General features: G+C 41.9%; 43 protein-coding genes (1 of these 43 running past the window's edge). 36 read left to right on the plus strand and 7 right to left on the minus strand.

Features of this window, described 5'->3' with window-relative positions:
• The coding region (locus V5G28_RS14045; protein WP_336230581.1) for a tetratricopeptide repeat protein at window positions 1-647 on the minus strand (647 nt) is incomplete at its 3' end.
• A gap of 710 nt (window positions 648-1,357) precedes the next feature.
• Here V5G28_RS14045 and V5G28_RS14050 point away from each other — a divergent pair.
• The 13 genes from V5G28_RS14050 to V5G28_RS14110 all read left to right on the plus strand — a co-directional run bounded on the left by V5G28_RS14050 (window position 1,358) and on the right by V5G28_RS14110 (window position 20,224).
• Window positions 1,358-1,879 (plus strand): tetratricopeptide repeat protein, encoded by a 522-nt coding sequence (locus tag V5G28_RS14050; protein WP_336230584.1) that lies wholly within the window; start codon window positions 1,358-1,360, stop codon window positions 1,877-1,879.
• A 296-nt stretch (window positions 1,880-2,175) separates the two neighbouring features.
• A complete protein-coding gene (locus V5G28_RS14055) occupies window positions 2,176-3,609 on the plus strand; it encodes a CHAT domain-containing protein (protein WP_336230586.1) in 1,434 nt (477 codons plus the stop codon).
• Window positions 3,610-3,634: 25 nt separating this feature from the next.
• Window positions 3,635-4,210 (plus strand): WD40 repeat domain-containing protein, encoded by a 576-nt coding sequence (locus tag V5G28_RS14060; protein ID WP_336230587.1) that lies wholly within the window; start codon window positions 3,635-3,637, stop codon window positions 4,208-4,210.
• The gene (locus V5G28_RS14065) at window positions 4,161-9,863 is read left to right on the plus strand and encodes a CHAT domain-containing protein (protein WP_336230589.1); all 5,703 of its coding nucleotides are present in this window, start codon (window positions 4,161-4,163) and stop codon (window positions 9,861-9,863) included. The genes V5G28_RS14060 and V5G28_RS14065 overlap by 50 nt, the downstream gene beginning before the upstream one ends.
• A 116-nt stretch (window positions 9,864-9,979) precedes the next feature.
• Window positions 9,980-12,160: a S8 family serine peptidase gene (locus tag V5G28_RS14070; protein ID WP_336230591.1), complete on the plus strand. Its 2,181-nt coding sequence runs from the start codon at window positions 9,980-9,982 to the stop codon at window positions 12,158-12,160.
• 139 nt (window positions 12,161-12,299) lie between these two features.
• Entirely contained in the window at window positions 12,300-15,083 is a 2,784-nt protein-coding gene (locus tag V5G28_RS14075) for a CHAT domain-containing protein (RefSeq protein ID WP_336230592.1), read from the plus strand.
• Between the two features lie 148 nt (window positions 15,084-15,231).
• Entirely contained in the window at window positions 15,232-15,462 is a 231-nt protein-coding gene (locus tag V5G28_RS14080) for an element excision factor XisH family protein (protein WP_336230811.1), read from the plus strand.
• Window positions 15,450-15,788, plus strand: a complete 339-nt coding sequence (locus V5G28_RS14085; protein WP_336230593.1) for a XisI protein — start codon at window positions 15,450-15,452, stop codon at window positions 15,786-15,788. Before V5G28_RS14080 ends, V5G28_RS14085 begins: the two co-directional genes overlap by 13 nt.
• Window positions 15,789-16,028: 240 nt before the next feature.
• Window positions 16,029-18,320 carry a caspase family protein gene (locus V5G28_RS14090; protein ID WP_336230595.1) on the plus strand — a complete coding sequence of 764 codons (2,292 nt, stop codon included), beginning with the start codon at window positions 16,029-16,031 and terminating at the stop codon, window positions 18,318-18,320.
• Between the two features lie 263 nt (window positions 18,321-18,583).
• Window positions 18,584-18,814 carry an antitoxin AF2212-like protein gene (locus V5G28_RS14095; RefSeq protein WP_336230597.1) on the plus strand — a complete coding sequence of 77 codons (231 nt, stop codon included), beginning with the start codon at window positions 18,584-18,586 and terminating at the stop codon, window positions 18,812-18,814.
• A 44-nt stretch (window positions 18,815-18,858) separates the two neighbouring features.
• A complete protein-coding gene (locus V5G28_RS14100; protein ID WP_336230599.1) occupies window positions 18,859-19,098 on the plus strand; it encodes a hypothetical protein in 240 nt (79 codons plus the stop codon).
• 252 nt (window positions 19,099-19,350) lie between these two features.
• On the plus strand, window positions 19,351-19,491 hold the full coding sequence (locus V5G28_RS14105; protein ID WP_336230601.1) for a hypothetical protein: 141 nt from the start codon (window positions 19,351-19,353) through the stop codon (window positions 19,489-19,491).
• 268 nt (window positions 19,492-19,759) lie between these two features.
• A complete protein-coding gene (locus tag V5G28_RS14110) occupies window positions 19,760-20,224 on the plus strand; it encodes a hypothetical protein (RefSeq protein WP_336230603.1) in 465 nt (154 codons plus the stop codon).
• Between the two features lie 38 nt (window positions 20,225-20,262).
• On the opposite strand, the gene V5G28_RS14115 is transcribed toward V5G28_RS14110, so the two are convergent.
• Window positions 20,263-20,841 carry a hypothetical protein gene (locus tag V5G28_RS14115; RefSeq protein ID WP_336230605.1) on the minus strand — a complete coding sequence of 193 codons (579 nt, stop codon included), beginning with the start codon at window positions 20,839-20,841 and terminating at the stop codon, window positions 20,263-20,265.
• Between the two features lie 181 nt (window positions 20,842-21,022).
• On the opposite strand from V5G28_RS14115, the gene V5G28_RS14120 reads away from it, so the two are divergent.
• The 4 genes from V5G28_RS14120 to V5G28_RS14135 all read left to right on the plus strand — a co-directional run bounded on the left by V5G28_RS14120 (window position 21,023) and on the right by V5G28_RS14135 (window position 25,880).
• On the plus strand, window positions 21,023-22,678 hold the full coding sequence (locus V5G28_RS14120; protein WP_336230606.1) for an ATP-binding protein: 1,656 nt from the start codon (window positions 21,023-21,025) through the stop codon (window positions 22,676-22,678).
• Window positions 22,679-22,680: 2 nt separating this feature from the next.
• Window positions 22,681-23,232, plus strand: coding sequence for a DUF192 domain-containing protein (locus V5G28_RS14125; RefSeq protein ID WP_336230607.1), 552 nt, complete (start codon window positions 22,681-22,683; stop codon window positions 23,230-23,232).
• 553 nt (window positions 23,233-23,785) lie between these two features.
• Window positions 23,786-24,025, plus strand: a complete 240-nt coding sequence (locus V5G28_RS14130; protein ID WP_336230812.1) for a hypothetical protein — start codon at window positions 23,786-23,788, stop codon at window positions 24,023-24,025.
• The gene (locus tag V5G28_RS14135; RefSeq protein ID WP_336230609.1) at window positions 23,943-25,880 is read left to right on the plus strand and encodes a pentapeptide repeat-containing protein; all 1,938 of its coding nucleotides are present in this window, start codon (window positions 23,943-23,945) and stop codon (window positions 25,878-25,880) included. The genes V5G28_RS14130 and V5G28_RS14135 overlap by 83 nt, the downstream gene beginning before the upstream one ends.
• 542 nt (window positions 25,881-26,422) lie before the next feature.
• Here the strand turns inward: V5G28_RS14135 and V5G28_RS14140 are convergent.
• Entirely contained in the window at window positions 26,423-30,457 is a 4,035-nt protein-coding gene (locus V5G28_RS14140; protein ID WP_336230611.1) for a hypothetical protein, read from the minus strand.
• Window positions 30,458-30,732: 275 nt separating this feature from the next.
• On the opposite strand from V5G28_RS14140, the gene V5G28_RS14145 reads away from it, so the two are divergent.
• Window positions 30,733-31,176 (plus strand): hypothetical protein, encoded by a 444-nt coding sequence (locus V5G28_RS14145; protein ID WP_336230613.1) that lies wholly within the window; start codon window positions 30,733-30,735, stop codon window positions 31,174-31,176.
• Between the two features lie 172 nt (window positions 31,177-31,348).
• Here the strand turns inward: V5G28_RS14145 and V5G28_RS14150 are convergent, their stop codons facing one another.
• Window positions 31,349-32,263 (minus strand): hypothetical protein, encoded by a 915-nt coding sequence (locus V5G28_RS14150; RefSeq protein WP_336230615.1) that lies wholly within the window; start codon window positions 32,261-32,263, stop codon window positions 31,349-31,351.
• A 41-nt stretch (window positions 32,264-32,304) separates the two neighbouring features.
• The gene (locus V5G28_RS14155) at window positions 32,305-33,750 is read right to left on the minus strand and encodes a lipase/acyltransferase domain-containing protein (RefSeq protein WP_336230617.1); all 1,446 of its coding nucleotides are present in this window, start codon (window positions 33,748-33,750) and stop codon (window positions 32,305-32,307) included.
• 556 nt (window positions 33,751-34,306) lie between these two features.
• Between V5G28_RS14155 and V5G28_RS14160 the strand changes: the two genes are divergently transcribed.
• From V5G28_RS14160 to V5G28_RS14225, 14 genes are all read left to right on the plus strand, one after another.
• On the plus strand, window positions 34,307-34,477 hold the full coding sequence (locus V5G28_RS14160; protein ID WP_336230618.1) for a hypothetical protein: 171 nt from the start codon (window positions 34,307-34,309) through the stop codon (window positions 34,475-34,477).
• Between the two features lie 166 nt (window positions 34,478-34,643).
• Complete coding sequence (locus V5G28_RS14165) at window positions 34,644-35,261, plus strand: hypothetical protein (RefSeq protein ID WP_336230620.1); 618 nt, start codon at window positions 34,644-34,646, stop codon at window positions 35,259-35,261.
• Window positions 35,262-35,330: 69 nt separating this feature from the next.
• Window positions 35,331-35,672, plus strand: a complete 342-nt coding sequence (locus V5G28_RS14170) for a hypothetical protein (RefSeq protein ID WP_336230622.1) — start codon at window positions 35,331-35,333, stop codon at window positions 35,670-35,672.
• Window positions 35,673-35,716: 44 nt separating this feature from the next.
• Window positions 35,717-38,578, plus strand: a complete 2,862-nt coding sequence (locus V5G28_RS14175) for a hypothetical protein (RefSeq protein ID WP_336230623.1) — start codon at window positions 35,717-35,719, stop codon at window positions 38,576-38,578.
• A gap of 51 nt (window positions 38,579-38,629) precedes the next feature.
• Window positions 38,630-39,391 carry a hypothetical protein gene (locus tag V5G28_RS14180; RefSeq protein ID WP_336230624.1) on the plus strand — a complete coding sequence of 254 codons (762 nt, stop codon included), beginning with the start codon at window positions 38,630-38,632 and terminating at the stop codon, window positions 39,389-39,391.
• Between the two features lie 77 nt (window positions 39,392-39,468).
• Window positions 39,469-40,602, plus strand: coding sequence for a hypothetical protein (locus V5G28_RS14185; RefSeq protein ID WP_336230625.1), 1,134 nt, complete (start codon window positions 39,469-39,471; stop codon window positions 40,600-40,602).
• 13 nt (window positions 40,603-40,615) lie between these two features.
• A complete protein-coding gene (locus V5G28_RS14190) occupies window positions 40,616-41,404 on the plus strand; it encodes a hypothetical protein (RefSeq protein ID WP_336230626.1) in 789 nt (262 codons plus the stop codon).
• Between the two features lie 14 nt (window positions 41,405-41,418).
• On the plus strand, window positions 41,419-43,215 hold the full coding sequence (locus V5G28_RS14195; protein WP_336230627.1) for a TrbI/VirB10 family protein: 1,797 nt from the start codon (window positions 41,419-41,421) through the stop codon (window positions 43,213-43,215).
• On the plus strand, window positions 43,212-43,655 hold the full coding sequence (locus tag V5G28_RS14200) for a hypothetical protein (RefSeq protein ID WP_336230628.1): 444 nt from the start codon (window positions 43,212-43,214) through the stop codon (window positions 43,653-43,655). The genes V5G28_RS14195 and V5G28_RS14200 overlap by 4 nt, the downstream gene beginning before the upstream one ends.
• Window positions 43,655-43,996: a hypothetical protein gene (locus tag V5G28_RS14205; RefSeq protein WP_336230630.1), complete on the plus strand. Its 342-nt coding sequence runs from the start codon at window positions 43,655-43,657 to the stop codon at window positions 43,994-43,996. The genes V5G28_RS14200 and V5G28_RS14205 overlap by 1 nt, the downstream gene beginning before the upstream one ends.
• A gap of 136 nt (window positions 43,997-44,132) precedes the next feature.
• On the plus strand, window positions 44,133-45,446 hold the full coding sequence (locus V5G28_RS14210) for a hypothetical protein (RefSeq protein ID WP_336230631.1): 1,314 nt from the start codon (window positions 44,133-44,135) through the stop codon (window positions 45,444-45,446).
• 248 nt (window positions 45,447-45,694) lie between these two features.
• Window positions 45,695-47,425: a type IV secretory system conjugative DNA transfer family protein gene (locus tag V5G28_RS14215; protein ID WP_336230633.1), complete on the plus strand. Its 1,731-nt coding sequence runs from the start codon at window positions 45,695-45,697 to the stop codon at window positions 47,423-47,425.
• Between the two features lie 3 nt (window positions 47,426-47,428).
• Complete coding sequence (locus tag V5G28_RS14220) at window positions 47,429-47,722, plus strand: hypothetical protein (RefSeq protein ID WP_336230634.1); 294 nt, start codon at window positions 47,429-47,431, stop codon at window positions 47,720-47,722.
• Window positions 47,709-49,937 (plus strand): hypothetical protein, encoded by a 2,229-nt coding sequence (locus tag V5G28_RS14225; RefSeq protein WP_336230636.1) that lies wholly within the window; start codon window positions 47,709-47,711, stop codon window positions 49,935-49,937. Before V5G28_RS14220 ends, V5G28_RS14225 begins: the two co-directional genes overlap by 14 nt.
• Window positions 49,938-50,100: 163 nt before the next feature.
• On the opposite strand, the gene V5G28_RS14230 is transcribed toward V5G28_RS14225, so the two are convergent.
• Window positions 50,101-50,412, minus strand: coding sequence for an HNH endonuclease (locus V5G28_RS14230; protein ID WP_336230638.1), 312 nt, complete (start codon window positions 50,410-50,412; stop codon window positions 50,101-50,103).
• A gap of 389 nt (window positions 50,413-50,801) precedes the next feature.
• Between V5G28_RS14230 and V5G28_RS14235 the strand changes: the two genes are divergently transcribed.
• From V5G28_RS14235 to V5G28_RS14250, 4 genes are read left to right on the plus strand one after another with little or no spacing between them, the layout of a single operon-like run.
• Window positions 50,802-51,965 carry a sigma-70 family RNA polymerase sigma factor gene (locus tag V5G28_RS14235; RefSeq protein ID WP_336230641.1) on the plus strand — a complete coding sequence of 388 codons (1,164 nt, stop codon included), beginning with the start codon at window positions 50,802-50,804 and terminating at the stop codon, window positions 51,963-51,965.
• Window positions 51,966-51,984: 19 nt separating this feature from the next.
• Window positions 51,985-53,154 carry a DUF1822 family protein gene (locus tag V5G28_RS14240; RefSeq protein ID WP_336230642.1) on the plus strand — a complete coding sequence of 390 codons (1,170 nt, stop codon included), beginning with the start codon at window positions 51,985-51,987 and terminating at the stop codon, window positions 53,152-53,154.
• Window positions 53,155-53,174: 20 nt separating this feature from the next.
• The gene (locus V5G28_RS14245) at window positions 53,175-55,520 is read left to right on the plus strand and encodes a CHASE2 domain-containing protein (protein WP_336230643.1); all 2,346 of its coding nucleotides are present in this window, start codon (window positions 53,175-53,177) and stop codon (window positions 55,518-55,520) included.
• A 13-nt stretch (window positions 55,521-55,533) separates the two neighbouring features.
• Complete coding sequence (locus V5G28_RS14250) at window positions 55,534-56,361, plus strand: DUF928 domain-containing protein (protein WP_336230644.1); 828 nt, start codon at window positions 55,534-55,536, stop codon at window positions 56,359-56,361.
• A 72-nt stretch (window positions 56,362-56,433) separates the two neighbouring features.
• Here V5G28_RS14250 and V5G28_RS14255 read toward each other — a convergent pair whose 3' ends face one another.
• Window positions 56,434-57,671, minus strand: the end of a protein-coding gene (locus V5G28_RS14255; protein ID WP_336230646.1) for a CHAT domain-containing protein. It continues 1,654 nt past the right edge of the window; 1,238 of the gene's 2,892 nt are visible here — the last part of the coding sequence; its start codon lies beyond the right edge, outside the window; its stop codon occupies window positions 56,434-56,436.

Raw genomic sequence — 57,671 nt, forward strand, 5'->3', positions numbered from 1 at the left:
ACTTTTTCTTGAATTGCTAAAGAGCGTTGATACAACGGTTCTGCTTGTTGATAGCTCCCCTGGTCATAGTACAATGAAGCCAAATTGTTGAGGCTATTGGCGACAAGAGGATGTTCCTTGCCCAGTGCTTTTTCTCGAATTGCTAAAGAGCGTTGATATAACGGTTCTGCTTGTTGATAGTTCCCTTGTACTTGATACAGTTCTGCCAAATTGTTGAGGATGGTGGCGACAAGAGGATGTTCTTTACCCAGTACTTTCTCAGAAATTGCTAAAGAACGTTGATATAACGGTTCTACTTGTTGATAACTCCCCTGTTCTTTATACAGTAAAGCTAAATTGTTGAGAGTGGTGGCGACATCAGGATGTTCCTTACCCAGTACTTTCTCAGAAATTGCCAACAAACGCTTTGCTACGAGAATAGCAGCATCGTATTTACCTTCTTTGTACAACTGCATTATCTGTTGCTTTAGCCTTTCGGCTTCCATTAGGGATGCTTGTTGTTCTGTTGAGAGCGGTAGAGCTTGTCCGACGACTGACCCTGGAATGCTCCCAACCACACTTATTACAATGGCGATCGCCATTGACAATGACATCCATCTAGTAGTTTTGTTACCGAGGAGCTTTGGTTTTAACAATTGTCGAGACACCTGCTTTAACTCCCTAACGAGATGAACTATAGCTACCCAGAGGTATCTATTTCTAGAGCTAGCAACCTTATGCAATAATCCTCTACGTTTTCCGCGTCGGGTTAGTTAGAACTAATGAGTGCGATACGCGTAGCGTCAAGCCTCCGGCTTATCGCTTTTCATTCTACGGATAACCCCCACAGATGAGATAGAGGATACCATGCCAAAACGGGCAAAATGTCACCCCATAGAAAAACTAAAAATACTGAAATCTCTGTCCATCAAATGTTTCAATGGACATGAAAAAGAGATTTTTCGTATCCAGCGCCAAAAAAGTTGAAAAAATCAAACAGAACTTTGGGTGAAAGCGTTATATAGCAAGAGTTATAGCTATTATTAGCAATTCGTTTCATTGGTAGACTCCACCCGTTCGCATTCAATTGCACTTTTGATCGCTCCCAACTTTGTGCATCTGAGTACCTCGTTAGCAGTACTAAGCGCGTACAACGTTTGGTCTTCTTCAGCGCTTAAGGCAATTCTGATGAACGCAGGTATTTAGTTCTTCACTCTTAATATTACTTTACGCATATGTCCCGGCTAATTTTTGCATAACCCCCAAAAGTTCAGAGATATGTATATGTGAGCAAGCAAACCTCTGCACTTGAACAGTTTGCTGAGTTCTGCTGAACGTAAAAGAATTTGCAAAATTTAGTATTCTAGGGGACACAAAAATGAAGGGATTAAAGTTGGCAGTAGTCATCCTTGCATTAGGAACAATCGCTATCAGCCCCAAAGCTCATGCCAAAAGTTTGTCCAATACTCGGCAAATATTTATATCACAAGTAACAGCACCACTTCCCAACTCTCAGGATGAAAAGACTAATGATGCCAAAGCATACTTAGAACGAGGCTTTGAGCGCTTTGACAAGAAAGATTATCACGGAGCAATAGAATATTTTAACCAAGTTTTGAAAATTGAACCTAACAATGCTTATGCCCACGTTGGCAGAGGAGTTGCTAGTTTCTTCTTGGAAGAATATCAAGCAGCCAAGGCAGATTTAGACAAAGCCTTAGAAATTACTCCCGATATTGCCCATGCCTACTATTTCCGAGGTTTTACCAACTATTTGTTAAAAGATAAGCAGGGAGCGATCGCTGATTTACAAAAAGCATCCGCACTGTATAAAAAAGAAGGAAAGCCAGATTTAGCCCAAAACGCGAATAACGCAATTCAGAAGATAGAGGCTAGCTAAAGCGTATCGCATAATTCCTATGACTTATGCAGCAACTGGGTTTGTCGAAGTTTTTTTTACAAACCCGGTTTCTTTTATACTGAAGCGTCAGCGAAATTTTCGCATATCGACTTTATCGTTGCCCATTCTAGATTGAGAAGGAAAAAAACTGCATAAGTGCAAGATGTTGAGACATACATTTCCTAGAAATCATTCCATTTACTGATGCCACAAACATGAAAACTCCAAAATATACCTTTTTTCCGTCAATTCCTAAACTGACATCGACTATTTTTATTATATTAGCTACTGTCTCAATGTCAGGAAACCATGTCAATGCAAATAATCAATCACTATCACTTCTGAAAAACTCTCATAAATTAGCACAAACTTCAGATGCTGATAAATTAACAACTTTTGAAAATCAAGCACCAGCTGATCAACAATTACAAAAAGCTTTAATTGCCCAAAATAAACCTGAAGCGGCGTTAGAGGTTGCTGAACGTAGTCGTTCGCGTGCATTTGTGAATTTATTAACAAGACAGGGATTAGCAACAAATGCATCAATGGCTTCCGTTCCACCATCGATTACCAAGATTAAACAAATTGCTAAACAACAAAATGCCACACTAGTTGAATATTCAATTATTACAGAGAAAATTGACGTTAATGGTCAACAGCAACCTCGTGAATCAGAATTATATCTTTGGGTGATTAACCCAACAGGTGAAGTTTCTTTTCGTAACATTGACCTTAAAGCTATGCAGCAAAAAGAAAATACATCTTTAAGTAATTTAATTGCTAAAAATCACCAGTTACTTGGTGTCACAAGCAACGGTCTTAAGGGGATAAATAAGGTAAAAGGGGTAGTCGAGTCAGGCTCTTTGACTAGTTCAAAAGAACAATTACAAAAACTATATCAACTATTAATTGAACCAATCGCAGATTTTTTGCCAACTCAACCGAACGAACACGTTATTTTTATTCCCCAGGGTCAATTATTCTTGGTTCCCTTCGCTGCACTGCAAGATGCAAAGGGCAAATACCTCATTGAGAAACATACCATTAGTACTGCTCCCTCGATTCAAGCGTTGGATTTACTCTATCAGCGACAGCAACGTGTCATTGGGGTAGTCAAGGATGTCTTGATAGTAGGTAATCCTACTATGCCCAGTGTACCACCGCAACCTGGAAAACCATCCCAGAAACTACAGCAATTACCTGGTGCAGAACAGGAAGCAAAAGCTATAGCACAGCTTTTCAATACCCAAGCACTCACAGGCGATGCAGCCACTGAAACCGCTGTTGTGCAGCGTATGTCTCAAGCCAAGATAATTCACTTAGCAACACAAGGATTGAATAAATTTCAGGGAAAGGATATACCAGGCGCACTGGCGCTGACTTCTTCTAATCAAGATGACGGCTGGCTGACTTCTGAAGAAATTCTGAATTTGAATTTGAAAGCGGATCTCGTTGTCCTCAGTTCTGGTGATACAGCTTTAGGTAGAATCACTGGAGATGGTGTGATTGGGTTGTCTCGCTCTTTCTTTGCTGCAGGGGTTCCCAGTGTCATTGGTTCTCTGTGGTGTGTATCAGATATGCCAACTGTGTTGTTAATGATAGAATTTTATCAAAAACTACGTGAAAATCCTGACAAGGCAGCTGCCTTGCGTTATGCGATGCTAGAAACTATGAAAAAATACCCTAATCCCCGAGATTGGGCTGCTTTCACACTGATTGGTTTGTCGTAGAGCCAGAGAAGTTGATGAAATATCTATGAATTATTGCAAAGTTATTTTAATTGCTTTAAGTACTTTTCTGGCTACATTTGCACCGACCTTTCCGCAGAATTTTTCAGTATTTTTCTTGCTACCACAGGTGTCAGCACAAACATCGAACGAGCAGAAATTAAACCAAAATTCTGCTGCGAAATCTCCTGTGTCAGGAAGTTTTATTGATTCCTTTGCACAAGAGAAGCAACTTAAAGGGCATGAGGGTAGTGTCAACAGCGCCAGTTTTAGTTCAGATGGCAAATTGATTGTAACGGCTGGTGCAGATACAACTGCACGGGTTTGGGATTTTTCGGGTAAACAGTTGGCAGAATTGGTGGGACACTCGGCAAACGTCAGAACAGCGAATTTTAGTCCGGATGGGAAGCTAATTGTCACTGCATCTTTTGACAGTACTGCCCGTATGTGGGATACTTCAGGTAAGCAGTTAGCCCAATTGAAGGGGCATCAAGGGAATGTTTACTGCGCCAGCTTTAGTCCGGATGGGAAGCAAATTGTAACGGCGGGTGCGGATGGAACAGTCCGTGTGGGATATTTCGGGCAAGCAATTGGCGGAAATTAAGGCACACAGTGGTAGTGTTTATAGTGCGAGTTTTAGTCCGGATGGTAAGCAAATTGTGAGTGCATCGGCGGATAAAACAGCGCGGGTATGGGATACGTCGGGGAAATTATTGGCGGAATTGAAGGGGCATACAGACACGGTTTGGAGTGGGAGTTTTAGCCCCGATGAGAAGCGGATTGTTACTGCGTCAGATGATAAGACGGCGCGGGTGTGGGATTTGTCCGGCAAACAGTTAGCAGAATTAGTTGGGCATAAAGACAGTCTGTACAGTGCGAGTTTTAGTCCTGATGGCAAGCAGATTGTTACTGCGTCGATTGATTTTACTGCGTTAGTGTGGGAATCGTCAGGGAAATTAATTGGGAAACTGCAACAGCATACTGGTGGGGTTAATAGTGCCAAGTTTAGCGTCGATGGGAAGTGGATACTTACGGCATCGAATGATGGCACAGTGCGAGTGTGGGATGTTAAAACTACATTGGTAACTGAATTGCGATCACTTCAGAGTGGAGTTAAAAATGCAAGTTTTAGTCCAGATGGCAAACAGGTAGTCACAGTATCTGACGATAGCATTGCCCGTTTGTGGAATTTATCAAACAAAAAGGTTACTTTGCTACAGGGGCATGAAAATCGGGTGTATAGTGCCAGTTTTAGCTCTGATGGCAGGCGTATTGTCACTACATCTGCTGATAAAACTGCTCGTATATGGGATACTTCTGGTAAGTCATTAGTAGAACTACGCGGACATAGCGACGATGTATACAGTGCTAGTTGGAACCGAGATGGAAATCGAATTGTCACTGCATCTGCGGATAAAACGGCACGAGTATGGGATACAACTTCTGGCAAATTGCTAGTAGAACTTAAAGGACATAAAGAGGGACCCAATAGGGCTAGTTTTAGTCCTGACGGGCAATTAATTCTGACTAGAGCAGCTGATGGAACCAGTCGTTTGTGGAATTTGTCTGGGAAGCAACTAGCAGAATTCAAAGGACTTGAGGAGATTGTTGATAAAGCCAGTTTTAGCCCAGACGGAAAGATGATATTAACAACATCCGTCGGTGTTACCAATATTTGGAATACATCTGGAAAGCTTCTAGTTTCACTCAAAGATAATGCTCGGATTGTGGTTAATGATGCTAATTTTAGCCCAGATGGAAAATTTATTATTACCACATCTAGCGACAATACTGCCCAGTTGTGGGATTTGTCTGGCAAACAGCTAGCAACATTCAAAGGACATCAGGAAGGCGTTAATAGTGCTGAATTTAGCTCAGATGGAAAACTGATTGTTACTTCATCTGATGACAAAACCGTCCGTGTGTGGGACATATCAGGTAAAGAATTAGCAACACTTGCAGGGCATGACAAATACTTGCTTAATGCCAGTTTTAGTCCAAATGGAAAAAATATCCTTAGTGTATCTGCTGATGGTAGTGCCCGTGTTTGGTATGTATCACAAAAACTATTAAATCAACTGAATTTAGCTGGAGTCCCAGATATATACCAAGGAGAAGTTGAAATCAAGCCCGAATCTCCGTTTGCTTTAAGTGAAAGCAGTTTTAGTCCTGATAGTAAGCATATTCTCAGCCTATCTTCTGAGGGGATTGTCCGTGTGTGGGATTTGTCTGGCAAGCTATTAGTTGAATTGAAAGGATATAGAACTGTTAGTTTTAGTCCAAATAGACAATTAATTATCGCCGCATCCTTTGACGGGATTATCCGTGTGTGGGATTTGTCTGGCAAGCTATTAGTTGAATTGAAAGGATATAGAACCGGTAGTTTTAGCCCAGATGGACAACGAATCATCACTACATCATTTGATGATGTTGCTCGGCTTTGGGATTTATCTAGTAACCAGCTAACCGAACTTAAAGGACATAAAGGAATTAGTAATGCCAATTTTAGTCCTGATAGTAAGCTGATTGTTACTGAATCCAATGAAGATGGAACAGCTTTTGTGTGGGATTTGTCTGGAAAATTACTAGCTAAACTCAAGGAGAGTAAAGAACTTATAAAAGCTAACTTTAGCCCAGACAGCAAACTTGTTGTGACAACATCCTATGATAATGTTGCCCGTGTTTGGGACATTTCTGGCAAGTTGCTAGCAGAATTAAAAGGACATCAAGGCGCTGTCAATAGTGCGAGTTTTAGCCCGGATAGCAAGCTGATTGTTACTGCATCTGGAGATAAAACTGCCCGTGTGTGGAATACCTCCGGCAAGTTTTTAACAGAACTTAAAGGACATATTGATGAGGTTAGCGATGCGAGTTTTAGCCCTGATAACAAGCTAATTGTTACTGCATCCACTGATTCTGTTCGTTTATGGGATACTTCTGGCAAGCTTTTGGCAGAACTCCAAAGATTTTCTTCTCCTGTAAGGAGTGCAAGTTTTAGCCCAGATGGAAAACTAATTGTCGCTAGTTCTGATAATGGAAGTGCCCGTATATGGGATATCTCCGGAAAACTGCTAGCAGATTTCCAAGAAAATCAACGCGGAGTCCAGAAAGCCAGTTTTAGTCCTGATGGAAAGTGGATTCTCACTGCTGATGGTAATGCTCGTATTTGGGATTTGTCTGGCAAATTAATAACAGAACTAAAAGTTAATCAAGAATGGTTAGGCGATGCAAATTTTAGCCCTGATGGACAGCGAATTGTTACCACATCCAGTCACGGCATCGCACGCGTTTGGGATTTATCAGGTAAATTCTTAACAGAACTAAAAGGTCATGAGCGTCAGATAATAAGCGCTAACTTTAGCCCAGATAGCAAAAAGATTGTTACTTCATCGTGGGATAAAACCGTCCGTGTGTGGGATACCTTTGGCAAACAACTAGCAATACTTAAAGGATATGACATGCTCGTGTTAAAAGCCACTTTTAGTCCTGACGGACAGCGGATTGCTACCAGTGGTACTGACGCTACTCGTATGTGGGACTTATCAGGGAAAGTTTTGAAGGATTTTCAAGGAGACCAAGCAGCCAGCTTTAGTCCTGATGGAAAGCATATCATTACCAGCTCATATGGTGGTAGTGTTCGCGTATGGGATTTGTCGGGTAATCTTTTGGCTGAATTTGAAGCATACCACGATGGCATTGACACTCCCAGCTTTAGTCCAGACGGAAAACAAATTGTTTCCATATCTTTTTACGGTATTGCTCGTGTGTGGGATTTGTCTGGTAAGTTGTTAATTGAACTTAAAGGGCATCAGGGAAGTATTGAAAGCGCCAATTTTAGTCAAGATGGTAAGCTGATCGTTACTGCATCTGATGACCAAACTGCTCGCGTGTGGGATACTTCGGGTAAGTTACTAGCAGAACTCAAAGGACATCAAGGCAAGGTTACAAATGCTAGTTTCACTCCTGATGGACAGCGCATAGTTACCGCATCTGATGATGGGACTACAAGGGTGTGGAACATCTCTGGTAAACAACTAGCTGTGCTGAAATTAGACGAAAAAATCGCCTTTTCTCCAAAAGCTGAAGCCGATCGCCTACGTGATCTACAATTTTACGCCCCCAACTGCGCCCAAGCATTTGACCCCTGGCAAAAAGCCCTAAAACTTTACCAAGAAATCTCCGACAACGAAAACCAAGCAGTCATCCTCGAAAAACTCGGCAACGCTTACTATTGCCTTGGCGACTACACCAACGCCATTAAATCCTACACCCAAGCATCCACCATTGCCCAAAAATTTAATTACCCACAACTCCAAGTCAAAAACCTCTCAAATCTCGGCAATGTTTACAACACCCTAGCTGACTATGAAACCGCAATTAACAAATACAACGAAGCTTTAAAACTTCTCCTACAAGAAAACTCTCAAAGTAAAGCAAACATTCTCCGAGGACGCGGTAATATTTACAATTACCAAGGTAAATATAATGAGGCTATTAAAGACTACTTCCAAGCATTAGCCATTGACGAAGGAATTAAAAACTCCTCTGGTATTGCTGAAGCTCAAGTCAATCTGGCAAGTATTTACCTCGCTTCGGGAGATGCTAATAAAGCAACTCAATATTATAAAGAAGCATTAGAACTCAAACCCATCGAAGCACTATCTGGCTTAGGAAATGTTTACCTCACTCTTGGTGACATCAACAAAGCCATTGACTTTTACCAGCAGAGTTTAGCCAAAGCACAACAACAAGAAGATAAAGAAGCCGAAGGGAATGCACTCAACAGCTTAGGATATGCTCTGTACAAATCAAGCAAATTTCCTGAAGCCGAAAAAAATCTCCGCGCTGCCATTGAAGTTTGGGAAAATCTGCGAACTAAATTAGATGATACAAATAAAGTCTCAATCTTTGAAAAACAAACTCGTACCTATCGCCTACTGCAACAAGTCCTAATCGCTCAAAATAAACCCGATGCTGCATTAGAAATTGCTGAACGAGGCAGGGCACGGGCTTTTGTGGAATTAATCACCAAACGCTTATCTCCTAATCAACAAGAACAACTCAAAATCACTCCTCCTACTCTTGAGGAAATTAAACAAATTGCCAAGAAAGAAAACTCTACTCTCGTCGAATATTCGATTATTACTGATGATTCTACAATAAATGGTAAACAAAAAAATAAAGAATCAGAACTCTATATTTGGGTCACCCAACCCACTGGTGAAGTTACCTTTCGTAAGAGTGATTTAAAACCTCTTTTACAGAAAGAGAATACAACTCTAGAAAAATTTGTCACTAGTAGCCGTAAATCTATTGGTGTTATTGATGCTAGAGGACGTGCCGCTGGGGGCATTTTAGTGAGCGGAGATTCTAGTACTCCCAAAGCACCAGACCAATTAAAGCATCTGCATGAACTGTTAATCAAGCCTATTGCAGATGTTCTGCCTACCAATCCAAGCAATCGCATCATCTTCATTCCACAAGAATCTTTGTTCCTCGTTCCCTTCCCTGCACTACAAGATGCTAACAACAAATATTTAATCGAAAAACATACTATCCTGACTGCACCATCAATTCAAGTATTAGATTTAACACGCAAACAACGTGTAGAGACGCGCAACGCCACTTCACAAAACTTGGTTGTAGGTAATCCCACTATGCCAAAGGTAGTGGTAGAACCAGGTAAACCTCCTCAACAACTCATACCTTTGCGGTGGGCAGAAAAGGAAGCAAAAGATATTGCCTCACTGTTGAAAACTCAAGCCATAACAGGCAATCAAGCAACTAAAGCAACGATTGTCCAGAAGATGTCTCAAGCACGACTCATTCATCTAGCAACTCATGGGTTACTTGATGATAGCAGAGGATTGGGAAGTGCTATTGTTCTAGCCCCTAACCCCCAAGAAGCACAGGAAGGAAGTAATGGTTTACTCACTGCTGATGAAATCCTGAATTTACGACTCAATGCAGATTTGGTTGTTTTAAGCGCCTGCAACACTGGAAGTGGAAGAATTGTAGGTGATGGTGTGATCGGCTTATCGCGTTCTTTAATTTCCGCAGGTGTCCCCAGTGTGATCGTTTCCCTGTGGTCTGTAAACGATGAGTCAACAGCCTTTCTGATGACGGAATTTTATAAAAATCTGCAACAAAAGCTTGACAAAGCTACTGCATTACGCAATGCAATGTTAACTACCAAGCAAAAGTATCCTGAACCGTTGAATTGGGCTGCATTTACCTTGATTGGCGAAGCAGAGTGACAGAAGAGGGATAGTAGTTCACACTCATGAATTTTGAGAGAAAACTGCATAACCACCAGATGCTGAGAAATATACGAAGGATAAATGGTTAAACAGCTCTAACAATAGTGAAAAACATGAGAAAACCCATCTATCTGTGTATTTTACTGGCTGGTAGTATGTTTTCAATGACGGGTATTTCTTCACCACCAGTACAAGCAACTAGATTAGCTCAGAACCAAGATAATAGTAGTCTATTTTACCTTTATAAAGGACAACGCATACCCCTAACCCAACGGCAAGATGCGATCGCTGTTGCCTTTAAAAAAGTAGCCCCAACTCGTAACCGTACTTCTCAACCGCTTTACCTGCAACTCCAGCAAGCTTTACAAGGCGGTGTTCGTGGACCAGGTGCTAAAGTTGAAGTCAGCCCTTTGGGCGAGAAATATGCTCTGGTGACTTTGCCTTCTGCAGTTCGCGGTGCTAGTGGTGCTGTTCAGCAGCGTATCCAGCAGCAACCTTTTGTCCAAACTACCTTACCAGTATTAAGTCGAAGCGAACGCACCGAAACGATAGTTCTGCCCAACGAAATAATCATCAGTTTTGATTCACAACTCTCGGATAGCCAAAAGCAAGCAATTTTGCAGCAAAAAAATCTAGAAATCGTGCGTCAGCTGCGCTTCAATACCAACCGCTATCTAGTCAAGTCCACCGATGCTTCTGGGACAAAAGTCCTCAACATTGCCAACCAGCTCAACGAAATCAAGGGGGTGAGTTCTGCTGCACCCAACTTCATCCAATCTCTTTCTGAACTCAATCAAGAACAGGTTGTAAAACTTGCTGCGAGCCTGACAAACCAAAAGTCATTTTACAACGTGACTAATGAGAAAACTGACGTTCCATCTACCAGAGCCATCTCTCCAAAAACAGATTTGCTAGGGCTGGCGTGGCATCTATCCAGCGTACCGCTAAAACAGTGTCTGCGACAGCAGATATCTAACTGGAACTCACTGCAAACCTGTCTGCAACAAAAGACTGTGGCAAAAAAATCTGCCATACCCCGCACAGATATGCGTATCACAGATGCCTGGAAACGTAGCAATGGTGGGCGCGGGGTCGTTGTGGCAGTTATAGACAGCCTAATTCAGTGGGATCATCCCGACTTGGCAGGTAGTCTGTACACTGTGAAAGCTGCCGACAAATGTCCAGGAGAAGTCCACGGCTGGGATTTTTCCGCTGATACTAGCAGCAACATTACGAACCCCTGCGACATTGGTGATGCTGATACTCGCATTGCTCCCTCAGAACTCGCCATTCTCAGAACAAAATTTCAAGATACCTTCCAACTATCTGATGCCCAATTGCTCCAGCAATATCTCCTACAAGCATATCAGGTGAAGCAAGCACACCCAGAGTACTCTGTAGAGGAAGTTGCGAGTGTTGTACGTTATATGCTTCGTACTTATGAGGTAGGCAGTGAATTTCACGGTACTTGGGTGAGTGGTGTCATTGCTGCTAAACCTCAAAATGGTCAAGGATTGGTGGGTGTCGCTCCCAACGCTCAAATTTTACCTGTACGAGTCATGGGGCTGAATGGTAGTTTTGTCCCCTCTGCCTACATAGAAGCCATTGGTTACGCTGCTGCTCGTGGCGCAGATATCATCAATATTAGCTTGGGTGCAAGGTTGCCCATTCAGGCGGAAGAAGAACAAATCGCCGAAGTCCTTCAGGCTAACCCCAAGCTAGTGATTGTTGCTTCTGCGGGAAATGATAACTCAAGACTGATATCGTTTCCTGCTGCCCATCCCGGAGTTGTTTCAGTTGGCGCAACCAATCTTTTGGGTCATCGCGCATCCTATAGTAACTACGGCAAGGGATTAGCGGTTGTTGCACCGGGAGGAGAGTTGGATTCACCAGGATTATTGGGTGGGATTCCTACAACAGGCGGCACTTGGCTTGATGCTTTCTGGCAGGGTATACCAAATCCCACTTCTGCTTGGTCTTCTGTACTTGACCCTAGAGGGAAATATTGGTGGGTGCAGGGGACTTCGTTCTCTTCTCCAGCAGTCGCGGGAGTTGTGGCGTTGATGAAAGGGGAAGACCCAAAAAGGCGGTTGAGTCGCAAGCGCTTGGTCAATATTCTACAATCAACAGCGAGTTACCAAGGGTTAATTATCTCAGATAAAGATGCACAGCTATATCGTTTGCAGCGTAATAAAGGCTTAGTGCCTTCCTCAGTTACGGATAAGCAGTACTTCTTTGGTAAGGGACTGGTTAACGCTGATGCAGCAGTTCAGGCGGTGCGAAGGGGACGTTAACGAGAGTGTGGTGGGGAACTGGAGAGAATACCTCACTTTGCGCCTCATCTACAAATAAGTTTAATTTGCATATCCCCCGGTAGACGAGATATATATCTCGTTAAACTCCCCTCTCCTATATGGACACTCCTACCTGCAAATGACATCCACGCGTTATCGAAATATCAGTTTAACTGCATTTGTCACCCTTATTTTGACGATTCCAGTAGTGCCACTGACTGCCAATTTACCAGCCCTATTCCAAGTGTCGCAAGTATTGGCGCAAACGACAAATGAACGGAAAGCCCAAGCAGATAAACTGTTGCAGCAAGGCCAAAAACAGTACGATGAAGATGAATTACAACCTGCCATACAGTCTTTTCAAAAGGCATTAACTTTTTATCGAGAGATAAAAAATATTCCTGGAGAAATAGAAACTTTAGTTAACTTAGGCATCGCTTACACTACTCTAGGCAATTGTACTAAAACAGTAGAGTATTATCAGCAGTATTTAGCTATCAATCCACAACCTAATATCCCCTTAACTCGTCGCAATTTTTCGGAAAAATTTCAGCAACACTTTTGGTTTAAGAGTGGGATACTTCAAAATATACCAAAAGTATCTTCAGAGAGAGCATATGCTCTCAGAGCAGATGCTAAAGGATTTTTGCAGCAAGGAAATGAATTGTATCAAAAAAAACAGTTTAAGACTGCTATACAGCCTTTTCAAAAAGCACTATCAATTTCTTGGGAAATTGGGGATTATCAGGGGAATTTACAAGCTCTGATAGGTCTGGCAAATAATTATATTGCTATGGGAGAATATAATTCAGCTACTATATCTTTTCAACATGCTTTAGTAGTAGCCAAGGGAATAAAAGACAGGAAAAGTGAGAAATACATACAACAGAATTTTCAAACAATTGAAAGCCAGAGTCATACCCTAAAAACAAAAGCCGATTTACTCTATGAGCAAGGAGTGAAGCACTACCAAGCCTGTCAACAGGAATCTGCATTCAACTCATGGAAACAGGTAGAAAAAATATATTTACTTCTGAATGGTAGTCTTGATACGGCGGTGAGTGAGTTCCCAGCGAGGATTTTATCAGCAACAGTCGAGCGACTCTATAAGCAAGGAATTAAGCAATATCAAACACGTAAAAATAAAGAAGCTATAGAGTCTTGGCATCAAGCATTGAGAATTTGTCAGCAGTATAGAATGAGATGTGATAATAGAATCGAAGAGGATATTTTGGAAAAAACAGGTCTAGCCTATGATGCGCTAGAAAACTACACGGAAGCGATTCAGTTCTATCAGCAGCAATTGAAAATTTATCGTCAGGAAATAATTTCAGGCTATATAGATAAAGGAGAAGCTATATCTCTATATCATCTCGGACTTGCCCTTCTCAAATCCGGCAAACCACAAGAAGCAGAGTTTTTTCTTCGCCAAAATGTTCAAAAACTGGAAGAGCAAAGACGTTCCGGTCAGTTAATTATGAGAAGAGAGTTTTCTGACAGCGAACTCGTCTCTTTTTTTGATAAAGAACAATATCCTACTTACCCAGTTCTGCAACAAGTTCTGATTGCTCAGAAAAAATACGAGGCTGCTTTAGAAATTTCTGAACAGGGACGTACTCGTATCTTCTTAGATTCGTTGCTTAGGTCATTGAAACCCGAAAGTATTTACCAAGGACTAGTAAGCTATGTCGTTAATCCAAACACAGCACCATTATTTAGTCAATTAGAGGGAGCCAATCCGAAAGATGGGGAGCCAATTGCTGATTTACCATCCATCCAGCAAATTAAACAAATTGCCAAAATCCAAAATGCAACACTTGTTGAATATTCAATTGTTGACTCCGAAATATATATTTGGGTCATCAAGCCCACAGGAGAAGTTACCTTCCGTAAAGCTGACCTTAAATCCTTGTGGCAGAAAGAGAATACAACTCTTGCAGATTTAGTTATCAACAGTCGTAAATCTATTGGTATCATTGATGCTAGAGGACGTGATGCTATTAATGTAGTTGCCACAGTCGATAAGTCTACTCAAATCCAACGATTACAGCAACTCCACAAACTGTTAATTGAACCTATTGCCGACCTTCTTCCCAGTAAAGAGAGCGAACGTGTTATCTTCATCCCCCAAAATTCCTTATTCCTCATTCCTTTCCCAGCCCTGCAAGATGACAAAGGCAAATACCTAATTGAAAAACACACTATCCTCACCGCACCATCGATTCAGGTGTTGGATTTAACACGCAAGCAACGACTACAACAGAAACCCAATTTAGCCTCACAACAGACCTTGATTGTAGGCAATCCTACCATGCCCAAGGTAATACTAGAACCAGGTAAACCCGCGCAACAATTAAAAAATTTACCTTGGGCAGAAAAAGAAGCCAAAGACATTGCCTCACTGTTGAAAACCCAACCCATCACAGGTAATCAAGCAACTAAAGCGGCGGTTGTTCAAAAAATGACTCAGGCACGAATCATTCATCTAGCAACTCACGGGTTACTTGATGATAACCGAGGATTGGGAAGTGCGATCGCACTTGCACCTTCTGGTAAAGATGACGGTTTACTCACTGCTGAAGACATCCTGAATTTATCCGAACCTCCACAAGGTTCGCCCATACGTGCAGAATTAGTCGTCCTCAGCGCTTGCAACACCGGACGTGGAAGAATTACTGGTGATGGTGTTATCGGTTTATCTCGCTCCTTAATTAGCGCAGGTGTTCCGAGTGTCATCGTCTCTTTGTGGTCGGTTGATGATAATTCCACATCCTTTCTGATGACGGAATTTTATAAAAATCTGCAACAAAAACTTGACAAAGCCACTGCATTACGACAAGCAATGCTGACAACAATGCAACAAAAAAAATATGAAAATCCGTTAAATTGGGCTGCATTTACTTTAATTGGTGAAACTGATTAATCGGGGAAATGAGCGGATTGGGAGAATTATTATTTTTCCACACATGACAAAAAATATTAAATCAACAGGAGTAAATCATGTCTTACATCAAACGTTGTCATTTTCTCCAACTGTAAATACCTGATTTCAAAACAAAATAAAAAGCTTTATTGGAGACTCGGATATTAGCGCTTTCCATACTGCACTTGGTCAATATCTCAACTATTGTCAAGCACTCGAAGAACAAGAACCAGACAGAATTGTTTACTTAGCCGTCCCAGATGAAACGTACCAAGATTTTTTTCAGCTTCCCTTCATCCAACGTGCCATCGGGCGCTACCAAGTCAAGTTGATAATTTACAATCCTAAACAGGAGGAAATATTGCAATGGATAACATAGAACGCTATCGACAATTTGTTAAACAAATTTTAACCGAACATGCCCAAATTGCCACTACTACGACGGGTACGGTAAAAGCGGAATTAATTTTTGACACTGAACATGACCATTATCAACTTGCTTATGTTGGCTGGCAAGGAGATAAACGGATATTTGGTCCGGTAATGCACTTTGACATTCAAGACGGCAAAATTTGGATTCAATATAACGGTACTGAAGAGTCTGTTGCAGAACGACTGGTTGAGATGGGTGTACCTCCTTCAGATATAGTCATTGCATTTCATTCATCTTTTAAACGCCAATTTACTCGATATGCAGTAGGTTAACAACTTGACGTTGCTATCAATATTATTGAATTCATAGAAAAACATTTTTGAATTATTTGTTAGAGACCTGACATCGGAAGTTCTCTACATTATTTTTTAGCCAATGAATAAACTTAATAATTTGATTTCAATTTCTAGGTTGAAAAACTGAGGTTTTGAGTACCAATTTTTGCATAACCTCACAAAGCCTAGAAATATAATACTTTAAAGCAACTTCAGCCAAAATATAAACAAAATTTTATGTCTTACATCAAACGCCGTCAATTTATCCAATTTTCAGCTTCAACTTTAGCAACACTGGGTTTAAGCCAATTAGATATTGTCCAACAAAGCAATCGGTATGGCAAAGTCCTTGCCCAAAGTACACCACGCAAACTGGCGCTACTGGTAGGAATCAATAACTATCCTGCTGGCAATGGTTTGAACCCTCTAGCAGGTTGTGTCAATGATGTAATGTTGCAGAAAGAGTTATTGATTCACCGCTTTGGCTTTCAAAAAGAAGATATCCACATCTTGACAGATGAAACTCCTCAAAAACCGACCCGTCAAAATATTCTCACAGCATTTAACGAATACCTGATTAAACAAGCAAAACCAGGGGATGTGGTGGTGTTTCATTTCTCAGGACATGGTTCGCGAGTAGTAGATCCAGATCGCGACACGCAAGATGGACTCAACAGCACCTTTGTTCCCATAGATAGTCCTTTACCAGCAGGATATCCTGTTTCTGGTGGTACAGTGCAAGACATTATGGGGCACACACTGTTTTTACTTATGTATGCGCTGAAAACAGAAAATGTTACTGTTGTACTAGACAGCTGTCATTCTGGGGGTGGTACGCGGGGAAATTTCCGGGTGCGATCGCGCGATGGTGGTAACCAACTTAAACCAAGTCCTATTGAACTAGAGTATCAGCGTCAATTGCTAGGACAAGTGGGGCTTTCATCTCAAGATTTTATTCAAAAACGCAGAAAAACAGTTGCTAAGGGAGTTGTCATCGCTGCTGCTCAACGCGATCAGTATGCTGCTGATGTCCCTTTTAATGGCTTTAGTGCGGGGGCATTTACTTTTGCATTAACTCAGTATCTTTGGCAGCAAAGCAGCAATGAACCTGTTGATAGAGCGATCGTCAATGTTGGTCGAAATACGAAAAACTTTGCTCGGCAGACGGGCAACTATCAAGATCCAGAAATGGAATCGAATCTGGACAAAGCAAATACTAACACAGGTATCTACTTCACTCGCTTTTCTGCTGTGCCTGCGGAGGCTGTTGTGACTAAAGCCAGTGGTGACTCTGTAGAATTGTGGCTAGGTGGAATAGATTCACAAAGCCTAGAAGGTTTCAAAAAAGATGCTGTTTTAACAGTTTTGGACCCTCAAGGTAGGGAACGCGGTTTGGTAAAGCTAGATGATCGTAAAGGATTAATCGGGTATGGCAAACTGCAAACGACTCAACGTCAGGTGGGAAAACTACAGCCAGGAACATTATTACAGGAACGCATCCGCAGCATCCCCAGCAATTTGACTTTGAAGATTGGCTTGGATAACTCCTTCGACAATAGTACCACCCAGCAAGCAAAACAAGCTTTACAGGCAATTGGGCGCATCGAACCCTTAGCATTGGGGGCTCTTGAGGTGCAATATATCTTTGGTCGCGTGACCAAGGAAAGATATCAAGAATTACAGAAGAAGAAAGTGCCGAACCTCCCAGAGGAGGGGAGTTTTGGCTTATTTTTACCAGGACTAAACCAGATCCTTCCTGGTTCCTTTGGCAAGGCAAAAGAAACCGTGAGTGAGGCGGTGAAGCGCTTGCAACCAAAGCTTAAGTCACTTCTGGCAGCCCGGATTGTCAAACAAATGTTAGGTAATACTAACACATCGCGGATTGCGGTGACAGCATCAATGACGCTCGCTGATAAAAACACAATTCTCGGTGAAACTTTCCCAATTCGTGGTGTTAACAAAGTGTCAGGAGGGACGACAAATAAACCAGCACCCGCAGTAACCGTGAATCCTTTTGACTCTAATGTCCCCAAAATTCCACTAGGAACGCAGATTGCTTTTCAAATTCAAAATAACGAGTCTCGCCCACTTTACGTCAGCATTTTGGTAATTGACGCCCAAGGAGAAATGACGGTTATCTTTCCCAATGATTGGTCTGCTTCAAAAGATGCTGCATTGGTAGAGGCTGGGCAAAAGCAATTGATTCCTCAGTCTGGTGATGCGTTCAAACTCACTATTGGTGATCCTTTAGGAGTCTCAGAAGCACTCATCATCGCCAGTACAACACCTCTGCGAACTTCTCTAAAGGCATTGAAAGAAATTGCCAAAGCCAGAGGACTTGAAAATCGCAGTGCCCCCATTGCTGTGCCTGATGAAGTGTTAGATGTTACAAATAGTTTGCTTGATGACCTGGATGCGGGTACTCGTAGCGCTATTAATGTGGAAGGTGTACAACTTCCGGCGGGAGTTCGTGGTGTTGATACAACAAAGCTGGCGGCAATGGCAATTACATTTGAGGTGGTTGCATAGCAGCGCAAAGCTTGAGTTTTAGAGCGTTAGGGACTTCCAGAGAATAAAGTGTATAGCTAACAAAAATGATAATCACTGTAAGAGAGAGTGGGTGTCCCGTTCAAAGCAGCGTCTCCGCAGGAGATACGTGTTGGCATAAGCCTCCACAGGGCTTACAAAGCAGCGTATCCGTAAGGACTCAGGGACTCAGGAGATACCCGAAGGGCGGGGGACTTCCCGCCCGTTTAGTTAAAATTAGGGAGAAAGCGCTACTTTGAAAAACTATGAAAGAAATAGCAGCTGTATTTGATGGCAAAGTTTTCCATCCCGCTGAACCAATTACCCTACCAGCAAATACTCGCGTCAAAATTATTATTGAAACCTTAGAGACTGATGAACTAGAAACGAATTCATTTTTGCAAACAGCGCTCGCGCTGAACCTAGAGGGACCATCTGACTGGTCAGTCAAACTAGATCACTATTTATACGGTGAAGAAACGACTGATGAGGACTGAAGTTTTTCTGGACACTTCTTACGCAATCGCTTTGTCTGTGAAAAATGATGATTTCCATTCTTCATGCCGTTCGACTGGCTGATTTGCTACAAGCAGCAGGAACACGCTTAGTAACCACCCAGGCAGTACTTTTAGAAATTGGCAACGCATTATCGAGACAACGCTATCGTCGAGCAGCAGTCGTATTGTTGAATGCTCACAGAAACAGACTCCAAGGTAGAAATTGTTTCCTTATCGGAGCAACTCTATACACAAGCGTTCCAATTATATTGCCAAAGACTTGATAAAGAATGGGGGCTAGTGGACTGTATTTCTTTTATAGTTATGCAAGAGCGTGGGATTACTGAGGCACTAACCGCTGATGAGCATTTTCAACAAGCAGGCTTTCGCGTATTACTGCGAGAAAGCTTGCCCTAATAGGGGCATACAGAAAGAAAAATCGATGCAATCGCCACATCCCCACCGCTCCCATCCGATGGGGTATACAGCGAACGGATAAACCAACGCAGACTGCTTAAACTGCGGGAGGAACTACTTTGAAAATACTCTTTCTAGCAAGGCTTGATCCAGTTACATTAGCATCGCGATTTCAACGCAGTTTTGAACATCAAACAACGAGCAATTCTCCCAACGGCGGTGGAGCATTACCTCCGCAAGGCTCAGATGGTTTCAATTAGATGAGAAGCCCATGTCGTCCGCCGAATGGCGGCGCTGGGAAGAGAGCTTACGCTCTCATAATGTGGTGAATACAAATGTTCCTATATCCAACCAGACAAATGTCTGGTTGTTTCTTCATAAAAAATATATTAATGACAGATAATTGACCAAAGTAAGCTACGCTTGAATGAGAAGAATTGATTGATGCTGGCGATGCTCCCAGAGGGAGCCGTCCAAAGGGCGATCGCTACACCTATAAGCCAGCGGCAGGGATAACGGAGATATAAAATGAACGCACAAGATATTTTGACGGCGGTATTTCATGCAGTGATTATCAGCTTTACTTTGCTCATTCTCTACTGTGAAATATGCCAAGTTATTCTCTACAACCAAGAGTTGAAAGTATTAGATAGGAAAGAAGAATTAGAAACTACTGCAACCAATTCCATATCTCAACAAACAACTTCCACAGTGAAGCTAGAGTCACCAGTTGTAGAGGAACACATCGAGTTAACTGAATTCAGAAGTTTTCTTAAACCACTAAGAAAACCTAAAGAACAGGCAGAGTTTAACAAAATGACTCCAGAGCAGTTGCGGAAGAAATGTCAAGAAAATGGAATTAGATGGAGAAATGTAGTGAGAGACAAAGAGACTGGAAAGATAAGGCATTTGCGGAAGGCAGAGATGGTAGCAGCGCTACAACAAAAATTGAGTAACACGCTCACTAATCGCAGTCTGAACTACATATATTAACACAATGCTTCCGGTAAAGTTGAACCGGAAGCATTGCGCTACTGACTGGTTACTGACAAATACTCCTGACGATACTTCTTCTTTTTCAACACAGACGCCTGCCTTCGACTCCATTGCTTCATGGGAGTAACAGGAGGAACATCTACAAACTGTTTGCTAATCGCTGTATTTCCAGTAACCTTTGCTATAACGTTATTAATAAAACGACAGCATCGTTCAGGTTGAGATGCAACTTGCTCTTCCGCAAACCTAACGACTACCCACCCCGCTTCCCAAAAACACTTATTTCGATAATCATCATCGCCAATACAGTGCGTAGGCTCTCCTGTAGCAAAAGAGTGTGACTCGTCTACCTCAATGTCTACATGCAATCCAGTACTTGGTTCCACAATCACAAAATCTGCGGTGTAAGGACGCTCATGATCAGGAGGCAACATCTCCTGCTGCGCCATTACCCAATCGCCAAAATAATGCCTCAGCACTTCCCCAAACCGCTCCTCAGAAGCGCCCACAGGAGCATTCCCACTGCCAGAGGGTTTTATATGAGGAGAGAGGTCTTTGGAATTAGGGAAGGATGGGATCAAGAAGATGGGATAGACGGGAGTTGATTTAGACATTTTTATAGTAGAGGAACAACACCATCATCTTAAAAACACCCATCCCCCACTCAAAACTGCAACCTAATCTATTTCTTGCCAAACGCCACATCTATCAAATGATAGAAATTTTTCCGCATTTTAATACTACCTATTTAATCAAAGCAGAATTAGGATTTTTGTTAAAAGTTACGGATATAAGATGTCATCAAATTTCTTTGACAAACTCCCTAAATTAATCAAGGAAGGAGAGCCTGTAATAATTTGCGAATCTCCCCTACAGGAAAGATATAGGATTCTGCGATATATTTCCCAATGCTGTGCCGAAATAAAAACTAAATGTTTGCTTTGGAATTTGGGGCAGGAAACCATTAAACAAGTTGAGTATTCCGATAGTGAGCAGATATATTTCAGAGACTTTGAGGAATACACTCCACCACCAGTACAAGACTCAAAAGACTATTTTAAAGTATTGAAGTTTTGGGGAAACCATCAAGGTAATGGGGTGCTAATCATAGAGAACCTGTTCCCTTGGATTAGTGCAAATGTGCCCCAAGAAACTCAGTTCTTTCTACTATCTGAGTGGGTAAAATCTAATTTGCTCAATCTCTCCGGAGCCAAATGTGCTCTTGGTGGAATTAAGTGCGCTATTCTGTTGGGACCGCAGGCTGATCTACACCCAGAACTTGCTGCTCAAATCCCCCTGCTCACTCAAGAACTGCCTGACACTTCGGAAATTCTTCAAGCTCTAAATGAGGAGGCTCAGGAACTTCTGCCATCAACATTTAGTGAGATGGACAAAATTAATATAGCTCGTAGTGGCATTGGGGTATACATCTGTGACTTTCTCAAAGGGCTAAAATCAATCAATCCCCATCCTGATGACAGCCCGGAAGAAATAGCTAAAAAGCTGCTGCAATACAAAATAAATCTGCTCAACAGACTGTATGAAATAGATTTCATCCCACCTCCAAAAGTGCCTTTAGGAGGATTGGAGTTGATGCAGAAAGCTTTTAAAAAATTCAAAAGACTTTTCAGTCCCCTTGCCAAAGCCTACAAACTAAGAGTTCCCAAAGGCATAATGTTGGTGGGTCCCCCAGGCACAGGCAAATCACATTCTGCTAAAATCTGCTCCCAAATCCTGGGCGTTCCTCTCATCCTAGTAGATTGGGGCAACTTTAGAAGCTATGGCAACGAAGCAGAAAGAAGACTGAAAAAACTATTGAAATTAGCAGACCGTCTCAACGAAGTTGTCATTTATTTTGACGACTTTGACAAAGGATTTGCTGGAGATGATGATGTAGCCAGAAGGCTTGCAGGACAGTTATTAACCTGGATGCAAGAGCGCACCAGCAATGTGATTGTGATTGCCAGTGTCAACCGCATGGAATGGTTGCCCCCAGAACTTACTAGGGCAGGAAGATTTGATTACATCTACAAAGTAGACCTGCCCAACTATGGAGAAAGGCACACTATTTTCAAACTGCACGGTGGCAGATTTGATGAAAGATTCCTTAGTGGCGACCCATATACGGAGGAGGAGTGGCGGCGGTTGCTCAAAGAAACCAACCGTTGTGTGGGGGCGGAAATACAGACAATTGTAGAGAGAGCAGCAGCAACCACCTTCTGCCAATTGTTTCCAGAAGACATACCTTTACCAACAGATGGGGGACTGCCACCACTGTCCATATCTGTTGCTACTCTTTTGGAAGAACGTCGGCAAATCAATCCATTGGCGATCAGGGAAGCAGACAGGGTGGAAAGTATAAGGAACAAGGCTGACCTTCAGGGATTACCCTCATCTCCTGCCGACTCCTCTCAGTACGCTATTGGCAACGTTGATATATTTGGTGAATAAAGATGAAGCACACACCGCATACACCCCAAGCAAAAACTCTACGTAAAGGGAAAAATTCCCTTAACACCCCCCAAGTTCTACTGAAATACTTGAACATAATTGGTCCAATAGCAGGTTTCAGTTTAGCAATAGGGTCGATACTGCTTTTGCTGCTAGCTTTAGCAGCACGCTCTCCCCAACAACTACCCATAAGCGCGATCGCAGTAGTGGGAGACAAGAAAATTGAACTCGAAGTAGCTAAGAGTCCACAAGAGTTGGCACATGGACTTAAATTCCGTTCATCATTGCCGCAGAACAGAGGAATGCTTTTTGAGATAGCGAAGCCTCAAAAAGTTCGGTTTTGGATGAAGGATGTGAGAATTCCCCTAGACATTATCTTTATCCAGCCAAACGGTGTGGTCAACACAGTAACTGCCAACTCCCCTCCTTGCCCCAAAGAACCTTGCCCTCTCTACTACTCCACCACTCCAGTTAACCGCGTACTTGAGCTTAATGCAGGAGCTGCACAACAACTAGGAATTGAACCAGGCACCACTATTCAAATCAAAAAATGAACTACCCACTCTTGATGAATTAGGGTACAGACTGCTACTGCTGCGAAGACTGTTTAAGTGACACACTCCCGACGCTCAAGCAACGCGCTTGAGCGCGGGATTCTTCCTTACCTCAAGGTGTTTCATTATTGCTTACTTGTATTTAGTTTTACATTGATATAGCTATATTTTTTGACATGGCCGGCTGTACCTTACGCCAGTCAAAGTTTTGGCTAGAGAAGGGCGTTATTGTTTATGTTATTAGCAATACAAGTATAAAGCCAGCATTTATTACACAAAGTTAAATTTAGTGGAACTGGCAGTCATGTCACGAATCTAAAAATAGGAGGAGGCATTAAGGTTAACTATAAGATAACTTTCGCGGTTGACTTTTCACTCCACCAACAAAAGTTTATGCAAGCATTCCAATTATTAATAAATGCCAAAAGCGGTAGAAAATGATAGTGTAAGCTTCCTACTGACGTAATTATGCCGCAGAACTTCTCCGGTCAAAATCTCCGAGGACGCTCTTTTCAAGGTCGTACCTTACAGGTGCTACTTTAGCTACGCAGATATCCGCAGTACAGATTTTACAGATGCAAACCTGACAGGCGCAAAGTTTTGTCACGCACAAGCGGGGCTGCAGAAGACGTTGGGCTATTTTACTTGTACTGGTTTCGTGGTTACTAGCGGGAGTATCAGGCTTTTTCTCAGCTTCTGCTGGTGCTTTGGTGTCGTTGATCCTCGACAGTTCCAGCTTAGCAAACCAAATCGCTGGGTGGACAAGCTTACTTGTACTGATTGTATTTCTTAGAGTTATTATTCGTTTTGGCATAGAAGCAAGTGTAGCAACCGTTGCTGGAGCATTCGCTGTCGCCGTTGCAGGAACCGGAGCGATCGCTGTTGCTGTTGTTGTCGCGAGAACATTTGCCATCGCTGTTGCTGGAGTGTTTGCCATTGCTGGAACATTCGCGATCGCAGGAGCGTTTGCTGTTGCTGTCGCTGTTGCTTTTGCTATTGCAAGAGCGTTCGCTGTGGCGGGAGTGTTTGTCTTTGCCGTCGCTTTCGCTATTGTTGGTGCTTTTGCTGTCGCTGGGGGGTATGCTGTCGCCTTTGCTATTGTTTTTGCTGTTGTCTTTTTCTTAGTTGGTACTTACATTGCTTGGCGAGCGCTACAGGGAGAAGAAAAGTTTGCTTCGATACGCAACTTTGCGATCGCGATCGCAGCTTTTCAAGGGACAAGCTTTCACAATGCTGACTTAACAGATGCCAACTTCAGCCAAGCCACTCTTAAAAGTACAAACTTCTGCAAAGCCAAACTCACCCGCACTTGCTTGCAAAAAGTCAAAATGCTTGATCGCGTTCGCGCTGGAACGACTTATTTAAAACACGCTAAACTGCGGCAAGTCTTAATTACAGGACAAGGGCAAGAAAAGAAATTTGACAATTTTGATTTACGAGAGGTGAACCTCAAGGGAGCAAACTTAGCAGACGCCAGTTTTGTAAGTGCTGACTTGAGCGAAGCTAATTTGCAGGATGCTGATTTATCGAGAGCAAAGCTGGTAAAAACACAGTTAGACGGAACTGATTTTACAGGCTCTACTCTAACCGGGGCATATATTGAGGATTGGGGTATTACCAATAAAACGAAATTTACTGGAGTCAAATGTGAGTATGTGTACATGAAACTGCCCACAAAAGACAACCCCGATCCCTTGCGTAAACCGGATAATAGACAGGAAGTGTTTGCGGATGGAGAGTTTGGCGACTTTATCAAACCAATTTTTGACACCCTTGACCTTTACCATAATCACGGTGTTGACCCCCGCGCTATTGCGATTTCCTTGAAACAGTTAGCAGAGGATAATCCTCAAGCAGAACTGCAAATTGTGGGGATGGAAGTTAAAGGTGAAAATAACTTTTTACTGAGAGCCAAAACTGCACCAAATACTGATAAATCTGAACTCAGTGCCAAGTATTTTGAGACTTACAATCAGTTAAAAAACTTACCAGCACAAGAAATGAAATTACTGCTAGCTGAACAAGATAGCAGAATAGTCAATTTAGAGAATATGGTACAAACGGCATTATACAGTTCTCATTATTATGCCGTCAAAACTATTTTGATTTTAGCGGCTAATCCCAAAACGACTTCTTCTTTGAGATTAGATGAAGAGGTAAGGGAAATTGATGCAGGATTGCAGCGAGCTAAAAAACGGGAACAATTTGACCTGAAACAACGCTGGGCTGTACGCATTCGCGATGTTTCCCAAGCTTTATTAGATTTTAAACCGCGAATTGTGCATTTTTCTGGTCATGGTTCAGGAGATGATGGTTTAGTGTTGGAAGATGAAATGGGAAATGTGCAACTTGTAGATGGGGAAGCACTGGCTGAACTCTTTAAGTTATTTGCGGATCATGTTGAGTGCGTACTGCTAAATGCTTGTTATTCAGAAGTTCAGGCTCTGGCAATTGTCAAATATATTCCTTATGTTATTGGTATGAATTGGGCGATTGGGGACAAAGCCAGTATTGAGTTTGCTGTGGGCTTTTATAGTGCATTGGGGGCTGGGGAATCAATTGAGTTTGCTTATCAATTTGGGTGTAGCGCTATCCGATTGGTAGGGTATCGCGAACATTTAACTCCTGTTCTCAAAAAGAAGCAATGACTTGGAGAATTGCCAGTAAACTAATATTCAAAACTGCTTTAGCTAAATCTATAGCAATCCTAAATCATTCATGAGAAATTTAGAACCGATTGGGCGAATAGAATTCGCTACTATACAAACAAAGTCCACCTACGTGGACTTAATAGAATAACCCGCGCAGGCGGTGAGACAGCGCTGCAGGAGGGTCTCCCTCCGTAGGCGACTGCGAACCCGAAGGGGTTTTGTCTGTGTAGCCGCGATTTATAATCGCTAAAACTGAATCAATTTTTACTTTTGAACGTGATGTTAAATCTACGTGTTTTCTCACCATTCAATTAGGATTGCTATACACCGCAAAATTCTCTATCTTCCAATATTACTTTCTTATAGTCCTTTAATAAGAGACCATTTATAAAGTAAATACAGATTGATGCATCCCCATAGAGTGCGGTCAATAACTATGTATAGGGCTTCCTCCAGTTCAAATTCCCGCAAGAGCCAGAGCTACTGCTAAGAACTTCAGAGTTTTTACCTTGTGATAGTTGTCCTATATATTATGATATTTACAGCACTTTCCATAGAGCCCACTGCCGCCCTATGTCTTTAATAACATGACATATCTTCACTATTGCTTCATCCTTGCCTAGAATGGAAATGATGGGGGTCAATACCCGAAAATCACATAACAAGCTCCTACGGTTGCGACTAGCCAAGATGTGAAGCATCTCAACCCAAAGGTTATGGAGTTCAGCGTGAAAAAGCTTTGGTAATATGAGTGCTATTACTCTCAAAGCATCGGCACGATCAAAATCATTCTCAATTGCCAGTGTCACCTTCAGTGCCTCTTGTAATTCGTCTGAGGTTAAGTGGGGTGCTAACGCACTTAAAGCCAAGGCTTTAAAAAACTCATCTTCAAGTGCCAGTATCTCTTGCAGAACCCGATATACTTGCTCTAAAGGCAAGTGTGGTGGCAGAACGCTTAGAACTTGAGTTTTGTGTTCTTTATGTAGTTGGTTATGTAGTTGGTCTAATTGTAAGCGGAATGCCATTGTACTGAGAACCTGAACTTTAAAATACTCATCTTCAAGTGCGTGTATTTCTTCTAGAATCTTGTGTATTTGGTTTGAGGGCAAGCGGAAAGTCAGTGTGCTGAAAACTTTGGCTTTATAAGACTTATTCTCAATTGTCTGTACCTCTTGCAGAATGTTATATAGTTGGTCTGAAGGCAAATATGTTGCTAAAGCACTTAGAACTTGAGTTTTGTTGTCTTTATTTTGAAATGCTTCTACCTGTTGCTGGATATTATGTATAAGGTCTGGCGTTAAGTCAGGAGTAGTAGCTATTCCTTTTAAAGCTTTAGCTTTAGAAGACTCATCTTTAAGCGCCTGTACCTCTTGTAGAATTTTGTATAGTTTTTCTGAGGGTAAACAGATTGCCATATCACCTGGAGTCAAGTCTTTGTAATACTGATAGTCAATTACCTCTATCTCTTTTGATAGCTCTGCCTCTTCTAGAACCTTATGTAGTTGGTCTGAAGGCAACTGAGCTAACAAATGTCTAAGAGTCTTAGTTTGGTCATAATCATCCTCAATTGCTTGTACCTCTTGCAGAATCTTATGTAGTTCGTCTAAGGACAAGTACATGGCTAAAACACTCAGAACTTGATATTTGTAGTCTTTGTTTTGAAATGCTTCTGCCTGTTGCTGGATATTATGTATAAGGTCTGGCGTTAAGTCGGGAGTAGTAGCTATTCCTTTTAAAGCTTCAGATTTATGAGACTCATCTTTAAGTGCCTGTACTTTTTCTAAAATCTTGTCTAATTGGTCTAAGGGTAAGTGTAGTGCTAGTGCGCGGAGAACTTCAGATTTCTCAGACTCATCTTTAAGTGCCTGTACTTTTTCTAAAATCTTGTCTAATTGGTCTAAGGGTAAGTGTAGTGCTAGTGCGCGGAGAACTTTAGATTTCTCAGACTCATCTTCAAACTGCTGTACCTCTTCTAGAATTTTATATAGATGACCTGAGGGTAAGTGTGGTGCTAGCGCGCGGAGAACTTCAGATTTGTCGGATTCATCCTCAAGTGCCTGTACTTTTTCTAAAATTTTGTCTAGTTGGTCTGAAGGTAAGTGTGGTGATAAAGCACTCAAAACTAGAGTCTGGGAATTCTGATGAAAGGCTTCTGCCGCTATCTGAATTTTTTCTACAAGGTCTGCATTCAAATGAGGAGAAGTAGCTAATCCACTCAAGGATCGACTTCGAGAATACTCATTTGCCTCCGGATCATCCACATCCAGTGCTACCTCCAAAGCCTTTGGTAGCAAATCTTCTGGTAAATAAGGTGCTAGTCCAATTAGAACATCAGCTCGGTACTGTCCGTCAATTTTTCGTGACATCTCTAAAACATTTAGTAACAATTCCCTAGACTGTTGGAGATACTGTGGTAATATGCTCAAAGTTTTAGCCCGCTCGAATTGATCCGAGATTTCGTCTGCTACCTCTAAAGCTTTTGATAATTGCTCCAGAGACAAGTAGGGAACCAGCATCCTTAGAGCTTGGTTTCTATCTTTATCATTCTTAATTTCTTTTTTTACTTTCTCTAGAATCTCTAACAACTCTTGGTTCAAGTATTGTGACAGGGCACATTTTACCTGAGTTTGGTAACTCTTACTTGAAATTTTTTCTGCTACTTGTAAGAGCTTTTGCACTACTTGAGGTTCCAGCGATTGGGGTTCCAGTTTACTTAGAATTTGTAAATTTATTTGTTGATTAGATAACAGTTGTTGGAAATAAGCCAAGCCATTCGCTGAGTCTTTCTTCAGCAGTTCTATAACTAATTCAGTTGGAAGATTTTCAGACAAGCTGTTAATGGATGAGGTTATTAAGGCGTAACGGCATTGCAGAACAATTGACTGGGAGGATTGGGAAGTAGTGAATTCTTGTTCTGCAATTTCCCAAGCAAGTGCTACATCTGCCAGAAAACCTAAAGTATCGCCTTTTGAATTTTTGGCATCGAACCAGGCGTTACGTCTGTCAGTGGTTTCTATAGCCAGCAGATTATGTAACTCTTCCGGTTGCTCCGCTTGCACCAAATGGAATGCCAAATATTGCCGCCCATAGTCATCTTCTACAGTTTTTCGGATATCAACCTCTGTCCAGGCTTTTACCCCCGCTTTATAATAGTTGACAACTCGCTGATTTTGCTCAACAGCATTGACATAGCAGTAAGAATAACGTGTGTTTTCTTTAGTATTGGGTGATGTAAAAAATTCTGGTAAGGTGCTGTGATAGAGACGGTAACTATTATCGAGCTTATCTAGGAATTGGCGTAGACGCTCAATAGCTTTATTCAAGTACTTTTCAGGAACTGCGCTAAACTTTTGAATTTGCGGAGCAGTTAATGGCTCACGAGCAACTGTAAGAATCCCAATAATTGGTTGATAAAGATCTTCCCAAATCGTTTCCCAAATGAAAAAATCACCAGTTTTAGGATTCCATATTTGAGTCTTACTAACAGCATCCTTAATTTTCCCCAAGAAAAAAGCATAAAGGTCTTGCAAGGTATCTGGTAATTCAAACAGATTCAGAAGCTCTTTCAGCAAATCCTGTTGATTCTGAAGGATTGCTGCATCAACAGCACGACCGATCACCCCCAAATACCCAAAATTACCATTCGCTTTGTTAACAACTTGTTGAACAAAGTTATCAGCAGCTTGATTATCAGCTTTTAAGGATGCTTCTACCTCTGGTACTTTAACCAACAAATCAGCATAAGCAGTTAAATCCTCCCGAACTTTAGGATACTCTTGTGCAATCGTCATTTCTTGGAGCCAATGCTGTTGCATTCCTCGAAACTTATTCAGCAGCTCATCATCAGGTCGAGAGGTCAGAACAAAACGTAGATTAGCAGGTAACTCTGGACAGTTAGCGAGCCATTCCAATAGGGATTTCTCAGCATCGCGGTATTGCAGTTCATCCAAGGCATCTACCAAAACTACCATTCTCTGCTTTTGATTCTCGCGGTGACTGAGGGCGATCGCGGGATCAATCAGTGCCCAATATTGCAGGTTTTCAATGGGGAGCGATCTATTGTCTGCATACCACTGTTCAACCCGAATACCTGTAACTTTGCCTTGATTGCGATCAACCTCTTGCTGAATCTGCAGCACCTGTTGATAGAAGGGGGAGGCAAATAGCTCGCCAATTTCTGCTCCTATCACCTCGCTTGTTGCACCAGTTGTACCAATTCGTTGCTGAACTGTAATCTTGAATTGATCCTGTTTAAATAAATCAGGGTAGATCGCAGCCAGTTGAAAACCAACCTGCAACAGGAACGAGTGGGCACCTACATCCCCCAGAGGGGTGCGCTGATCCCGACGGATAAAATAACGGCACCAATCGGGATGCTGATCAGCCAGCCATGCCATGAATGCCGATTTACCTGCACCTGGTTCAGCGGTCAACAGCAGGAAACGGCAGTTTGGATCAGCCAGCTTTGTATCAACTTTTTCTGCTAGCCAGGATCGCTTCACAAAACGGGGAGAAGCTACATAAGATTGAATAATATCCTTGAAAAATAAGTCGCTATTAGGCTGATAGCTCATAAGTATTTGTATCTATTTAGTAAAGTTAAGTAAAATATCTGTCTCGTAAGGGTTTCATAAATTTGAATCAGTAAAGCACTGATTTACTGAAAATGAGTCCTAGCAATTAATTCAGTATCCTTAAAATTCACTTTACGAATAGGCTATTACGCAAAATTAATGATAGATATTTCTCTATATTTACGAAAAATATTCTCCTAACTGGCATTTGCGAAATTTCCCAATTTGTCTTGTATAAGTTAATAACCAAAAATAATATTATCGGAGACACCAAAATGCTGAAGCCAAAACAAGCTGAATCAGTAAAATCTAGCTTATATTCAAAGAACTTGAAAAGTTATCTAGTTGGCAAATTTATCAAATCTAAGCTTTATTTACTTATATTGCTTACTGTTTCTACTGGAGGAATTTATATAGGAAATATTATGGTTCCTGAGCAAACTCCTCCAGCTCAAGCTCAGAGTAGGGATGTTGTAATAAAAATCTTAGGTAAAGGACAGATAGACAAGAAAGTAGTGAGAATACGCCCAGGTCAAGCTGTTAGATGGGTTTGCGTCAATAATAACTATGTCAGACGAAAACAACACACTATTCAATTTGACCACACCCCCTTGGAAGTACCCTACTCTGAGGAGGGTTTGAAGCTAGAATTCGAGTACGAAGACGAATACACATACTTCGTTGATGGAGTTCCGTATTACATAGTAGTTTCTCGCTGATAGCAAAAGCAGGAATATCTCTCATTTGACGTTGACTAATGTGCTTTATGCTTCGCGCAGGGAAGCCCATTAGTCAAGATGGCATCACCGTGGCAAAAAAGATTTTTTGTACGCTATCCGTTAGTGTTGGAATTTTTATCAAATTTACTCTTTTCTATGCCCTCAACTGAAGCTAATTATTACTTGACATCACTACCCCTTTCATTTTACCATTCTCAAATGTATCAGCACCTTGAGAGACCTCGATATTCAAGTTACCTTTTGTTGGTTCTCCTGTACTTTCAACACCTATCATTTCACCATTTGTGAATTTTCTAACCTTTTGCTCTACCTGTACCCGCGTCAATTCAGTTGGTGAGTTTAGAATCTCTAAAGGCAAAGGTTCTATTCCCCAACCGTAATGTGCAAGTGCAATATCTATTGCAAACTGGAAAGATCTGCGTGGATTAGAAAGTTGCTCGCTACCAGCATCAAGCGCTCGATTAAAATCCAAAAAACCATTTTTTCTTCCTTTGGCTTCTGGTTCTTCCGAATTAACGAAGCTATCTGTATGAGCCAAACCTGTGCATTCAATGGCTATATACGCTTCATCATCAATGAGTTGTTGTAATTCTTGAAGTTTTTCTTCTCCAGTTAACAAGTCTGGTTCGCCGTTTTCTTTACGAAAGAGTTGTAGCTCACGTCGCCCCGGATTGTTCCATCCATCATTTTGACAATTATGATTAAGAGACACTGCTGCTAAAGCATGTCCATCAATAATAATGAGCATAGGTAATAGATCGTATCCCAAACATAGTCCACAAAAAAGTAGTGCTAAATCAAGACAAGTTCCTAAACCAGGAGAAGAGAGAATTTGAGATGGTGATCTGATTAACTGTTTTGTTGTATTAGGATGATAATCTTCATAACTATACCTAATCTTCTTAGCGACTAAACATTCATAAATCATTTCAATTAATTTGCGACGGTCTTTTTTCTTTTGCACCAGATCAAAGGGATTTTCGGGTAACTTAGGTAACAGTTCTATTACTTTTTTATTTACAAATCTTACTAGAAATTTTTCTTCTACTTTTGTCCATTCATACATATAAATAACTCCTAGACATAATATATTTTAATTAGAAAAATTTAACTAATTACTTCAAACAAATCATGAACAGGATTTGGTGCTTGAGAATTATAACTTCCTGTATCTACTTTTAAACGGTAAAGACCAGGTTCTAAACTATCTATATTCAACACCCATTCGTTATCTTGTTCTTGAAACTCTAAATTTTGTGAAAAGTCATTTTCATAATTAAGTGTAATCTCAGCTTTCAGTTTTTGAGTCTTAAAATTAATTACTCTTGCACTTATTCTTATAAGTTCCTTTTTTAAATAGATATCATCAAGGTAAAGACTTATAGCAGATTGTTCTGCTGTTTCTGGGTTAACTTCCGGTCCGCGAATATTTCCCAAACCTTTAGTTTGCATTTCCTTAAGGCGTTGGAGAAGCTGTTGTAAAATTTGACTGCTATTCTGAAGAGAACAATGCCGTTCAGCAATATAAGTATTTCTAAATTCTTCAGAAAGCTCAATAGGGATTGCTGACAAGTAAGGAACAGTTCCATCTCCACCTTCCAAAAGCGGATCTATACCTTCTGGTAAATCATTGCTAAGTATGATTTGTCCGTTAACCAAACTAGCTGATTGCATCGTAGGTTGTTTGATGCCAACTATAGGGATTGTTTTATAAAACTTACGATATTCCTCGTTATCTTTATGACTTTCCACAGCCGCTTCAATTTCATAGTGAAAATTGAGAGCATCTTTAGCTCTTTCTTGAACAATATTGTGGAGGTTCGGAGTTTCTGCAATACGCTGGTATTGTTCACCTACTTTAAGCATCGGATATCTTGGTAGCAATTGGTAGACTGAAGGCAGCGAGCGTAAAACATCTGTAAGTTCAACAAACAGTTGCTTATATCCATTTGCTAAATAGTTGACTGCATCAACTGATCCCCGATGAGATGTACCGAAGGTAAACAAGGCTTTACAGTCTCGCCATCCTTCTAAAACTTCCAAGTAATAACGGGAGATTAGCCCACCCATACTATGTGCCAAAATAATTATCTTGGCATTTTTATTACCAGTGTATTCCCGCCACTGCTTTAACCGTTCATCCAGCAAGCGTTTGAGTAATCGAGCCGTGACACGATTATCACGCCGCCAATCGTAGGGAAACTTCAAAAAATTGGCTGGCTTGTCGTTGTTATAAATATCACCCTGTTCTACAACAAAATTCTCAGTTATCAGACGTGAGAGCATAGTGTAGCCATCAATCTTAACTAGCCCTGGAATTAAGTGAGCATCTTCTATTAATCTGGTAGCTTTGATACCATCTCCCAAATCCTCTACTTCCGGATCGTCACTACCATTAAGCTTGAGTTGCTCAACCCAATTATCACGCTCAGTTAATGCTTTCCATCCAACCTGTCTGGAAATAGCCCAAATATCTTTGCCATCCTTTTGGAGAACACTGCCTGTGATTCCAGGTATAACCACTACAATATCTTCCATTCGTGTTTTTTGCATTTTTATCTCTCTATCTTGACAACATAAAACAGCAGCAACGCAAGTAGCTTGCGCTTGTATATAGGTAATAGATGTATCTCCTTTATTGATATGCAGTGAGACGCATAAGTTCTGATATTGCAGATTTACTTAAAAAAATTCATAACCTTCGGTTATGTTACTGAACAAGTATTTTAGTAACAGCATTAATTATTTTTAGGTGTAAGTAATAGCTTTTTTATCTAGTAACGGAAATCATTATTGCATAACTCGTTCAGAAAAATCTACCTAAAGAGAGGGTTTTCTATAAAAAATATATCTTTAGGTAGAGAACAAAATCTTTTTTTTAAGTAGAGGAAATAATTTATATAGGTGCAAGCAAAAGTAACTTATGCAGTTTTGAAGAAACCTTGCAATAAAACTTCGGAAAATAATGGCTCCTAACCCCTCCCGTCGTTACAGGTGTAGTTTTTTAATTTGGGGATGAGTTGATACTCTCAAACAAATTAGACTTTGGACAAAAACGAAGATTATGGTTCGTGGACATTTTCCGCGAACAAGATACAGACATAAAAAAATGATGGTGCAAGAAGCACAACAAGCTGCAATGGTTGGGCGCATCGGGGTGATAGTGCAGGATAACAGAGTAATTTTGTACTACCTTTCAGGCGTCAGTCTTAACACCACCAAAAACTGGTGGGGTCTACTTTTTTATAAAGAATCCTCAAAGAAATCATTACAATTATAAAGTTATAAAGTCTAAAATAAGTATTTTTTAAAAGTGATACATATATATACTTATATCAGTTGATGTAAGGAAAAACAGATATAAGAAAATACGAAATTTGATAGCAGACTGAAGGCGAGGAATTGGTACAAAATAGCAGAAACATAAAGTTGATAGAATTCTGCTCATGAAATACGACATTCCCGAGTACAACAATGACCCATATCTGAGCTACGAAGAAATGGAAGGATATCCAATTGTAGGGGCGAAAAAACGGAGCATTCAAGAAAAAAGTTCAATTGCACTGTTGATGGCAGCAGCAGCGGGACTGATGATAGTAGATATTTCCCTACACCAGCTAATCATGTCCTCCCTAATACTTCTCACCGCCATTGTTCTAGCAGTCCCTAAAGAAGCCAACAAGCTGCTAACAAAATTTGAGAAATTGCAGCGAAAAATGGGGATGAACTTATATGGAATCTTGTTGACGATTGTGGCAGTAATCTTTATGCTGGACTTCGCCACCGCCCCAGCTTCTGCACAATTTTTAAATAATGCAGAAACATGGATGACAAGTGCTTTTACAGGCATTTCAGCAGATGCTATCAAACTAGTTTTCAACGTTTTGAGGGGGCTATTCCTAGTCTATCTGGGTATTTCTCTAGTAAGGATTGTGAATGCTGCCAGAAACGATGAAGACTGGCAAAACCTAGCAAGAACACCATTGATTATTGCTGTCACAGTAGTAATTGGGGATATTCTTTCAGGATTAGTTACTGGTGGTGGCGGTGGTGGCGGAATATAATCACGCCTTCCGCCCGTAAGTTTCATAGCGTAGTTTCAGGCTGGAACTATCCCCAAGATCCGAATAGATATGTCAAAGCGGAGTAGAGAATTTAGAACAGTTAACCGAGTTTTGGGAGAACAGCCCAGAATTGGTCCGTTTCCCGCAGATCAAGTATTTCCCTGGACGGTAATTGCAATGGCTGCATACTTTATCTGCAAGGAAATGTTGCAAGCATCGTGGTTAGTAACTGGGTTAATAATTGCTTGGGGATGGGCGACCTGGTGGACTCTGACCAGCAACAAAAACTGGTTATCAAAGTTTGTAGGAGTACCCAGAATCACCAAAGGATACAAACACTTTTACTCTTTTGTACAACAGCCAGGAACTCCAACATTAAGTTCTAGAAAAAGAGTGAGACCCCGAAAATAAGTATTCATCTAATACACTAATACAGTTAAAAACGGTTCGTCACAATGAGTTCTTCAATTAAGGGAAAACCGCCTAAAGATAAGGTAGGAATCAAAACTATCTCCACCAAAGAAATTGCAGTAGCTAAGCGCCTTACTCCCTTTGAGGACTTAACTCATATAGCAGGTATTGCTAGCATTTCGATTGGGGGAAGAAAGGATATTGGAGCAATTATTCTCAAAAAGAATGATGGATTGCAAATCAAATTCTGCTTTGACTGCCAAGGCATTCACCCCTCTGTGTCAGAAGAACAAATTGTGCCGATTTTCGAGGGGATAGAAGCAGGACTCAAAGAAATCCCCTACGGAGAAACACTTACCCTCCATCTCGGTTCGTTTACTGAAGATTTTGACCGCCAGCAGGAATTAAAAGCGATAGAGTCTGGATGCACCAGAGAAGAACTGATGCTACTGATTAGGTCGGAAAGACTAAGAATCAGAGAACTGACCAAAAATGGGACTCGCAAAAACAAATTTCTCAGAATCTACTGCACTTACACCGTGTCAGGCAGTGAGGATGGAAAGACCGCAGATATTGTAGAAAAATTCATTCTGCACATTTTAGACACTTGGGACAAATTCACCGGTCAAATCCACCAAGTTAGATACCAAAGAGTTGAGTCAATTCTAAAAAACTCTTTTACCTCTGGATTTCAACTTTGGGAACAAACCCTCACTAACAAGATGGGGTTGAGTCTTAGGGCTTTGAGCGCTGACCAGATATGGGCAGTCTTGTGGAAACATTTTAATACTAGCACTCCCCCTACCATACCCCACTTACTAATTTTGGATGAAGATGGGGTGAGGGAGGAGCAAAATAGCGACTACCACATCCGCCATCTTATTTTGGAAAGGGAAGAGTCTGTCCCCTTCCTAGACAGAGCTTGGGTGAGGCTGCAAAACCACTATATAGGTACGCTTACTTTCACAGAAAAGCCTGCGGGCTGGGTAGATGAATATGCTCAGTTGCGTTATCTGTGGGAGCTAATTGCTAGAGACAAAGTTTCTGACACCGAGATTATCTGCCAACTGAGTAGGGCGAACGAAGCTCTGGCAAAAACAGCGTTACAGAGAATCACAAAACAATCCATCGTCTCCTCTGCCATGTCGGCGGAGAAGAACAGTGTGGATGTGAAAGCTAACCTAAATATGGAGGAAGCGATCTCCGCGCAGGAAACCATATATAAAGGTGCTGTGCCAATCCACACCGCTGTTGTCTTCCTCGTCCACCGTCCTGAGCGAGAAAAGCTAGACGAAGCTTGCCGCTATATCTCCAGTTGTTTCCTGCGTCCTGCTGTTGTTGTGCGAGAGATGGAGTATGCATGGAAAATTTGGTTGCAGTGCTTGCCAATTGTGTGGGAGAACTTGCTCACCAAACCCTTCAACAGACGACTGCCTTACTTCAGTGGGGAAGTGCCAGGACTGATGCCTCTCATCAAAACAGCAACTGGGGACAAGTCTGGGTTTGAATTAATTGCTGAAGAAGGAGGTACTCCCGTCCACCTTGACCTCTACAAAAACCACAAAAATCTTGCTGTTTTCGGTACCACTAGGGCTGGTAAATCTGTGCTAGTTGCTGGACTATTAACCCCTGCTTTAGCTCAAAATATCCCTGTAGTTGCTTTGGATTATCCCAAGCCAGACGGCAGCAGTACCTTTACTGATTACACCAATTTCATGGGGGAGGAAGGTGCGTATTTCGACATATCGAAAGAAGCAAATAATCTGTTTGAGTTACCTGATTTAAGGGGCTTAGATACAGAGTTAAGGAAGGAGAGAATAACAGACTTCAAGGAGTTTTTGAAATCAACATTAATGACAATGGTGTTAGGAACCAATTTGATTGGGATGGACTCAACAAGGATCAGCAATATTGAGAGCATTCTCACTCTGGCAATTGAGACATTTTTCGCAGATGATGATATTAAGCTGAGATACAAAGAAGCTTTAGAAAAGGGATTGGGAACACCAGAATGGAACGATACGCCAACCCTGGAAGATTTCTACAATTACTGCTCTCCCGGCTACATAAAATTAGACACTATCACTAACAATAGTGAGGATATTCTCAAAGCCTTAGACCAAATCAGATTAAGATTGAGATTCTGGCTTAACAGTAGAGTAGGTCAATCTATCAGCAGACCTTCCAGTTTTCGCACAGATGCCAAGTTGCTGGTGTTTGCTCTACGTTCTCTTTCCAGTGAGGGAGATGCAGCAATACTTGCATTGAGTGCTTATGCAGCAGCACTACGTCGCGCTCTTAGCTCCAAAGCCTCAATTTTCTTTTTGGATGAAGCGCCGATTCTCTTTCAGTTTGAAGCCATTGCAGAGCTAATTGGAAGGCTCTGTGCCAATGGTGCAAAAGCTGGTATTCGAGTAATTTTATCTGCCCAAGAACCGGACAGTATCTACCAAAGTAAGTCAGCCTCTAAAATCTTTGCCAACTTGACAACCAGGTTGATAGGACGGATTCAAACCAGTGCTGTAGACCCATTTATTAAACACTTTAAATATCCCTATGAAATCATCTCTCGCAACAGCACAGAAGCTTTCTTCCCCAAAAAGGAAGGCATTTACTCTCAGTGGTTGCTCGACGACAATGGCAAATTCACTTTCTGCCGATATTATCCAGCACACTGTCTGTTAGCATCAGTTGCCAATAACCCACAAGAGCAAGATATGAGGACATTATTCCTCAATAAATATAAAGATGATCCAATGTTAGGAATGGTGCGCTTCTCTGAGGCATACATAAAGATGATTCGTGGAGAAGAGTTGACAGGCGAAGCATACAAACTAATAAATCAAGCCAAATCTAAAGTTATTCAAAATAATAATTCAACAAAAGACTTAAATAAGGTTGCATAAATGCTTCCCCTCCACAATTACCACAATCATTCTTTTTAAAAGGATAATGTAATGAAACTCAAAATAAACAATCCGAAAGTGATAATAAGTAGTGCAGTAATAGGAGTCTTGTTAGCAACAACAACATTGCCCAGTTATGCTTTTGGAGTACCATTAAACATCAACCAAACTCTCGACAAAGTACTGGGACAACTTTCCGGATACTTCAAAGGCATCACCGCCAAAGTTGAGGAGGAAATCACAACAAGTTGGGGAAATCTACAAAAGGATGCTTTGGCTGCACTTGAAGGCTCACTTGGAGATATGGAGCAGCCAGACCCTACCAAAGCGGCGCAGAAGTTAGCAGAAAAAGTCAAAGAAAAAGGAGGTACTTTTGCAGAAACCAGCACAGTCATTGGTGCTGTGGAAGCTGGAAAAGAACTAGAGAGAACCACAACTAGAGCATCAGTCGCCAGCGTGTTAAGTTCGGAAGGGCAACAGCGGACAAGAGCGGAGATTGATGCTACCAAAGAGACAGCAAACAATGCTCAACAACTAGCGGAAGACGCCCAAAACGCAGACTCTTCCCAAGACGTTCTTAAAGCGATCGCCGCTCAAAATGCTCAAGTAGTATCAATGCTGGGACAGTTGAGAACTGATGGCTTGCAGCAACGCTTCGGAACTCAGTACAGTAACCTGATGCTTTCCCAAATCGCAGAAAATGGGGCGGAGCAGAACCATACCCAAAGAGTGATAACTGCAGGTGCTACAAGCCAGTTTTTGGAACTAAGTGGATGGAGCCGATTAGATCCGTCCTACATTGGTAACAAGTAAGCACCTATAAACCATTATCAACTACTCCCTAGGTGCAAGTAGTTGATGATACCCCTGTTCTACTAATGCAGATATATATGATTGGGCAAGCAGTAATAGCAGCTAACAACTTTGGTGCAGGACAGTTATTAGAAAATGCTGCTGCTGGAGCCAGCTTAGTAGCAGATGGGTTCAATCAACTGTGGGAGCAGACACTCACTGGCGGGTTGTACGCTTCTCTGTGTAAGGTAGGAGTGTTGTTTGCGGTAGGTTCTCTTGCGCTGTTTATGGTGCAGTGGGGCAAACAGATGCTGAACGGCGAGGAGCAAAGAGCTGTTGCCGAATTGATTTGGCCTTTGGTAGTTGCCCTACTACTAGCTAACAACGGCAAAATTTTAGCGAGCGGCACCTTGATGTTGCGAGGGTACATTAATACTGTAAATAATTACGTGCTAGAGTACACAGCGGCAGATGCAGACTTGAGAGCGGCGTACCAACAAGGGATAGGACAAGCGGCGGTAGAAGCAGCTGTGGGCAACGCCATCCAACAATGTCGTTCTGCCCAACTGTCGAATCAAGAACAAATAGAATGCCTGAAGCAAGCTAAGGAAGAATTACAAGCAAAATTCCCCAACATTTTTCAAGGCGATAAAGGGGAAGGAATAGGTGGCTGGGTACTCCAAGGACTAGACAAGATTGACCAAGCTGCTCAAGAAGCTGATGGTGGTAGTAATCCTATTGAAGGAATTGCCAACAAACTAACTGCTGCATCTAGTGCTGCTATCGGTGCAGTTGTAACCAGCTTTATAACCAGCCTCTTACTAGCACTAAATAATGCTTATCAATGGGGGTTAGAATTAGCGCTCCTCTTGACAGCGTTGATTGGTCCGTTAGCAGTAGGTGGCTCCCTCATGCCCATAGGAACTAAAGCGATTGTTGGATGGCTAACAGGATTTTTCACTGTTGCCATTGCCAAATTATCTTTCAATATTATCTTGGGTTTGGCAGGACAACTGGTTGCTAGTGCCCAAGCAAGCCAACCGATGATTTTCCTAGCATTTATCGGAATTGTTGCCCCATTTTTGGCAACTGGAATTGCAGCTGGGGGAGGAATGGCAGTACTAACACAACTAAATAAAGGTGCAGAATGGGTCGCCAGTGGCGCGACGACTGCTGGTAGCGTTGCACTCTCCGCCACCATCAGCAGAATTAGCAAAACAATCAAAAAATGACTCAAATTAAAAAATGCTACAGAAATCCAAAGCCAAAAACAGTAAACAACCTTTAAGACTACTTAGTTCTGGACAATCTGTTTCCAACCCTATCGCAATTGTCGCAGTTTCAACACTCGCATTAAGTGCTTTATCATTCCTTATCCAAATCACTAACTATGGAGCAACCTCAAGCCTAGCTCGCAAAGAAGCACCTTCCTTAGTACAGCTAGTTGATGGCAATACAGTAAATGTTAAAGCCCTTGACCCTAAAGAACGTTCTCCTGAAGTCATTAAGAAATTTGTCAGCGACTCAATGGTGAAAATGTTCAATTGGGACGGCTTAATGCAATCAACTTCTAGGGATGGAGAAGTAGTAACAAAACCTGATATAGGGGTTGAAATTAAGCTAGAAAAAGGTAAGAGTCGGGTAACAACTAAAGCTTGGGAAGCAGCATTTGCGCTTACAGAGAAAGAGGACTTTAGAGCTAGCTTTTTAAAGAAACTTGCGGAAGTCACTCCTCCTGGCGCATTTAATGGAAGCATTCAAACATCCCTAGTTCCCCGCTATGTTAGTGAACCCAGAAAAATTGGGTCAGGAAAATGGCAGGTTGATGTAGTTGCTACCCTTGTCACCTTTTCCAAAGAAGATAATGCAGGAAGTGGAATAGCTTTCAACAAAACTGTTACCGTCCAAGCTATCAGCACTCCCCAATCCCCTCCAGATACTACAGAGATTGCTAAAAAAATTTACCAGGCTCGCCGCTCTGGTTTAGAAATTACTGAAATCGTTGATTTGGATTTACAGAAAAACCAGCAATAGCCATCGCTAAATTTATGAGTGATAATCAAACAAATTTTGATAATAATGGTCAAAATAATGGACACTTCAATTCTCCAAGTAATACCCGGCAGCTACTAGAGGATGATGAAACCTCAGCATCCGAGACAGAGAATGTTAATAATGGTGATAATGGAAATAAAAAAAGTACAGTAAATAGTCTCCTGCACCTAGAAGAAGATGAAACTTCCCTGTCAGAAGTAGAGGATGATGATAGTGAGGATTCAGCAAATGAAGATCCGGCTCTAGTACAAACCAAACATTCCTTAGTCAACTCTCCCTGGTCCCGGTTTGGGGTGGTTGGTGGTGGAGCGGCAGTAATTTTCTTCTTGATATACCTCTTTTTAGGACCCATTATGAATGGGGACTTAGCTAGTAAGAAAAAGGAATCAAAAGTTGCAGCAATACCAACTGCCATTGAGGAGAAAAAAGAATCCAAAAAAGATGGGGATGTATATGCCAAGCTAGCACTGCAAAGACAGGCAGATGAGCTAGCGAGACTAAATGGTCAAAAAACACCAAAAGAACCAAAAGAGCCAATTAAAGCCCCTTCTGAGAACAAAGACAAGCAAGAATTGCTGCCAAAGACTGCGACTGCTAAACCAGTGCAACAGGTAGCAGCAACTACTGCGTTACCTCCTAGAAGAGTGGCACCTCCACCGCCGACTGCACCTGCGCCTCCCCCACGCATAATACGCTCTTCACTCCCACCCTCTACTTTTCTATCACCAATAGCTAAACTACAAGCAAAACCACAAGTTACTCTACTACAGAGTCAAACTGAAGTTGCTGCCAAACCCACAGACCCCCAGGCAGAGTTAGAGAGACTGCGTTCTTTGGGGAGTGCTGGACAAATTTACTACACAGCAAATGCAAGTTATACAGAAAACGGGGGTAGCTCGGATAACACAGATGACACAGACTACACACCCAGACCTAGGTTAAGCAATCGCCGCAGTTCCAAAACAGAAGAAGTTGCGGGAGGCACGAACAGTGACACAACTGCTTCCACAAGTGGCAGAATAGAACAACTCAAGCCCAGGTGGACGCCTGTAGTTTCTGTAGCTTCTAGAAATGAAGATGAGCTAAACGATACCAAAGCCAACGGAGATTACTCATCAGAAGAAGCAGGAATTATTGAGGGGAAGCAAGAGCAATACTTGGTGGTAGGGGAACAAGCAGCAGCCACCCTGGAAACTCCATTAATTTGGTCGTCCGGTGGTCGTTCAAGCAACCCCCAACCCCAATTTGTTGCTCGACTGACCGAACCATTGAGGAGCAATACTGGGGAAGAGGCGATACCAGCAGGCACACTCCTCTCAATAGAAATGCAAGGAGTAGACCCAAGTGGTAGGGCGATCGCACAAGTGACTGCAATTCTTAAAGACGGCACTGAGTATCCGGTGTCCTCTGGAACAATTGCAGTATTGGGAGAAGGAGGAAACCCCTTAATTGCCAATCAGTATCACAACAAAGGGGGAGAAATATTTAGCTTGGATGCGGGATTAGGGTTGGTATCGGGATTGGCTAAAGTAGGGGAAATCATTAACCAACCAGATGTACAAACTAGCATTTCCCAATCAGGAGGGGGATTTAGTAGCGTACAAACAAGTAGCAATGGCAGACGGTCTATTGGCGCTGCATTTTTGTCAGGAGCGTTTGGTGCCCTTTCAGAACAAGTAAAAGCACGGAACCAGAAAGCCCTACAGGAAATCATAGGAAGACCCAACATCTGGTTTGTTAAAAAAGGCACAAAAATTCTCATCACAGTCAATAGGTCGATGCAACTATGACGAAGAGCAAATCCTTATGGATATCTTTAGGATTAGCTATATCCCTGATCACGGCTATTCCTTGCTATGCAGCACAGGTTGAAGATGGTATCCACTCTGTTCGCAACATTCCTCAAAGTAAAGTGACTGGCACAGAAGCAAAGTTACAAACAGTCTATGTATGGTCAGGGCATGGGGTATCTATATCATTTTTTGAAACGGGAGAAACCATTAAGCGGGTGTGGTTGGACGACCCCTCCAGAGTGCTGATGGACGTAGACGGCTGCTTGGAAGGGCTTTCTAACAAGCAGTGCAAAAACCCAGGAGCAGGACTAATCCATCTGAGACAAATTGAACCCCTACGCATTAGAGGAATGCCCGTTGCCACCAACGGTGCTCACCTGACAGTGGTTACAGAAACGCAAGGGGGGAGAGGAAAACTTATAACTTTAGGGTGGTGATGGGCAAAGGTTCGCCAACCTACAGCACCGTGCAAATCACCCCTGACGTAACCCTAGCAGAAGTGCCACCTCCAGATTCAATAGCGATCGCCACCATCAACAGGGGCATACAGGTAGCAGCAGAAAGCAGGTGGATTACTCCTACAAATCCACTGTGGGGAAAACTGCAAAAGCTGGTGCAAGAGCTAGAGGCTGGCAGGAACCTTACTACCGCAGCCCAGAGTGCGGGAGTCTCCCAAAGGCTTGTGGAGCGGCTACTAGAATTAGGTTCTCAGTCACAAAAGTCAAGAGTTAGACAATCTCCACCTGAAACTTCTACAGCAATCATAAATAGGATGTGAACATTATTCTCTCTTCTTTCCTTTGCGTTCTGGAGCGTTCTGGAGCGGTTCGTTTCAAAATCTATGTTCACAACTACGCAGAGGATAACTTTACTGCACAAATTACAAATTCTCGTCACTAAGATACTGCTCAAAGATGTTAAGAAAAACTACCAAAAACCAAAAAAGCAAACAATCTTCCCAAACATCTTCCAATCGCCCCAATCTCAATCCTAATACCAACCTAAAATACTGGATGCTGTTTGGGTTGCTAACTAGTTTAGCAATGCATGGGTTTTTAGCCTTTCGCCCTGGTGAACTGCTGGGTTCTCTTTTAAATCAAAAAGCAACAGCAGCTACTTTACCCAATACTCCCACTATCCCCACCAAATTCTTGAATAATGCTCCTGTTCCTGACTGGGAAAACATCAATTTTAAGTCCTTCGTCTTCTCTAGTGATGGCAGCATTGAACTGCCCAAAGCCCAAATCCCTGGATACAAATCAAAAAAAGTTTGGAAGGCGGGACAAAGTTTAGATCAAGTGATGGAGGTAGGGGATTTTGAGGAAGTATTTGGGTTAGAGAATTTCAGCCTAAAGGATATTGAAAAACTGAGTAGCATTTCCCTAAAAAATACTAAGTTGTCAGACTTTTCAATTGCCAAATGGCAGACAGTACCTGAGTTGGTTAAGGCAATTCCCAAATTGGCTAATGAATATGTGGTAGATGTGCCACCAATCAAAGACTTGGTTGAGCAGACACTAAACGGAGCAGTAGGAATTGGAGAGAACCAAACAATAGAGGAATTAATAGAGCAGAACCCAGAATTAAAAGAGATAGAGTTAGGAGAAATTGATTTATCGAAATACAAGTTGACATCAATCCCAGGTATTGAGAAGGCACAACTGAAGGAATTTAGTAACTGGCAGAATGTTACCATTTCCAAAGTGCCAGGACTTAATAAGGTATCCTTCAATAATTTCCCCATTGTTCCAGTACCCCAAGGAAATATTGTGGGGAAAGTGGATTTGCCATTAAAGGAAGTAGAAAACAATCGCCAACGGTCTATTAGTGGCAGTTATCAGGAGGGATTCAATGTACCCTGTTCCCAAAACTGCGCTCATATAGAATTGTCAGGTTTAGGAGGACTAACAGGCACTCAATGGATGAGTGGTAAGTTTCAAAAAGTCAGGGGAGGATATGGAATTTTGGGTAAGCTGAATGGGGGGAAGGAGCCAACAGGGAGACATCCTTTTGGCAAGGTGTTCAAACAAGTAGTGTGGGACATCAATGAGGCAGATGGCAGCATTACCACTGCCATGTTCTTCCGCATCTGCAAACGCAGCTTGTTTGTCAATTTTGGCTGCTCCCCCTACTTCATTGGTCCCTTTCCTTTCCTTCCCTACAAAGAGAAATCCTATATCTTTCTCGGCACTCCTCTAAACGTTCCACAACAACCCAAAATTAACTAAAGTTTCCTCAACACCCACTTATAGCAAAACTAAATTAGTTCGTAGTTTCGTGCTTTCTCTTCCTCTGTGTCACGCCAGTCGCCTAGGTCGGGAAACCCTCCTGCAGCGCTGGCTCCTCTGCGTCCTCTGCGGTTCATTTCTTACAAATTAAATAGGATTGCTATAGCTGAATTCAGAATAAACATGAATTTTGACTTGAAATTTCATAATAATAAATATTTCAATATTTAGGAAAAAATGATATTATTATGAGCGATAAAATTTTTATTCAAGACCTCCAAAATCCTCAGTCTCCGATAGGCAAATATACAAGCAGCTTATTTAGTCCTAATGGCGTCATCCTAGCAGGTCTCTTGCTAGGGATTGCTGCTCTGTCCATGTTTTCTGGGGGAAAGAAGGGCAAACTGGCTACCAGCTACTTTGGGGGAGGAAAGGAGACGGCGAAAGCCAAAAAGAAAGCACTCAAACAAATTGCATCTCCCAAATGCGATAGCGCCACACTATATATTGGCAGACACAAGTTCAAGAACAAAAGAACAAAAGGGGAGAACGGGAGTGGGGGGACACCGCTATACATAACCGATGTGCAGAGAGGGACTGCTGTAATTGGAGCACCTGGTAGCGGTAAATCTTTCTCTGCCATTAACCCCATGATTTACTCTGCGATTGACCAAGGCTTCCCTATCGTCTTGTATGACTTCAAATATCCCACCCAAGCCAAAGTAGCAAGTTATGCCAAGAAGATGGGTTACGAGGTGCATGTGTTTGCCCCCGGTTTCCCCGAAAGCGAAGTTTGTAATCCTTTAGATTTCTTGCGAGATGCTACTGATGCTGAAACAGCACGCCAGCTAGCCACGGTTATTAACAAAAACTTTAAGATGATGGCATCGAGCAACGAGGATGCCTTCTTTGGTCCTGCGGGCGATCAGCTGACTGAAGCCATCCTGATGCTCACCAAGCAAACACAATATGCTGACATCATGACTGCTGCTGCCATCCTCAGTAGCGAACGCATGGTGGAACGGTTGATGGCAGCTAACCTCAACCCGTGGATCAAGATTTCCTTCGGTCAGCTGTTCAGTTCTGCTGGTTCTGAGAAAACTGTAGCAGGTATTGCAGGTACTGCCAGTTTAATGTTCACCCGGTTTATGAAGAAGAATACTCTAGGATGCTTTGTGGGCAAGACCACTCTGCCCTTAGAAATCAAGGGTAAGCAGATGATTATCTTTGGTTTGGACAGGGAACGGAGGGATGCTGTTGGTCCACTGCTGTGCAGCATTCTGCACATGACTGTTGCCAGAGCGATCGCCAAAAAACGTTTTGACCCCCTCATCGTCGTGCTGGACGAAGTGCCTTCCCTATACCTGCCCGACTTGTTCAAATGGCTCAATGAATCCCGTAGTGAAGGGTTCTGCGGTATCCTTGGCTGGCAGAACATGGGACAGCTAGAGAAATACTACGGCAAGGAAGTAGCCAAAACCATGCTGGGTGCCTGTGGTACTAAGTTCATCTTCAACCCAGGCGAAGAAGAATCAGCACGACTGTTTAGCGCTTACCTGGGGGATGAGGAAATCAAATACAAGCAGAAATCAAAAAGTACTGGGGGAGGTAAAACCAGTACATCAGTATCAGACCAGGAAAAAACGCGGAAGCTGTTTGAGCCAGCACAGTTTTTGAAGCTACCTGCTGGGAAGTGCATATTAATCAACCCAGCATACTCCAACAATTCAGAAGCTTCTGTGCCATTGCTGAAGGCAATTAAGGTGCCAAAAGCCCTGATCAATATTGAGAAAGAAAACAATGCTGGATGGGAGAAACTGATATTAGAACTAACCAAAAAAAGTACTCAAAGGCGTCCCACCCAGGAAGATTTGGATAAGCGAATTGCCGAAGTTGATAAGCTATTTCCCATACCTCAAGAACCTGTACAAGCTGGTGCAGCACCCCTTCCAGTGGATGCATATAAAGGATTTTTGTAAAATATGAATAACTTATTGCTAAATAATTCTAAGCTGCTATCAAGAATTGAGAAAGCCAAAAGGCTACCCGAATGGTCAGAACAATACCCTCCCTACATAGAAGCCCATTTCCATGATGGAATTCTGGTGTATTGGCGCAATAGAGAAATTCCCCAAGCAATTTATTGCGACTCATATCCAGAGTGGCAAGCACCACCATCCATCATTGAAATTTTATTTGATAACCAATTGGTGTTTGTCAAGGTTAAAGACAAAGTTATTTTAAACAGACTACCAAGCCGCCATGTTCGATTCTAGAAGCACTCAGCTAGCTTCCACCTACCAAGAATTTGTTGAAAATTCCATTCATAATCTCAAAAACATTGGAAAAGCTATAGAAGAGTTACTAAAGGCTCTTCTAGAAAAAGTTAAAGAGGAGAAGGAGGAATTGTCAGCCATAGACGTACAGGTTGGTAGTGAGAAATATCGACTTGTGCCTGATGAGAAGTGTCTTGGGGCGTGGAAGTGGGAATCCGCCGAGATGACGGATTTTCAAGCACAGACTGTGGCAAGGCGGTTGATGCTTGAAGAAGCAGCAGGAGAAGCGGTAGATATTGGTGAAGCCCAAAATAACTCTTCTTTAGCCATAATTGCCACAACTGAGTCAGGGGAAAAGCTTGTAATATACCACCAAAATAGAGAGGGGCAATGTCTTACTAACCTGGTGACAGAGAATTTAGATGCTGAAGAAATAATTGATGTAGCTTACGAAACGCTGACTCTCAGTCTACTACCGCCTTCCTCTGAGATTGTAGAAGAACCAGAAGCAGAAGCCGAATTCACAGAAATTGTTGATGAACTATTACCACAAATAATTGATGATCAGGAGATTGAAGGGCAGGTTGCTGACAGTGTTGTTCCTCAATCTCCCCAAACAGAAGAAAGCGCCATTGAAGATATGGGTGTAGAAGGCTACCGACCAGAATGGGAAGACTCGGTAATTATCTGGGATGAAGACGCGCCACTTCCAGAACCACCAGAAGAAGATTACCCACCTGATTCTGGGGAGCAAGGGGAAGTATCAGCAAGATCTCAATCGTTACGAACAAAAGAAGAGTCAAAAGAAACTTTGGCACTCACCAAAGTGAACCAGCTAGAACCAAACACCGAACCACAGCCACAAGTTACTGCTACATTCCCAGAAATAGTAGATAATCCAGTGCAGGCACAAACCCAAAGTGATGCTGACACGGTGATTGAGGAAGAAACTGACAAACCAAAGCGCAAGTTAGCTTTTGAGTACACCTACGATGAAGTAACTTCTTCCAAAGAAGTCAGTCCCCAAAGCAAAAACTGGGTAAGGGAAGTAGAAGTACCTATCAAGAAAACTGTTGCCAACAGTCGTGCAGAACGTAAGCGTCAAAAACAAGAAAACACTGACATTGCCCTAGCTGCTAAAGAAATGCTCAAGGCGTATGGAGAAACCTTACCTGATGGCAGTAGAATCTACAGAAGTGATGCGTTTGTGATTCGGCAGGAAGGGGAAAAATACAGCATTCACCGTCGCCACGATCAGCTTGCCAACTTTGCCAATCCCCTTATGGAGTTTACCCAAAACTCTAAGGGCGAGATAAAAATCAAAACTCCTCCTACACAGATGCTGCCAGTGGAAAGACAGGAATTTCTAATGGTGGGAGAGAAATTAAAGTCTGGTAAAAAACTACCCCAATTGGCGATCGCAGACTTGAGAGATGTTGCGAATAATCTTGGTTCTCTCGCCCCCGCTGGCACCTTCAAAACTTTGGAAAGCTTTAGAGAGACTGAGATGTTGGGATTGCTCAACTCAGCACTGCAAAAAGCCAACACGGATACTCTGACTGTAGGGGAATACACCATTTCTAGAACTAGAGACGTAGAAGCAGGAAGAGCAAATCTTTCTCTTCATAAAACGGCGGAGAGTGGGGAGAGGAGACAGTTATTAGCTTTCACTATCCAAAAAACAGATGCAGGGCTTACCAAGCAGGTGGACAAACTGAGTATTAGCGACTGGGATTTAGCTCAGTTAAAATTTATCTCAGAAAACGCCAAAGCTTTTGATTTAGGGCATACTCTTGGAAACTCCATAGGGCAGCAGCAACCTAAGGAGTCTATCTCTGAGATAAAAGTTCCCCTCCACCCAGCAATTCAGAAAGCTTGGAACCAGTTGGAGACTGAGAATGGTTTTAGGTGGAACTCCAGTATAAGACAAGAGAATGAGCGAATAAGACAGAATCTGCAAGATTTTGAGGGAAAACTCTCGATTGCCGAACAGAGAGAGCTGTATTTCCAAATTTTAGCTCAACAGCGATTGGACTCCTCCACTGAACAAATCAAAATGCCACCACTCAAGGAAATTATGAAAGACCTGAAGCAGTGGCGTCAAGAAGCTATATTTAATCGATATACCCCTCATGAGCAAATACCTTTTGCTCATGAAAAAACTGCTGCCAGAACTACTGCTGCAACTAAATCTGAGTCTGAATTATCTCTGTGACATCTCCCCGCGTCGTCAAGCAATTGGATACTAGGGCTTCTCATTTGGCAGACATCGTTTGAACTTTGCGTAAAACCCCTCCAAAAAATACCCCATCTGTTTAGAGACAACTGGCTTCAAGAATATCTACTTGTAGAAATAAAGTCTCGCGTTGATTAATTAATCAATTTCTAGCTAGCTCCTCTGAAAACAGTGACAATTGACCTGGAGAGATATTGCCTTGTCCAAATCGATGATAATCAAGATGACAGCTACTACATAAGGAAACCAAGTTCTCCCATCTATTGTCAGACGGGTCGCGATTCCAATGATGAACCTGAAGTGTGTAAGCTTTGCGTTGGGATAGAGTCCAGTTCTCTGGTTTTTCTCCAGGGCGCAAGCAAACCCGACCACATTTGGTGCAGCACCATCCAGAGGCTTCTTTAACAGCCGTGGCTATTTCTTTCCAATTCTCTGGATAACGGGCAGTACTCATGAAGAATGTTTTAGCTTAATGCCGACTCTCATCATGGTCAATTTTACCGGATGAGGCAACATAATGCTTAGTTCTCCTTAAGAAAGGACTAATGGGGTGAAATAAATTATTGATGTTGCTTATCTGTTGAGAAGTTGACTCGCCTTATATATTAAAAATTATTGACATTGACTGCTATTTTCGGCTTCAGCTTGTGGAAAATTCGTTGAGTAATGTCCACAAGCTAGAACGTAATTGTTGTAGTTGTTTTAGCAAGTCTTCTTGATTCCACAGAAATAACAATCCTGAAAACCTGATTGCCTTATGTTGTAAAGTTTACTTTATAATCATGCTATTTAACAGCATTACCCCTGTATAGGACTATGCGCCCTCGCTTGGAAATTACTGAAATGTTCTCGACTTTCGTGTGGTTTGAGTCAGACTGCTCCAGCAAATGGGTGACAGATGCCAAACTACGTAGAAATATGGAGTATTGTTTCAAAAAATCAACAGAAACTCCATATTTAGAAAACTTTTGGGTGCTTTACTGGCATAAAGGTTGGCAGACTCAAGTTACTCATCTGGCTGCAAAGCATCTATTGGCTTACCTGCAAGAACCCTGTTACTGGGCTGCTGAACAAACAGTTAAAAAATTTACGAGTATAGGGTATAAGTTACCTGATTACTTTCAAATTGCGATCGCTGAGGTTGATAAAGTTCTCAAAGATTTTAACCCTGAGAGAGGTTCCAGCCTGAAAACCTTTGCCAGAGCAGTATTTCCTACCTTTATATATGGTATCCTGCGTCAAAGACAGGAAGTCGATATTTGTAGTGAATGGGTATTTCTACGAAAGATAGGTAAAAAGTTACTTTGTGAGGCTTTGGAGAATAATGCCTTACCCTCTGCAATCATCAACCAATATCACTTGGCTTGGGTTTGCTTTAAAAAACTTTATATCCCATTTCAACATAAAACCCTTGACCGGAATTTCTGGGAAGCAGTAGCTGATTTGTATAACAAAGAAAGGCTGAGTCAGTTAAGTTCACTAAGTTCAGTATGCAGCCCAGAAACTGTCGAACAGTGGCTAGGTAAATGTGCAAAAATAGTTCGCGACTATCGATACCCAAAAATTGATTCTTTAAATGTACCCAAACCAGGGCTTGATTCAAGTGATTTGCAGGATGATTTGCCTGCAAACGCTTTGTCTGAGTCATTACTGGCTGAGATGATTGCTTTGGAAGATGCCCAGGACCGAGAAAATCAGCAATCTCAGATTAATACAGTACTAGTGACAACTCTTTTGGAACTTGATTTACAAATCCAAGAAATACTGTGTTTGTACTATAAAGAAGGACTGACCCAAAAGGAAATTGAGCAAAAGTTGGGAATAAGTCAGCCTACTGTGAATCGTCGGCTAGCTAAGGGAAAGAAAACTCTATTAGCAGCATTGGTGCAATGGAGTCAAGATGTACTGAATATTTCTGTTACTTCAGATCTAGTAGAAGATAGGAGTGCTGCTTTGGAAGAATGGCTTAAAACTCGCTATAGCTTCCCTGAATGTAATCCGTCGTAGCTGTAGGAGGAATAGAGTAATGGATTTGACGTTTGCAACAACAAGTGAGTGGTGGTTAGAATTACCACCAGAAGTACGGGCGGAGTCTTGGCAGCAAAGCCGGCTTAATGCTACACTTGGTAGTCTTTGGAATACTTATCTCAATCTAATTTGCCTGAATGCAGTTTTGGCTGCGATACAAGCTGAGTATGACATACAAGCCACTGTAGAACTTGGAACTGCTGGTTTATATGCTTTGTGGGAATTTGTAAATGGAACAGCAATTACGGTAGACGGTACACGTCTGGTGTTAATTCCTACAGAAGCGATTGATGATGGCGAGTTGGAGGTACCCCAGGAGTGGGTGGATATTCCCAGTTGGGTAGGAGACTATTACCTGGCGGTGCAAGTCAATGCAGAAGCTGATTGGGCAAGAGTTTGGGGCTATACAACGCATGAACAACTGAAAGTTAACGGTAGTTATGACTCGCGCGATCGCACTTACTGTATGGATGCAAGTCATTTAAAGAAAGACTTAAATGCGTTTTGGGTTACATACCAGTTGTGTAGAGGAGAACAAACCAGAGCAGAGATTGTACCACTTCCAGAGTTACCTGTTGCTCAGGCAGAAAATTTGATACAGCGCTTAGGGAATCCCTCGGTTACATTTCCGAGAGTTGCAGTGCCATTTACACTTTGGGGTGCGTTGCTGGAACATGAAGAGTGGCGGCAGATGCTATACCAACAACGGCAGGGTAATGTGTTGCTCAAGATACCAGTGCATTTGAATCAGTGGTTTCAGCAAACGTTCGAGACTGCTTGGCAAGCTGTTGAACTTTTGTTAGGTCCAAATTTTGTCTATCGAGGGATTGATACAGGGCAAGAAGCTGCTGTAAAACGAGCCAAATTGATTGACTTGGGAATACAGTTTGGAAGTCAAGCTGTGGTGTTATTAGTTGCTATTACTCCTGAAACTGAGCAGAGAGTCAGTGTCCGGGTACAGTTGCATCCTAGTGCGGGAACTACTTTGTTACCTCGTGGTGTTAAGTTGGCTTTGCTTTCATCATCAAAAGAGATATCTCAAGAAGTTCAAGCAAGAGAACAAGATAACTATATACAACTGAAACGGTTTAGAGGTCAAGCCGGAGAACAATTCAGTATTAAAATAGCCCTCAATGATGCCGAAATTATAGAAGATTTTGTCATTTAAATACTTGTAGGAAAACAATCATGAGCAAGCAAGTAGTCTTCAGTTTTCTGAAGGGTGATTTGAACAGCGGATTTCCAGTTGTCATATCTCAACTTTCGGAAGACGGAGATGCTCCCACTATGAAATTCAGTGGTAGTCTACCCCCAGCACCGGAAATTCCAGAACTTTACAAAAGATGGCGTTTGCTTTATGATGCTCTCCAGTACCGTTCAGGGTGGTCTTTACGTCTGGAAATTGATGATGAAGAACCTGATGTGAGCAATGTCTCTGAAGCAGATTTTAGCGAACTATGTCAGCGACTGGAAAATCATCTCAATACTTGGCTCAATTCCGATTCTTTTCGCAATATTGACCAACAAATACGAGCAAAGCTCAATCCAGATGAAGAAATTAGAGTCATTATTGAAACGGACAATTTATTATTGCGGAAACTTCCCTGGCATCTCTGGAATTTATTTAAACAATACCCACAAGCAGAAATCGCCTTAAGTGCTTATGAATATGAGCGACCAAAAACAGTACCTAAATCTTCAAATGGCAAAGTTAAAATCCTCGCTATTTTAGGTAATAGCCGTGAAATTGATATTCAGCAAGATAAAAGCTTACTTGAAAAGTCATTCCCTCGTGCCAAGGTAAAATTTTTGGTAGAGCCACAACCCCAACAGTTAAATGACCAACTTTGGGAACAGGGTTGGGATATTCTTTTTTTTGCGGGACATAGTTTAAGCCAGAAAGATGGTGAAACTGGTCAAATTTATATTAATAAAACTGACAAACTGACAATCTCCCAACTAAAGAATGCACTGCAAAGAGCCATTTCTCGTGGTTTAAAGCTAGCAATTTTTAACTCGTGTGATGGACTAGGATTGGCGAAAGAACTCGCTGGTTTAAATATTCCTCAAACGATTGTTATGCGCGAACCTGTGCCTGATAAAGTGGCACATGAATTTTTAAAGTATTTGCTAAAAGCTTTGGCATTGGGTAAGCCTTTATACCTAGCAGTACGGGAAGCGCGGGAAAGGTTGCAAGGCATAGAAAAGGAGTTTCCTTGTGCGACTTGGTTACCGACTATTTGCCAGAATCCTCTGGAAGCACCACCGATGTGGGGACAGTCTGTTCATCCGTGGCGTCGCTTGCAAGCTGTATTTTGTGCCAGTGTGCTAGTGACAGGGTTGGTGATGGGAGTGCGATCGCTGGGGATGTTAGAAGCCTTGGAGTTACCAGCTTACGACGTAATGATGCGAATGCGTCCTCAGGAAGAGCCGGATGATCGTCTTGTGCTAATCACGATCACGGGAGAGGATTTGCAGTTACCAGAGCAACAAGAGAGAAGGGCAGGACTATCAGATCAGGCATTGGATTTGCTATTAAAGAAACTAGAGCCACATAAACCGCGAGTGGTTGGCTTAGATATTTTGCGCGATTTTAATGTCAACCCCAAATATAAGGATTTAGCAAGTCGTATGCGGCAAGATGCCTTCATTGGTATATGTCATATTAGCGAAGGCAAACCCCACAATCCTGGTACCCCTAAGCCACCTGAAGTCCCAATTGAACAGGTAGGATTTAGTGATGTTTTGACTGACAAACCCTACAACATTATACGTCGCCATCTGTTGCACACGGAGCTACGCCCTACAACTCGTTGTGGTGCGCCCGAGGTTACCAGTCTTGATGCATTCAGTCTCAAGATAGCACTACGCTATCTGGAAAAAGAAGGCATTAAACCTACATTTACTTCACCTCCAGAACAATACTTGCAGCTAGGTAATATAGTATTTAAAGAACTAGAAACACGCAGCAGTGGCTATCAAACATCATTAAATGCATCAGGACATCAAATATTGCTCTATTACCGTTCTGTGAATGGTTCTCCCTTAAACATTACCGACTATAAATTTACCCTGAAACAAGTACTGAAAAACGAAGTTGACCTTAATTTTATCAAAGACAAAATTGTCCTTATCGGTGTTGATGCACCAACTATTAAAGACTATTTTCTGACCCCATATACTCAAGGTCAGGAGGAAGTGATGCCAGGGGTAATTATACACGCTCAAATGGTGAGTCAGATAATTAGCGCCGCTTTGGGTGAGCGCTCGTTGTTAATGGTTTGGTCAGTTTGGAGCGAAGTTTTATGGGTGTGGACTTGGTGTGTGGTTGGCGGTTTATTAGCTTGGTGTTGGCGATCGCCAATCAAGCTAGGATTGGCAGTTGCGATTGCGCTCAGTGCATCCTACGCTCTTTGCTATGTTTTCCTTGTGCAAGCATTTTGGATACCATTTATACCGTCAGTGATAGCTTTACTGTCCACAGGTAGCAGCATCTACTATGTATCCCGTAACCAACAATCATCCCGAACATAACAAGTTGTATGCTATGAAGATAGAAATAATGAGTCTACCTTTTAAATTAATAACAGTTGTTTCAGCGAGCACTTGGACATTGATTAGTGTTGTTATCTGTCCTCTATCAATCCATGCACAGACTAATACACTAACATCTAATCCTAATAAAAAACCCAATCCAAATAATCAAACTAAGCCAAGGCAAACAAATCAATCAAAAACGTGGAAAAGAAAGCAGCCCGCTCCTTCCGGTCCATCAGCCGGTCCTAGTCGTGGTGGCTGTCCAAATATGCAAAAGAAACTTACTTCTTTAATACCAGTTTTTCAGGAGCCAGACACCAGATATCCCGGAAAATATATTGAACATAGTGAAGGATACACTGTCGCAGAGCGCCCCTCCTTTTGGTTTTATATACCCTATACACCCGATCAAATCGTATCCAGTGAGTTTATTTTATCTAACCAAAAAGGTTTGAATAAGGCTTATGTGCTAATAACCGGAACACCGGGAATCATCAAAGTCTCTCTTCCAGACAAAGTAAAGCTAACAATTGGTGAGTGGTACGAGTCAAAACTGAAGCTTACAGTTTTTTGCAGTAATGGATTACAAGAAGATGAAACTGCCGGATGGGTAAGGCGAGATGCCATTCGCACCACTATAAATCCTAACTTACCATTGCAACAGCAGCTTGCTATTTATATCAATGAGAATATGTGGTTCGACGCTTTAGAAAGCGTAGCTAAACTTAAATATAAAGACCCAAAAAATCAGGATTGGAATCAATTTTTAAAGTCCGCAGGATTGGAAGCGATTATCAACGAACCAGTGATTGACTGCTGCACCCCTAAAAATAACTAACTATCGAGACCCAGCCAGATCTTACTCCTTCAGAGTGTTATGATTCTGTCTGGTGATCTCTCTCAAATTTCTCTAACGCCAATTTCCTACTAGGACAAAAGGTGCCCAAAACTGAGGTTGTTTATACTCATGATTCAAAAGATATTCCTGAGCTCGTCGAAGAGCTTCTGCTTTGGTGACGTTATGAGTACCTAGATTTTGGTAAAATTGTTCCATTAAAACAGTAGCAGACCTATCCTCCGCCTTAAATAATGAGGCAACAGTACTGTCAGATCCTGTTTGCACAGATACGCCAGCTATTCCCAACACTGCACGTTTGTCCCCTTTAGCGGTATAACAAGCACTAAGGACAAGTAATCCAATCCTATCTGGTCTGGTTTCTTCTCGGCTACGGAATAAATTACTCATCTCGTTTAGATAAAACTTTCTTTCATAAGCTTGAATATATGTTTTATCCGGGCTAGAAGAAAATACCCCATGAGTTGCTAAGTGAACTACATCAAAACGCTGTGACTGAATCTGCTGTTGTAAATTTTTAGTAGTGAATTTAGGTCCAAGAATATTATTATTAACCTGTTCAGGTAGAGTTTGCTTAATTTGTTTTAATTCTGTCTCAACAAACTCTAGTGCGCCGGAAGCATGAGGATCTAGAAAGTTCCCAGTTCCGGCTGCTAGAACTTTAAATTTACCTTTTTGTAAAGGTTTTGGTTCTGTTAGTTGTATACCAAGATTTAGGGCAACACTATATTTTTGAATAACATAATTTGTCCCATCGTAGAGTGCTGCCATCGGAATATTTCGCAAAGCACCATCCAGCACAAAGACCAGAGTTTCTACTTTGCTGTCTTCTAATTCCTTTTCAATGTTTCTAAGTACCCATTCGTATACCTGTTGAAAGTGTGCATCTTGTTGTTTTGCAATAACTCCACCAGTAATTTCTTTCTGTAGTAACTTGACGATGCGGTCTACTTCTTTTTTGGTAACATTTTCGGTTGTACGACGGATTAGTTTTTTTTCTTGAGGAAGCTTAAGGATGACTTCTAAACGGTTATCTAGAATAATTGGATAAATAACTGCTGCATTCAAATTTTGGTCGTCAATGACTTTATAAATTGGTACTAACTTAGTATTTGTTAATCGGCAGCGTAAGAAGTTTTCTAGTTCTGCAACTTGCAAATCTTCAATCGCTTTTTGGGCTTTTTGTAGGGCTTCTTGCGCTTCTTTAACTTTTTGCAGATTATCTTGATTGGATGCATTCGCCTGCTTGTCTTCTACCTTTTCCTTAGGAGACAAAAGCAAATCAACCAATT

Source organism: Scytonema sp. PRP1 (genome assembly GCF_036697665.2).
Classification (GTDB): Bacteria; Cyanobacteriota; Cyanobacteriia; order Cyanobacteriales; family Nostocaceae; genus Kalymmatonema; species Kalymmatonema gypsitolerans.

Coding starts and splice junctions, on each gene's coding strand:
- V5G28_RS14240 (WP_336230642.1), top strand. CDS start 51,985: ATGGATTTGACGTTTGCAACAACAAGTGAGTGGTGGTTAGAATTACCA.
- V5G28_RS14060 (WP_336230587.1), top strand. CDS start 3,635: ATGAATTATTGCAAAGTTATTTTAATTGCTTTAAGTACTTTTCTGGCT.
- V5G28_RS14075 (WP_336230592.1), top strand. CDS start 12,300: ATGACATCCACGCGTTATCGAAATATCAGTTTAACTGCATTTGTCACC.
- V5G28_RS14140 (WP_336230611.1), bottom strand. CDS start 30,457: ATGAGCTATCAGCCTAATAGCGACTTATTTTTCAAGGATATTATTCAA.
- V5G28_RS14200 (WP_336230628.1), top strand. CDS start 43,212: ATGACGAAGAGCAAATCCTTATGGATATCTTTAGGATTAGCTATATCC.
- V5G28_RS14150 (WP_336230615.1), bottom strand. CDS start 32,263: ATGTATGAATGGACAAAAGTAGAAGAAAAATTTCTAGTAAGATTTGTA.
- V5G28_RS14100 (WP_336230599.1), top strand. CDS start 18,859: ATGATGATTTCCATTCTTCATGCCGTTCGACTGGCTGATTTGCTACAA.
- V5G28_RS14245 (WP_336230643.1), top strand. CDS start 53,175: ATGAGCAAGCAAGTAGTCTTCAGTTTTCTGAAGGGTGATTTGAACAGC.
- V5G28_RS14230 (WP_336230638.1), bottom strand. CDS start 50,412: ATGAGTACTGCCCGTTATCCAGAGAATTGGAAAGAAATAGCCACGGCT.
- V5G28_RS14165 (WP_336230620.1), top strand. CDS start 34,644: ATGAAATACGACATTCCCGAGTACAACAATGACCCATATCTGAGCTAC.
- V5G28_RS14160 (WP_336230618.1), top strand. CDS start 34,307: ATGATGGTGCAAGAAGCACAACAAGCTGCAATGGTTGGGCGCATCGGG.
- V5G28_RS14250 (WP_336230644.1), top strand. CDS start 55,534: ATGAAGATAGAAATAATGAGTCTACCTTTTAAATTAATAACAGTTGTT.
- V5G28_RS14085 (WP_336230593.1), top strand. CDS start 15,450: ATGGATAACATAGAACGCTATCGACAATTTGTTAAACAAATTTTAACC.
- V5G28_RS14115 (WP_336230605.1), bottom strand. CDS start 20,841: ATGTCTAAATCAACTCCCGTCTATCCCATCTTCTTGATCCCATCCTTC.
- V5G28_RS14170 (WP_336230622.1), top strand. CDS start 35,331: ATGTCAAAGCGGAGTAGAGAATTTAGAACAGTTAACCGAGTTTTGGGA.
- V5G28_RS14110 (WP_336230603.1), top strand. CDS start 19,760: ATGAACGCACAAGATATTTTGACGGCGGTATTTCATGCAGTGATTATC.
- V5G28_RS14145 (WP_336230613.1), top strand. CDS start 30,733: ATGCTGAAGCCAAAACAAGCTGAATCAGTAAAATCTAGCTTATATTCA.
- V5G28_RS14090 (WP_336230595.1), top strand. CDS start 16,029: ATGTCTTACATCAAACGCCGTCAATTTATCCAATTTTCAGCTTCAACT.
- V5G28_RS14210 (WP_336230631.1), top strand. CDS start 44,133: ATGTTAAGAAAAACTACCAAAAACCAAAAAAGCAAACAATCTTCCCAA.
- V5G28_RS14220 (WP_336230634.1), top strand. CDS start 47,429: ATGAATAACTTATTGCTAAATAATTCTAAGCTGCTATCAAGAATTGAG.
- V5G28_RS14190 (WP_336230626.1), top strand. CDS start 40,616: ATGCTACAGAAATCCAAAGCCAAAAACAGTAAACAACCTTTAAGACTA.
- V5G28_RS14205 (WP_336230630.1), top strand. CDS start 43,655: ATGGGCAAAGGTTCGCCAACCTACAGCACCGTGCAAATCACCCCTGAC.
- V5G28_RS14195 (WP_336230627.1), top strand. CDS start 41,419: ATGAGTGATAATCAAACAAATTTTGATAATAATGGTCAAAATAATGGA.
- V5G28_RS14065 (WP_336230589.1), top strand. CDS start 4,161: ATGGAACAGTCCGTGTGGGATATTTCGGGCAAGCAATTGGCGGAAATT.
- V5G28_RS14185 (WP_336230625.1), top strand. CDS start 39,469: ATGATTGGGCAAGCAGTAATAGCAGCTAACAACTTTGGTGCAGGACAG.
- V5G28_RS14120 (WP_336230606.1), top strand. CDS start 21,023: ATGTCATCAAATTTCTTTGACAAACTCCCTAAATTAATCAAGGAAGGA.
- V5G28_RS14180 (WP_336230624.1), top strand. CDS start 38,630: ATGAAACTCAAAATAAACAATCCGAAAGTGATAATAAGTAGTGCAGTA.
- V5G28_RS14225 (WP_336230636.1), top strand. CDS start 47,709: ATGTTCGATTCTAGAAGCACTCAGCTAGCTTCCACCTACCAAGAATTT.
- V5G28_RS14215 (WP_336230633.1), top strand. CDS start 45,695: ATGAGCGATAAAATTTTTATTCAAGACCTCCAAAATCCTCAGTCTCCG.
- V5G28_RS14175 (WP_336230623.1), top strand. CDS start 35,717: ATGAGTTCTTCAATTAAGGGAAAACCGCCTAAAGATAAGGTAGGAATC.
- V5G28_RS14155 (WP_336230617.1), bottom strand. CDS start 33,750: ATGCAAAAAACACGAATGGAAGATATTGTAGTGGTTATACCTGGAATC.
- V5G28_RS14070 (WP_336230591.1), top strand. CDS start 9,980: ATGAGAAAACCCATCTATCTGTGTATTTTACTGGCTGGTAGTATGTTT.
- V5G28_RS14050 (WP_336230584.1), top strand. CDS start 1,358: ATGAAGGGATTAAAGTTGGCAGTAGTCATCCTTGCATTAGGAACAATC.
- V5G28_RS14125 (WP_336230607.1), top strand. CDS start 22,681: ATGAAGCACACACCGCATACACCCCAAGCAAAAACTCTACGTAAAGGG.
- V5G28_RS14095 (WP_336230597.1), top strand. CDS start 18,584: ATGAAAGAAATAGCAGCTGTATTTGATGGCAAAGTTTTCCATCCCGCT.
- V5G28_RS14055 (WP_336230586.1), top strand. CDS start 2,176: ATGTCAGGAAACCATGTCAATGCAAATAATCAATCACTATCACTTCTG.
- V5G28_RS14235 (WP_336230641.1), top strand. CDS start 50,802: ATGTTCTCGACTTTCGTGTGGTTTGAGTCAGACTGCTCCAGCAAATGG.